General features: G+C 51.2%; 50 protein-coding genes and 1 riboswitch (2 of these 51 cut by a window edge). Of the genes, 25 read left to right on the forward strand and 25 right to left on the reverse strand.

Annotated elements, in window-relative coordinates; all coding sequences use genetic code 11:
- The 14 genes from trpA to GK091_RS00275 form a co-directional block, all read right to left on the reverse strand.
- Positions 1-348: the beginning of a tryptophan synthase subunit alpha gene (gene trpA, locus GK091_RS00210; protein ID WP_164034638.1), read on the reverse strand. Its footprint begins 459 nt before the window's first position; only the first 348 of its 807 coding nucleotides appear in the window; it begins with the start codon at positions 346-348; its stop codon lies off the left edge, out of view.
- A 72-nt stretch (positions 349-420) separates the two neighbouring features.
- A complete protein-coding gene (gene trpB / locus GK091_RS00215; protein WP_164034639.1) occupies positions 421-1,620 on the reverse strand; it encodes a tryptophan synthase subunit beta in 1,200 nt (399 codons plus the stop codon).
- Positions 1,621-1,785: 165 nt separating this feature from the next.
- A complete protein-coding gene (locus GK091_RS00220; RefSeq protein ID WP_164034640.1) occupies positions 1,786-2,430 on the reverse strand; it encodes a phosphoribosylanthranilate isomerase in 645 nt (214 codons plus the stop codon).
- Complete coding sequence (gene trpC / locus GK091_RS00225; RefSeq protein WP_164034641.1) at positions 2,427-3,251, reverse strand: indole-3-glycerol phosphate synthase TrpC; 825 nt, start codon at positions 3,249-3,251, stop codon at positions 2,427-2,429. Before trpC ends, GK091_RS00220 begins: the two co-directional genes overlap by 4 nt.
- Before the next feature lie 77 nt (positions 3,252-3,328).
- The gene (gene trpD / locus GK091_RS00230; RefSeq protein WP_164034642.1) at positions 3,329-4,315 is read right to left on the reverse strand and encodes an anthranilate phosphoribosyltransferase; all 987 of its coding nucleotides are present in this window, start codon (positions 4,313-4,315) and stop codon (positions 3,329-3,331) included.
- Positions 4,316-4,440: 125 nt separating this feature from the next.
- Positions 4,441-5,007, reverse strand: a complete 567-nt coding sequence (locus GK091_RS00235) for an anthranilate synthase component II (RefSeq protein ID WP_164034643.1) — start codon at positions 5,005-5,007, stop codon at positions 4,441-4,443.
- Positions 5,008-5,082: 75 nt separating this feature from the next.
- A complete protein-coding gene (locus tag GK091_RS00240; protein ID WP_164034644.1) occupies positions 5,083-6,540 on the reverse strand; it encodes an anthranilate synthase component I family protein in 1,458 nt (485 codons plus the stop codon).
- 316 nt (positions 6,541-6,856) lie between these two features.
- The gene (locus GK091_RS00245) at positions 6,857-7,636 is read right to left on the reverse strand and encodes an alpha/beta fold hydrolase (protein ID WP_164034645.1); all 780 of its coding nucleotides are present in this window, start codon (positions 7,634-7,636) and stop codon (positions 6,857-6,859) included.
- A 19-nt stretch (positions 7,637-7,655) separates the two neighbouring features.
- Positions 7,656-8,996: a family 1 glycosylhydrolase gene (locus GK091_RS00250; RefSeq protein WP_164034646.1), complete on the reverse strand. Its 1,341-nt coding sequence runs from the start codon at positions 8,994-8,996 to the stop codon at positions 7,656-7,658.
- A gap of 57 nt (positions 8,997-9,053) precedes the next feature.
- Positions 9,054-10,595: a GMC family oxidoreductase gene (locus GK091_RS00255; protein WP_164034647.1), complete on the reverse strand. Its 1,542-nt coding sequence runs from the start codon at positions 10,593-10,595 to the stop codon at positions 9,054-9,056.
- Between the two features lie 83 nt (positions 10,596-10,678).
- Positions 10,679-11,284, reverse strand: coding sequence for a gluconate 2-dehydrogenase subunit 3 family protein (locus GK091_RS00260; protein WP_164034648.1), 606 nt, complete (start codon positions 11,282-11,284; stop codon positions 10,679-10,681).
- Positions 11,285-11,342: 58 nt separating this feature from the next.
- The gene (locus tag GK091_RS00265) at positions 11,343-12,209 is read right to left on the reverse strand and encodes an SDR family oxidoreductase (RefSeq protein ID WP_164034649.1); all 867 of its coding nucleotides are present in this window, start codon (positions 12,207-12,209) and stop codon (positions 11,343-11,345) included.
- Positions 12,210-12,385: 176 nt separating this feature from the next.
- A complete protein-coding gene (locus GK091_RS00270; RefSeq protein WP_164034650.1) occupies positions 12,386-12,841 on the reverse strand; it encodes a DUF2141 domain-containing protein in 456 nt (151 codons plus the stop codon).
- A gap of 272 nt (positions 12,842-13,113) precedes the next feature.
- Positions 13,114-15,000: a RecQ family ATP-dependent DNA helicase gene (locus GK091_RS00275; RefSeq protein WP_246202104.1), complete on the reverse strand. Its 1,887-nt coding sequence runs from the start codon at positions 14,998-15,000 to the stop codon at positions 13,114-13,116.
- A gap of 277 nt (positions 15,001-15,277) precedes the next feature.
- Between GK091_RS00275 and msrB the strand changes: the two genes are divergently transcribed.
- The 3 genes from msrB (at position 15,278) to GK091_RS00290 (ending at position 19,811) form a co-directional block, all read left to right on the forward strand.
- Positions 15,278-15,685, forward strand: coding sequence for a peptide-methionine (R)-S-oxide reductase MsrB (msrB, locus tag GK091_RS00280; RefSeq protein WP_164034652.1), 408 nt, complete (start codon positions 15,278-15,280; stop codon positions 15,683-15,685).
- A 103-nt stretch (positions 15,686-15,788) separates the two neighbouring features.
- Positions 15,789-18,464 (forward strand): T9SS type A sorting domain-containing protein, encoded by a 2,676-nt coding sequence (locus tag GK091_RS00285; protein WP_164034653.1) that lies wholly within the window; start codon positions 15,789-15,791, stop codon positions 18,462-18,464.
- 60 nt (positions 18,465-18,524) lie between these two features.
- Entirely contained in the window at positions 18,525-19,811 is a 1,287-nt protein-coding gene (locus GK091_RS00290; protein ID WP_164034654.1) for a D-alanyl-D-alanine carboxypeptidase, read from the forward strand.
- A gap of 83 nt (positions 19,812-19,894) precedes the next feature.
- Here the strand turns inward: GK091_RS00290 and GK091_RS00295 are convergent, their stop codons facing one another.
- Positions 19,895-21,199: an APC family permease gene (locus tag GK091_RS00295; RefSeq protein WP_164034655.1), complete on the reverse strand. Its 1,305-nt coding sequence runs from the start codon at positions 21,197-21,199 to the stop codon at positions 19,895-19,897.
- Positions 21,200-21,315: 116 nt separating this feature from the next.
- On the opposite strand from GK091_RS00295, the gene crcB reads away from it, so the two are divergent.
- The 5 genes from crcB (at position 21,316) to GK091_RS00320 (ending at position 28,992) form a co-directional block, all read left to right on the forward strand.
- Positions 21,316-21,705 (forward strand): fluoride efflux transporter CrcB, encoded by a 390-nt coding sequence (crcB, locus tag GK091_RS00300; protein ID WP_164034656.1) that lies wholly within the window; start codon positions 21,316-21,318, stop codon positions 21,703-21,705.
- A gap of 77 nt (positions 21,706-21,782) precedes the next feature.
- Complete coding sequence (locus GK091_RS00305) at positions 21,783-23,195, forward strand: M14 family zinc carboxypeptidase (RefSeq protein ID WP_164034657.1); 1,413 nt, start codon at positions 21,783-21,785, stop codon at positions 23,193-23,195.
- Between the two features lie 212 nt (positions 23,196-23,407).
- Entirely contained in the window at positions 23,408-26,296 is a 2,889-nt protein-coding gene (locus GK091_RS00310; RefSeq protein ID WP_164034658.1) for a TonB-dependent receptor, read from the forward strand.
- Positions 26,297-26,346: 50 nt separating this feature from the next.
- Positions 26,347-28,038, forward strand: a complete 1,692-nt coding sequence (locus tag GK091_RS00315; protein ID WP_164034659.1) for an IPT/TIG domain-containing protein — start codon at positions 26,347-26,349, stop codon at positions 28,036-28,038.
- Between the two features lie 459 nt (positions 28,039-28,497).
- Positions 28,498-28,992 (forward strand): RrF2 family transcriptional regulator, encoded by a 495-nt coding sequence (locus GK091_RS00320; protein WP_164034660.1) that lies wholly within the window; start codon positions 28,498-28,500, stop codon positions 28,990-28,992.
- Between the two features lie 65 nt (positions 28,993-29,057).
- On the opposite strand, the gene GK091_RS00325 is transcribed toward GK091_RS00320, so the two are convergent.
- The gene (locus GK091_RS00325; protein WP_164034661.1) at positions 29,058-30,587 is read right to left on the reverse strand and encodes a DUF4301 family protein; all 1,530 of its coding nucleotides are present in this window, start codon (positions 30,585-30,587) and stop codon (positions 29,058-29,060) included.
- A gap of 215 nt (positions 30,588-30,802) precedes the next feature.
- Between GK091_RS00325 and GK091_RS00330 the strand changes: the two genes are divergently transcribed.
- On the forward strand, positions 30,803-31,510 hold the full coding sequence (locus GK091_RS00330; protein WP_164034662.1) for an HAD family hydrolase: 708 nt from the start codon (positions 30,803-30,805) through the stop codon (positions 31,508-31,510).
- Here GK091_RS00330 and GK091_RS00335 read toward each other — a convergent pair.
- From GK091_RS00335 to GK091_RS00350, 4 genes are all read right to left on the reverse strand, one after another.
- On the reverse strand, positions 31,494-32,279 hold the full coding sequence (locus GK091_RS00335) for an amidohydrolase (RefSeq protein ID WP_164034663.1): 786 nt from the start codon (positions 32,277-32,279) through the stop codon (positions 31,494-31,496). The two genes, GK091_RS00330 and GK091_RS00335, sit on opposite strands and share 17 nt — an antisense overlap.
- A gap of 45 nt (positions 32,280-32,324) precedes the next feature.
- The gene (def, locus tag GK091_RS00340; protein ID WP_164034664.1) at positions 32,325-32,897 is read right to left on the reverse strand and encodes a peptide deformylase; all 573 of its coding nucleotides are present in this window, start codon (positions 32,895-32,897) and stop codon (positions 32,325-32,327) included.
- A gap of 69 nt (positions 32,898-32,966) precedes the next feature.
- Positions 32,967-33,386 (reverse strand): Holliday junction resolvase RuvX, encoded by a 420-nt coding sequence (gene ruvX / locus GK091_RS00345; RefSeq protein WP_164034665.1) that lies wholly within the window; start codon positions 33,384-33,386, stop codon positions 32,967-32,969.
- Positions 33,387-33,628: 242 nt separating this feature from the next.
- Positions 33,629-34,798 (reverse strand): XdhC family protein, encoded by a 1,170-nt coding sequence (locus GK091_RS00350; RefSeq protein WP_164034666.1) that lies wholly within the window; start codon positions 34,796-34,798, stop codon positions 33,629-33,631.
- A gap of 491 nt (positions 34,799-35,289) precedes the next feature.
- Between GK091_RS00350 and GK091_RS00355 the strand changes: the two genes are divergently transcribed.
- From GK091_RS00355 to GK091_RS00415, 13 genes are all read left to right on the forward strand, one after another.
- Positions 35,290-36,441, forward strand: coding sequence for a Gfo/Idh/MocA family protein (locus GK091_RS00355; RefSeq protein ID WP_164034667.1), 1,152 nt, complete (start codon positions 35,290-35,292; stop codon positions 36,439-36,441).
- Between the two features lie 124 nt (positions 36,442-36,565).
- Positions 36,566-38,587, forward strand: coding sequence for a glucosamine-6-phosphate deaminase (gene nagB, locus GK091_RS00360; RefSeq protein ID WP_164034668.1), 2,022 nt, complete (start codon positions 36,566-36,568; stop codon positions 38,585-38,587).
- 281 nt (positions 38,588-38,868) lie between these two features.
- On the forward strand, positions 38,869-39,642 hold the full coding sequence (locus tag GK091_RS00365; RefSeq protein WP_164034669.1) for a hypothetical protein: 774 nt from the start codon (positions 38,869-38,871) through the stop codon (positions 39,640-39,642).
- A gap of 62 nt (positions 39,643-39,704) precedes the next feature.
- The gene (locus GK091_RS00370; RefSeq protein ID WP_164034670.1) at positions 39,705-40,871 is read left to right on the forward strand and encodes an acyltransferase family protein; all 1,167 of its coding nucleotides are present in this window, start codon (positions 39,705-39,707) and stop codon (positions 40,869-40,871) included.
- Positions 40,868-41,263 carry a hypothetical protein gene (locus tag GK091_RS00375; protein WP_164034671.1) on the forward strand — a complete coding sequence of 132 codons (396 nt, stop codon included), beginning with the start codon at positions 40,868-40,870 and terminating at the stop codon, positions 41,261-41,263. Before GK091_RS00370 ends, GK091_RS00375 begins: the two co-directional genes overlap by 4 nt.
- A 128-nt stretch (positions 41,264-41,391) precedes the next feature.
- Positions 41,392-44,256 (forward strand): M16 family metallopeptidase, encoded by a 2,865-nt coding sequence (locus GK091_RS00380; RefSeq protein WP_164034672.1) that lies wholly within the window; start codon positions 41,392-41,394, stop codon positions 44,254-44,256.
- Positions 44,257-44,569: 313 nt separating this feature from the next.
- The gene (locus GK091_RS00385; RefSeq protein WP_164034673.1) at positions 44,570-45,571 is read left to right on the forward strand and encodes a ScyD/ScyE family protein; all 1,002 of its coding nucleotides are present in this window, start codon (positions 44,570-44,572) and stop codon (positions 45,569-45,571) included.
- Between the two features lie 165 nt (positions 45,572-45,736).
- On the forward strand, positions 45,737-46,609 hold the full coding sequence (locus GK091_RS00390; RefSeq protein ID WP_164034674.1) for a c-type cytochrome: 873 nt from the start codon (positions 45,737-45,739) through the stop codon (positions 46,607-46,609).
- A gap of 125 nt (positions 46,610-46,734) precedes the next feature.
- A riboswitch (TPP riboswitch) is annotated at positions 46,735-46,836 on the forward strand.
- 48 nt (positions 46,837-46,884) lie between these two features.
- A complete protein-coding gene (thiM, locus tag GK091_RS00395; RefSeq protein WP_164034675.1) occupies positions 46,885-47,691 on the forward strand; it encodes a hydroxyethylthiazole kinase in 807 nt (268 codons plus the stop codon).
- Positions 47,688-48,314 (forward strand): thiamine phosphate synthase, encoded by a 627-nt coding sequence (gene thiE, locus GK091_RS00400; protein WP_164034676.1) that lies wholly within the window; start codon positions 47,688-47,690, stop codon positions 48,312-48,314. Before thiM ends, thiE begins: the two co-directional genes overlap by 4 nt.
- Positions 48,311-49,117, forward strand: coding sequence for a bifunctional hydroxymethylpyrimidine kinase/phosphomethylpyrimidine kinase (gene thiD / locus GK091_RS00405; protein ID WP_164034677.1), 807 nt, complete (start codon positions 48,311-48,313; stop codon positions 49,115-49,117). The genes thiE and thiD overlap by 4 nt, the downstream gene beginning before the upstream one ends.
- Positions 49,118-49,123: 6 nt before the next feature.
- Positions 49,124-49,774 carry a thiaminase II gene (gene tenA, locus GK091_RS00410; protein ID WP_164034678.1) on the forward strand — a complete coding sequence of 217 codons (651 nt, stop codon included), beginning with the start codon at positions 49,124-49,126 and terminating at the stop codon, positions 49,772-49,774.
- 122 nt (positions 49,775-49,896) lie between these two features.
- A complete protein-coding gene (locus GK091_RS00415; protein ID WP_164034679.1) occupies positions 49,897-50,433 on the forward strand; it encodes a pyridoxamine 5'-phosphate oxidase family protein in 537 nt (178 codons plus the stop codon).
- 96 nt (positions 50,434-50,529) lie between these two features.
- Here the strand turns inward: GK091_RS00415 and GK091_RS00420 are convergent, their stop codons facing one another.
- From GK091_RS00420 to GK091_RS00430, 3 genes are all read right to left on the reverse strand, one after another.
- The gene (locus tag GK091_RS00420; RefSeq protein WP_164034680.1) at positions 50,530-52,401 is read right to left on the reverse strand and encodes a GEVED domain-containing protein; all 1,872 of its coding nucleotides are present in this window, start codon (positions 52,399-52,401) and stop codon (positions 50,530-50,532) included.
- Between the two features lie 207 nt (positions 52,402-52,608).
- The gene (locus tag GK091_RS00425; protein WP_246202105.1) at positions 52,609-53,727 is read right to left on the reverse strand and encodes a serine hydrolase domain-containing protein; all 1,119 of its coding nucleotides are present in this window, start codon (positions 53,725-53,727) and stop codon (positions 52,609-52,611) included.
- Between the two features lie 105 nt (positions 53,728-53,832).
- Positions 53,833-54,657, reverse strand: coding sequence for a siderophore-interacting protein (locus GK091_RS00430; protein ID WP_164034681.1), 825 nt, complete (start codon positions 54,655-54,657; stop codon positions 53,833-53,835).
- 409 nt (positions 54,658-55,066) lie between these two features.
- On the opposite strand from GK091_RS00430, the gene GK091_RS00435 reads away from it, so the two are divergent.
- Complete coding sequence (locus GK091_RS00435) at positions 55,067-55,453, forward strand: hypothetical protein (protein WP_164034682.1); 387 nt, start codon at positions 55,067-55,069, stop codon at positions 55,451-55,453.
- A gap of 62 nt (positions 55,454-55,515) precedes the next feature.
- Here GK091_RS00435 and GK091_RS00440 read toward each other — a convergent pair whose 3' ends face one another.
- Together GK091_RS00440 and GK091_RS00445 are read right to left on the reverse strand one after the other, a co-directional pair.
- Entirely contained in the window at positions 55,516-55,686 is a 171-nt protein-coding gene (locus tag GK091_RS00440) for a hypothetical protein (protein WP_164034683.1), read from the reverse strand.
- Between the two features lie 122 nt (positions 55,687-55,808).
- On the reverse strand, positions 55,809-56,333 hold the full coding sequence (locus GK091_RS00445) for a hypothetical protein (RefSeq protein WP_164034684.1): 525 nt from the start codon (positions 56,331-56,333) through the stop codon (positions 55,809-55,811).
- A gap of 243 nt (positions 56,334-56,576) precedes the next feature.
- Between GK091_RS00445 and GK091_RS00450 the strand changes: the two genes are divergently transcribed.
- Positions 56,577-56,993 carry a ribosomal maturation YjgA family protein gene (locus tag GK091_RS00450; RefSeq protein WP_164034685.1) on the forward strand — a complete coding sequence of 139 codons (417 nt, stop codon included), beginning with the start codon at positions 56,577-56,579 and terminating at the stop codon, positions 56,991-56,993.
- Between the two features lie 236 nt (positions 56,994-57,229).
- Positions 57,230-57,671, forward strand: partial view of a HipA family kinase gene (locus GK091_RS00455; RefSeq protein WP_164034686.1) — the 5' portion only. 356 nt of this gene lie beyond the right edge of the window; only the first 442 of its 798 coding nucleotides appear in the window; it begins with the start codon at positions 57,230-57,232; its stop codon lies off the right edge, out of view.

Genomic DNA, 57,671 nt, shown 5'->3' on the forward strand with positions numbered 1-57,671 from the left:
AAACTGCAACACTGGGTTTATGTAGCCCATGAGCAAAATCGGAACGGTTACTGCATCGCCAGACGTATCTTTCCGGCAGTCGGACAACTGTGCGAACAGCGTTTTGAGAGACATGCCGTTAGTTAATGCACGCTCGTTGCTTTTCTGAATGGTTTCGCCATCGGCAACGGGGTCAGAGTAGGGCATACCAATCTCGACGAGATCGACCCCGGCAGCCTGTAAGCCCCGCAGAATAGGTACGGTATCGGTTATTGTAGGAAATCCGGCGGTAAAATAAACATTCAGCAATCGGTCGCTTTTGGTCGCGAACAGGTCTGTAATGCGGTTTTGGGTCAATTCCTGTGTCATTGTCATGCGGGTAGGAACCCGTAATTATGGCCAAGTGCTGGTTATCGCGGGCTTTTGCCCACGTTACAAAGGCTACAAATGCTTCGAATACGTACTTAAATCTTTGTCACCCCGTCCCGACAGACACACAACGACAACATCGTCGGGCTGAAGGTTCATTTTGGGCAGCGCGGCCAGTGCGTGAGCGGTTTCCAGCGCCGGAATGATGCCTTCGAGTTTGCTCAGTTCAAACCCGGCTGCCAGCGCTTCGTCGTCCGTGATCGCGTAGAAATCACCCCGGCCCGATTCGAACAGGTGGGCATGGAGTGGGCCGATACCCGGATAATCCAGCCCCGCCGAAATAGAATAAGGCTCAACGACTTGACCATCTTCCGTCTGCATCAGAATGGTACGGCTGCCGTGCAGGACACCCGGTTTGCCGAGGGCCGTCGTTGCCGCTGAATGACCCGATGTAACGCCTTGACCAGCCGCTTCTGCCGCAACTAGTCGCACCGATGGTTCGTTCAGATAATGATAAAACGCACCGGCGGCATTGCTCCCACCGCCTACGCAGGCAACCATATAGTCCGGGTTTTCGCTGCCGGTCTTGGCAAACAACTGTTTCTTGACCTCCTGCGAGATAACCGATTGAAAGCGCGCGACCATATCGGGATACGGGTGTGGACCAACGACGGAACCAATGATGTAATGCGTATCGATCGGGTTATTGATCCAGTGGCGCATGGCTTCGTTCGTGGCATCTTTCAGGGTCTGGCTCCCGGACGTGGCCGGAACGACAGTCGCACCAAGCATCCGCATCCGGTCAACGTTTGGTTTCTGACGCTCCATGTCGATGCTGCCCATGTAGACAATGCACTCCAGGCCCATCAGGGCGCATACGGTCGCCGTCGCCACGCCATGCTGACCCGCACCGGTTTCGGCAACGATTCGTTTTTTACCGAGCCGTTGCGCTACCAGAATCTGACCGATGGTGTTATTAATCTTATGCGCACCCGTGTGACACAGATCTTCGCGTTTGAGGTAAATCGTTGCGCCGATCTTCTCAGAAAGACGCTTCGCCAGAAACAGCGGAGTTGGGCGTCCGACGTAATCGTCAAGTAACTGCCAGAACTCGGCCTGAAATGCAGGATCGGCAATAATCTTGAGGTAATTCTGGCGTAATTCGTCAACATTCGGGTAAAGCATCTCGGGAATGAATGCTCCGCCAAAATGGCCGTAAAAGCCCTTATCTGAAACCTCGAATGAGGTTGCTGGTTCAAAAGTAGTTTGCATGGTAATCAATGCTTTCTGGGTACAATGCTGAATTCGGGAACCCCTATTCAGCCGGCGCTATCGTTTCTCAGTCGGGTAAGCGATCGCAACTGCTACCACAACGGCAAATCGCCAGCGATCGTTTTCGTTTTGTTGCGGGCGGATGATATAAACTGGAAAAGCGCCTTATACCGTTTCTTCTTCCTCAATGGGGCGAAGCCGGTCGATAAGCTCTTTTACTTTGGCCACGTCTTTCACGCCGGGTTCAACCTCGACGTGGCTGTTGACATCGACGCCGTAAAGCTTCATACCCTTCAATGCCGCTAGTTGATCGAGGTTGTCGAGGCCGATACCCCCGCTGATAAAAAACGGTTTCTCGTTATCGTAGCGACTCAGGATGCTCCAGTCGAAGGTGATGCCATTGCCGCCCGGCTGATCGCCCTTGGCGTCGAACAGAAAAAAGTCGCAGTGTGCTTTGTAATTGTTCAGCATCGAAAAATTGAACGAGGCATCGACCCGAAACGCTTTGATAAGACTCAATCCCCGATTGCGCAGGCTCCGGCAATAGTCCGGGTTCTCCGTACCGTGAAGCTGAACGTATTGCAAATCGTACTTCTTCACACTGCGCAGAATAAAGTCCGGGCTGGCATTCACGAACACACCGACCTTACGAATCGACTTCGGTAACGCTTTAACCACGTTCTCGTCCAGATCGTCACCGACGAAGCGGGGCGACTGATCGTAGAAAATAAATCCGATAAAGTCAGGATTAAGGGCTGCAATCTCCTTGAGGTTCTCAGCGTCTCTCAGACCACACACTTTAATTTTCATGATGTAAACGAGTTTGCAAAGGTCGGCATGCGTGAAGTAAAGTCAGTTACGATCGATCGTAAGGCAGTGGCTGGATCAGCGGTTTTCATAAAGGCTTCGCCAATCAGAAAACCATCGAAACCCGCCTGGAATAACGCATACATCGTCTCCGCATTGTGCAGACCGCTTTCGGTGACCTTGCCGAACGTATCCGGGATCCGTTCGACCAGGCGCAGCGATGTATCGATCGATGTCGTAAACGTTTTAAGATTACGGTTATTGACACCTACCAGATCGATCGTATGAGTCAATGTCTGGTCGAGTTCATCTTCATCGTGTACTTCGAGTAGCACCTGCATCCCCAGATTTTGGGCCTGCTGGCTAAGCTCCGCTACGTCGGCAGGCGTCAGGCAGGCCGCAATCAACAGAACCAGATCGGCTCCCCAGGCTTTGGCTTCCAGAAGTTGGTACGGATCGATGACAAAATCTTTACGCAGAATCGGCGTCGATGGGTTCGCCAGTCGAGCGGCTTGCAGATCTGCGGGTGTACCCCCGAAAAAAGGCTCGTCGGTCAATACCGATAACACGGCGGCACCGGCCTGAACGTAGCCTTGTGTCGTTGCCGAGACATCGGCCTGATCATTGATGATGCCTTTTGATGGCGATTTACGCTTAAACTCAGCGATGATACCCGTTGAATATAAATCCTGGATGGCTCCACGCGCTGATAGAGGCTGCCGTTTGAAGTCTGGCATCTGTTCCAGCACGGAGGCTGGTGTGGCCAGTTTACGTTGCTCCACCTCGATTCGCTTTTGGGCAATAATTTCGTCGAGAATCGTCATAGTAAGTAAGAGGATGTAAGCGTCAGACAGCTGACTAATTGATAAGAATTGTCTTCCGACTTCGTTCTCGCGTTCAGTTAGCTGATCAATTTCTTAAAGCTTGCCAGTGCCCGTTTGCTTTCCAGCGATTCACGAGCCATAGCGACTGCGTCCTGCCGATTGGCTGCCTTGTTGGCGGCCAGCAACGCCATCGCAGAATTTGCCAGAACGGCTTGTTTCTGAGCTGATGTTGCCTCGTCATTCAGCACATTCATAAATATTCGTGCTGACTCGTCGAGTGTTTGTCCGCCAGCCAGCGATTCCGGCGATAACGTATTCATTCCCAGATCTTCCGGTTCGAGAACCTGTTCCGTTTGATTGCTTATGACCTTGAATGGGCCAGTCAGCGAAATCTCATCGTACCCGTCCAGCGCGTGAAGGATCATAAACCGCTTATCGGTTTGCTGATAAAGGTACGCATATAATCGCGCCAATTCAAGGTTGAACACGCCAACAAGCTGTTTTTGAGGCCTTGCCGGATTGATCATCGGACCCAGCACGTTAAAAAACGTTTTCACACCCAGATCCCGCCGGATGGGGGCCACGTTCTTCATGGCCGGATGAAATAAAGGCGCGTGCAGAAAACAGATGCCAGCCGTTTCCATCTTGCGCTGCAACTCACCCGCGTCATTGGTAAACTGGTAACCGAGCCGCTCAATGATCGTGGATGAACCGACCAGCGACGAAACGCCGTGATTACCGTGTTTGGCCACACATTGCCCCGCTCCGGCCACGACAAATGAGGACAACGTAGAAATATTAAACGTGTCTTTTCCATCGCCCCCCGTGCCGCACAGGTCCATTGGATCATAAGCCGACAGATCAACCGGTAGGCACAGCTCAAGCATCGCGTCGCGGAAGCCTTCGAGTTCTTCCAGCCGCAGACTGCGCATCATGTAAACGGTCAGGAACGACGCAATCTGCGCCGGGTTATATTCACCCCGGCCAATTCCCAGAAGCACTTGCCGGGACTGGTCTTTCGTAAGGGATTTGTATTCAAACAGATGATTTAGAATCGCTTTCATAAAATTCGGTTTTATGTAGAGACGCATTTCCATGCGTCTCCTGAGCGTCAGCAATGATTACGCCTAACCTATGTCAGCAGACAATTTGCTGACGCATACCAGACCCAAGGGATTGCGTCTCTACATTAGATTGTTAACCAGTTCTCGATCATCTTCACCCCATTTTCGGTTAATACTGATTCGGGGTGAAATTGCAACCCCCGTACGTCGAAGCGTGTGTGGGCCAGGCCCATAACGCGCCCCTGTTCGTCTACGGCGGTGATGCGCAGTTCGTCGGGTATCGAGTCGGGCACAACGGTCCAGGAGTGGTAGCGGCCAACGGTTAGTTCGTCCGGGATGTTCGTAAACAGTTGTTCGGACTTGTCAATGACGGTGGCGCGGTGTGCAACGCCATGCAGCACATCGCCGAGATTTTCTAACGAGGCCCCAAATGCTTCGCCGATGCCCTGGTGCCCTAAACATATGCCGAGAATACTTTTGGTTGGTCCATATTCGGCAACAAGGTCCTGCATGATACCCGCTTCGGACGGAATGCCCGGTCCGGGTGAGAGCAGAATTTTGTCGTATTGACCGACGGCTTCGAGCGAAATCTTGTTGTTCCGAATCACTGCTGGCCGTTGCCCCAGCTCCCTCAGAATATACACAAGGTTGTAGGTGAACGAATCGTAATTATCTAAGACTAAGAGTTTCATAGTAACGCGGACATCTTATCCGCTGATGTTGTTAGTTATGAGTTTGTTACTGCTACTGCGGACAGGATGTCCGCGCTACAATGTTTTTGCCTGTTCAATGGCCATCCGAAGAGCGGCCAGTTTGTTGTGTACTTCCTGCAACTCGCTGTCGACGACGGACTTGGCAACAACGCCGGCCCCGGCCTGGTAATACAGCGTGTTGTCTTTGCTCATGAACGTGCGAATCATGATGCAGTGATTGAACTCACCGTCGAAGCCCATGTAGCCTATACTGCCCGAATAAAAGCTACGGCTCAGATTTTCGTAGCGATCGATCAACTGCATCGCCATGTGCTTGGGGGCACCGGAGAGTGTGCCGGCGGGGAACGTTTCGGCCACAATCTGCAACGGGTCCGCTGTTTCGGTCAGGTTGCCGACAACTTTTGAAACGAGGTGAATGACGTGCGAATAATACTGAACTTCCTTGAACGTCTCCACATTGACGACATCGCAATTACGGCTGAGATCATTGCGGGCGAGGTCGACCAGCATAACGTGTTCAGCGGATTCTTTGGGGTCGTCATACAGTTTCTGAGCCAGCTCCGCGTCGTGCAGATCGTCGCCGGTGCGCCGGAACGTTCCCGCAATCGGATATATCGTGGCTTTGCGATCTTTAACAACAATCTGCGCTTCAGGCGACGAACCAAATAGTTTGTAGTTGCCGTAGTCGAAATAGAACAGATAAGGCGACGGATTGAGCGATCGTAATGTCCGGTATACATTGAATTCGTCACCAGCGAAAGGCGTCGAAAACCGGCGTGACAGCACGATCTGAAACACATCACCCCGCTGGCAATGATCTTTGCCCTTCTGGATAACCCCCCGGAATTCGTCGTCCGTGAAATTCGATTGTTCAGGCCCCGCTGTACTGAACGAATACGTCGGATAGTTACGCCCCGTGATCAGATCACTGATGTAGTCGAGCGTGCTTTCGGGTTCGGTATCGCCATTCCGCAAATAGCTGTGCTCGAACAGATACAGCTCATCTTTGAAGTGGTTGATCGCCAGAACGTACCGGTATACGCTGAAAACGGCGGCTGGAATCTGATTTTCGGTCGGAACGGGGGCGTGTAGATTAATGTCTTCAAAGGTTTGCACCGCCGGGTAACCGAAGTAGCCGAATAAGCCGTTCGTGATAAATGAAAATGGCGCTTTTTCGTGTTGAAAGCTATCCTTGAATTGCTGAAGCGCAGCCAGCATGTCTTTGTTCTCCGGCAACTCGCGCGTCTGCTCTTCCTCACCCGGCATCTTGACGGTTAGTTTACCTAATGGTCCGCCGTTATGATCGTAGGTAAATTGGGCAACGGGATCGAAGGCGATGTAAGAGAAGCTGTTATCGTTCCCGTGATAGTCGGAGCTTTCGAGCAGAATGCTGTTGAGGAAGCGATCCCGAATGCGTAGGTAAATACTCACCGGCGTAATAATGTCGGCCAGCATTCGCTTATGGCGACTAACAACGCGGTAGGTTGTGGCGGTAGGAAGGGTTGTGTTCATGGATTGGACTGGTCAGTTTGGTGTTTTGTGGTATCGGACGTAAGTTTTCGCGGGAAAAGGGCATAAAAAAAGCCCACCGGGATGACGGTGAGCCTTATAGTATTTGCTGATAAACAACAATAGCGGCAACCCTCATCCCCAATGAGAAGAGTGCCACCACCAGATCATGTTATTTACCGAGTTATTCATCATTTCTAGTTTCCTGTATCGGGGTGGCGGGATTCGAATCGCCACGACCTCTACGTCCCGAACGTAACACGCTACCAGGCTGCGATACAGCCCGAAGGGAGTGCACAAAGATAAAGTGTTTGTTTTGTTATGGCCAAATCAATCGTACTTTTTTCTGCATTAAATTGATCAGCTCATCCGGTACTTCCCAAGGCAGTAAATGGCCAGCTCCCTTAACCTGGTCAATAGTGGCATCATTCAGGTGAGGCAGAACCAGTCTGGTTTGAACATCGGGGGGTAGCGCACGATCTTCTGTCCCGACAAGTATTGAAATTGGAACGTTGATGGCATGCATCCGGTCTGAAATATCTTCTTTACTCCCTTCCAGTAACCACGCATCCCAGGCGGGTCTGGAGGTTCGCAGGTCGTCGGCAATGATCTGCTCCTGAACGGCTTCGGCTACAGTTACCTCTGTGATGTTTTTGAGCGTCTGTTCCGCAGCCGAGCGCAGCCCGTAGCCTTCCAGTAGCTTTGTTCGTTCCTCGTCGGGGATGGGTTCGGGAACGGGCGGAGAAGGCGACACCAGCAACAGTGACTTGAGGCCAACGGGTTGACGGGCAGCCAGTGCCAACGCGATCTTCCCGCTCATCGAATGGCCAACGAGGACAAAGTCGGTTAACTCCATCGCCTGTACCAAACTGGCCACATCGTCGGCCATATCATCAACGGAATACCCCGTTGGCGATGACTCCGAGTCACCGCAACCCCGCAAATCGATAGCAATACATCGATATGTCGTTGCCAGTTGCGTCATGACCGATTGCCACTCCAGCGCAGAGCCGCCGAAGTAATGCATAAATACAATTGTTCGTGGCCCGCTTCCCTGATCCAGCACGTTGAGCTGAATGCCATTGACTGAAATACGCATAATACGTTGTCGTTGGCGCTTAAACCTGCGTTTTAAGCTTGGCTGGCTGATCCGTTATTTCAAGCATCTCGCCATAAGGAACGATGGTGATCTGCCCGAATTCTTTCAGCAAGTTCTTGTACGCTTCGGCTACGGGCCGGGGCTTCCGGTTGAGGTCATACAGGCCACACGCGTTGACCGTATTGTTGAGTTCACCCAGTTGAGAATCCCAATCGATCTGATCGATCAGGCTATACCACGTAAAACCCAGTACGGGTACGCCATCCCGACGCATGCGCATAATGCCGACCCACTGCTTATTGAGCCAGATCGGCGCCTGATCGGCTTCGAACACATTCGTTTCGGTATGCATCACGGGCATCCGATATCGCTCGTAATACTCCTTGGTAATTTCATACCAGCCCAACACATCCATTGAGGTTTGGATTGAGCCATCGGAAAGTTTAATACGCTCATTCCGACCGTAATAGTCGTTGCCCATAATTTGATAGCCCGGCGGTTTCCCTTTCATAAACCAGTTGTACTCGTCGCGGGTCAACCCGTTGTCCATCATATACATGGCCACGGTAGCCGTAGGCGGGTTTGCATATAGTAAATCCAGCGACAAAAACCGAAGCTCATTTTCCAGATTGGTTTCGAAAGAGGGCGTTGCGCTAAGTTCGTGCGTGTATTCCGCGCTTTCACTCTGAACAATGATGCAGTCATTCCGGTGTTTGGCGATCTGCTGATTCGCCATGATACTGGCCGCTGCACAGTGCTTAAGGGCCGTAACGAAGCCTTTGTCGGTCTTTAGCTGCTCGTTCCAGACGCCATCTTTAGCACTGATGCGAGCAGTGACGTAAATCTCATTGACGGGCGTATAGTAGCGTACCCACGGGTAGCGCTTGGCAACGGCTTCGGCGTACTCGGCGAAATGAATGGGTAATTCGGGATTTTGGAAATCGCCAACCCAGTCCGGTACACCAAAGTGCATCAGGTCCAGAATTGGTGTGATGCCAAGCCGTTTGATCTCCGCCATGACCAGATCGGCGAAGGTCCAGTCAAATTTTCCCGGCCCCAGGTGAATACTGTAGTAGGGAAGACCATACCGCAATACATTCAGTCCCATCTCCTTCACTAACCCCAGATCTTCCTTCCAGCGGTCGTAGTGGCCACATTCACGGAGTTGATCGCGTCGAACCTTGCCGTTCTGGATCGTTGGATAGGAACATTCGATACCCGTGGCAAACATGAAGTTGCTGGGGCTTTTTGTCGGTAAGCCACCGCCGTCATGACCTCCGGCTCCGCCGAATTGATCACCTTCGTAGTCGCCGTCGCCAAACTTTTTTTTGATAATGCTTAGAAAATTCTTTTGAGCCATAACGTTGTGATGCGGATAGAAACCCGCGATTGATACTAGCTGAATGCGGATTTCAGTCTACTTGTACGCGTCTAAAAAACGGTCTGCTGTTCGAAGCGCAAGAGCCATAATGGTTAAAGCCGGATTGACGCTGAGTGCACTCGGAAATGTTGAGTTGTCGCTGATATACAGGTTTGGAATGTCAAAAGACTGCCCGTCGGCGTTTACCACGGCGGTGTTCGAGTCATTCCCCATCCGACAGGTACCGATGACGTGCGCATTTCGAGGAAAGGCCCACACATTTTTAGCACCGGCAGCAGACCATATTTCACGCATAACCTTGTTGGCGTGCGCATTCATCCGCTCTTCACTTTCGCCATTCGAAAAATAGACGCGCGGTTTGGGTAAGCCACGGATGTCTTTTTCGTCCGACAATTCCATGTAGTTATGGGCATACGGCAAACAATCGCCCAGAATATTGATACCCGCCACGTGATTATAAGCCGATGCCGCCTGTTTCAGATCCTGCCCCCATAAGCCCCGCCCCCGCGCCATCTGGCTAACGTAAGTTACTGGCATAACACCGATAGACTGGAGCAGATAGCCACCAACGAAATCAGCATCGGCAGCGCGGTGCATGTCTTCCGAAATAATCGCACCGGGAATACCCTTGTAAGGCCGAATGTCTTCATCGAATTCGCCCCAGATTTGCAGACCGGGATGAGCCATAACGTTTCTGCCGACCTGACCGCTGCTATTAGCAAGATCGTTCAGGAGAAGCAACCGGGCTGTTTCAATCGTTCCGGCGCACAGAAAGACGAACCGGCACCGCTGCCGTTCTTCCTGCCCGTTGTGCATGTAAACGACTTCGCTGATTTTTCCCGACGCATCTTTGATCAGCTGAGTCACAAAACACTCCGGACGAATTTCGGCTCCGTAATGAACGGCCAGCGGAATGTAGGTGACGTCCATACTCGCCTTTGCACCGATGTTACAACCCGCCTGGCAGAAGCCCCGGTTGGCACAGCCGGGCCGGTGACCGACGCCTTCCTGATAATAACCAGCGGACAAAGCCGCATTGGCCGCTGGGGACGTTTTGATACCAATTTTCTTACTGCCACGCTCCATTAATTGGCCTGCACCGTTGATCGGAAGCGGTCCCAATGCATAGGCACGCTTTCGGGCTGGCCCCCACGGGTAATTGGCTGGACCAGAAACGCCTAGAAACTGTTCGACTTCGTCATAATAATGAGCTATTTGGTCGAAGTCAATGGGCCAGTCTTCCCCCACACCGAAATCAGTACGGATGCGTAAATCATCGGGTTGAGCGCGGGGCGTATAAGCCGTGTAATGAAGCGTTGAGCCACCAACACCCGTTCCGGAGTTGTTGCTGCCGAACGGCAGTGGGTCATTGCCCGCGCTTAACCGTTCGTCATTCCAGAAGAGCTTGCTTTGTGCTTTTTCGTCGGTGGGAAAATCCTGCATCGGATTCCAGTTCTTACCCGCTTCGAGGGCAACCACGCTCAGCCCTGCTTTGGCCAGACGGGCCAGCAAGGGAGCGCCACCTGCACCCGTCCCGATCACGACCGCATCGACAAGTTCTGAAGTTTTATAAGGCATTTGTTGACTGATAGAAAAAAGAATACTTGATACTATGATCCTGACCCTACCGCTAACACGTCCGTGCTGGCGGTAAGGTGAACTTACTCGTTGATTTGTACGGCTCTTGGTTCGCGGTCTTCCAACTGGTCCAGGCCAACGCGTTTCCAGGTTGGCGTATCGGCCATACCGACGTAACCGATCTCTTCCTGCGCTATTGGATGGCTGTAATAGTTTTCGACAGCTTCGGCCAGCAGTTCTTCAAAAAAACGGTCAGCTGGCAACGTTTGCCACGTTTCACCGGGCGCTTCCATGAGCTGAATAGCTTTCAAAACCTGATCCTGCTCACCGCCAGTCAAGCTAAGAAAGGGCTGTTGGAATAGGGCTTGGGCACTCTCGTCAATACCCTTCAAGCCAAGTTTATACGCGTCGCCGTCGGTAGGCATGGTGTCATATCGCCAGCCATTTGTTTCGCTCCCCGAAAGTCGTTCATCGATACCATCGGCCACGGGAATGGGCTGATCAGTTTCACCCTGCGGAACCAGTCGGTCGCAGACTGCCTGGAGTAACGTAAATTCGTCGGTCGAGAAAAACGTTGGCTGGCGGGGGGGCGTGTTCAACCGTTTCACCAACGCCTGTCGGGTGGCTTCGGTGACCAGATCGGTCGTGAGCAAATCACGAACGGTCCCTACTGGATACTTAATTGTCATAACTGATTCAACGTAGTGTATATAGCTCGTAAGCTGAGTCTCAAACTGGTGATTTGGCTTAGCCCAGTTTACCACCGGTTACTTCAACGATGCTGCCGGTCATGAAGCTGCCTTCGCTGGAAGCCAGCAGGACATACGCCGGAGCCAGTTCTTCGGGCTGGCCGGGGCGGGCCAGTGCGACCTCATGGCCAAAGTTCTTAACTTCGTCTTCGGGCATGGTTGCCGGAATATTGGGCGTCCAGACAGGTCCGGGGGCAACGCAGTTAACACGAATGTTGCGCTTTCCTAGCTGAATGGCCAACGATTTCGTGAATGCGTGGATAGCTCCTTTCGAGGCTGTGTAATCGACCAGAATCGGGTTGCCAACGATACCGACAATACTACCGGTGTTGACAATGGCGTCGCCTTCGTGCAAATGCGGGAGAGCAGCCTTTACCATGAAGAAATAGCCGAAAATATTGGTTTCGAACGTCCGGCGAAATTGCTCTTCGGAGATATCTTCAATGTTCTCCTGTGCCATCTGGTAGGCCGCATTGTTGATCAGGATATTCAGCTTGCCATAGTGATCGACCGTTTGCTGTACGGCAGCCAAGCAGGCTGCGGAATTACGTACATCGGCCTTGATGACCAGACACTGCCGCCCTTTGCTTTCAACGATCCGCTGGGTGTATTTGGCATCGTCGGTGTTCTCGTTGTAAACGATCGCGACATTGGCCCCTTCCATCGCAAACGCAATGGCAACGGCCCGCCCAATGCCCGAATCGGCACCGGTAATGATGGCTATTTTATCGGTAAGTTTTCCCGCCGGTTTGTAGTTCGACAGATCGCTGTCGGGAGCCGGGTCCATGTCAGACTGCCGGGCTGGGTAGGGGAGTTGCTGGCCCGGAATTTCTTCGGATGCAGGTCGGAATTCAGATGGATTCATTGTGCTGTTGAGTAGGTTTACGAACACGTTATTCGGAAATTGGATAACTGAATGTTTCGCCCTTTTGTTGACAGCATACAGAAAGAGTCGCCTGACAAATCGGGCGACTCTTGATAGATGTAAATCAGCGGAACGAAGCAGTTTGATCAGAACTAGGTAAGCGGAAGCCGTCAGTTCTACATTTCGATCATCTTAAGCTGAATTAATTTACTGGCCGATAACTCAAACGAACATTGATCGAAACTGGGTGGTCCCATCAGCATGGTCACATTTGAAAAGCCGAATGGCTCACTGGGCATCTGACCCAAAAAGTCCATTTTCTGATTGTCATTCAAGTCCTGATAGGCGCGTATGGCGTAACGACCGGCCGGCAGTTTGTCGAAGGTTATCGTAATGTCACCCGTCGCCGAAACGTCGACCGCCTGGGTTTTGGCGGATTGACCGGTGAAGGTAGATTCGTTGGTGGCCAGCCCGATATATAATTTCCCCGTTCGTTTGGTAACGTCGGAGATGACAACCGTTACGGTATAGGCTGCCGTATCAGCTTTGGGCTTAGCCGGCGTGATGCGTAGCGCAAATGAGTGGGTGAATAGACCAATAAGCAGGGCGAGGGTTACGAATGTCGTTTTCATTGTGGGATGATAATTGATGGTATGCGTTTCCGTCGTTGATCGACAGGACAAACATAGCGGGTCTGGAAACGCGCTGCAACTGATAGGGACGTACTGCGCAATTCTGGGATGAACAGCAACGCCAGGGATGAACGGAAGGAGTTTGGGACGATCTGCTGATGCTATTTTCGCCGTTATGCGGTGCGCTACGGGCTATTCTTCACTGTTATAATCTGCTGGCTGACTGGTATTCGATACGCCGTATCTTGGAAGTACGGCGTATCGAATACCAGTCAGCCAGCAGCCTCCCCGTTGTTGAGCGTGAGGTTTCCGTTTTTCGTGTACCGGATTTCTTCCTCGGCCAGCATCTGTTTCAGTGTCTGGGCGAGTGCGTTAGCATCGGTTTGCGAAAAATAGTGCGCCAGCTGTTTAGGCGATACACCGGGGCCGTTCGCCAGCGCGACATATTCGCGTACCTGTTCCCGCACGACCGTTGAACTAATTTCGTTGCTTTTTTTCTTTTTGATGCAATTGTCGCAAATGCCACACGCTTCGCCGGGCTTCTCACCAAAATAAGCCTGGATGAGCCGTGTTCGGCATTGGGTCGGGTGTTCGGTGTAGATAATGGCCGACTGGACCTTTCGCAGCGTCAGTTCTTTCCGGCGATTCAGCTCCTGCACGTTGATCGGTAAGGTCGGCGCATCGAAGCGGGGCGTCAGAAAGGTCAGTTGTGGTTTGTCTTTCTGCTTTTCGTAAATGACGACGTTCCGTTCGTGAAGCTGCTCCAGAAGCGCCACGATTTCACTTTGGTTCAACAGAAAAGCCCGCGCTAGTGCCGATTCCGAGATCGTTATGAAGTCGGTAAAAACTTCACCGCCATACATACGCAGGATTAGTTTCAGGAACGGATCGAACCGTGAATGCAACACCTGAAATTCATAGAGTTGCCGGTTGTCCAACACCATCAGTAAGCGCGATGGGTGAAAATAATTCTCGCTCAACTGAATAAATCCTTCCAGCTGGAGTTGTTTCAGCGCATAATGTGTCTCCTGGGCGGGCAGGTTAAACGTGTTCGTAAACGCACTCAGGTCGAAATCGTAACTCGTGAACAGGCCACCTCCAACGGGTACGGCCGTATAATTCGATAGAGCCTGGTATACCCGGCGTAGCATATCGCCGGGCTGATAGAGTTGTTCGGTCCGGTAGCGAAGGTTTTCCACATCGCCGTTTGTATACAGCATCACGGCGTAGGCTTTCTGACCATCCCGCCCCGCGCGTCCGGCTTCCTGATAGTATGACTCGATCGAATCAGGAACATCCAGATGCACGACTACCCGCACATCGGGCTTGTCGATCCCCATACCAAAGGCATTGGTCGCCACCATAACCCGGATACGATTCTGAATCCAGCCGTCCTGCTTATCGGCCCGTTGTTGCGTATTGAGGCCAGCATGGTAAAAATCTGCCGATATGCCCTGTTTGTACAACAACTGGGCAATTTGCTGTGTCTGTTTGCGGCTGCGCACATAAACAATGGCACTGCCCGGCACGTTTTGCAGCACTTTGAACAAGCGAGATATTTTGTTCTCTTCCAGCACCGCCGAATAAGACAGATTAGGCCGGGCGAAGGTCTGCCGGAAAACCTGAACGGGATTGCCGTTACTGCCGCGCAACGCCAGTTTCTCCTGAATGTCGACCTGAACATCGGGTGTTGCGGAGGCCGTGAGCGCAATGATAGGGGTTTCTGGAATCAGATCCCGAAACTCAGCTAGTTGCAGGTAAGGGGGGCGGAAGTCATACCCCCAGGCCGAAATACAGTGGGCTTCGTCAACCGCGAGCAGGCAAACCGTCATCTGTTTGGCCCGCTCGATCACCAGTTCGGTACGAAGCCGCTCCGGTGACACATACAGGAATTTGGTGTTGCCGTAAATGCAGTTATCGAGGGCGGTGTCGATCTCGCGATAGTGCATCCCCGAATAAATGGCCGCAGCCGGAATACCCCGTCTGCGCAGCTGTTCGACCTGATCTTTCATCAGTGCGATCAGGGGCGTAACGACGATACAAACGCCTTTCATGGCTAAGGCTGGCACCTGAAAGCAGATCGATTTGCCACCACCCGTGGGCATTAACACGAGCGTATCCTGCCGATCCAGCACGGCATTGACTACATCCTCCTGCATAGGCCGGAAGGTAGAATAGCCCCAAAATTGCTGTAAAATCTGTCGGACCGTCAATGCGTTGGTGTTTAGTAGGTGGCTGGTTACGGTTTAGAGAATACTACCGTTTCGGACGATTGGTTCAGATGCCGAATGGTAAATCGATCAGCCAACGCTGCCGTAAACTCTACGGGTAGATATACGCTCAATTTGACGGCGAATTTACGGCGTAGAATAGACAAATCGGAATTATGACGGTTTACGTTTGTGGGTGTACTATCAACTGAAAACAAAAAGGAACATGATTCAAAAGGTTATTAAGTCCGACGAAGAGTGGCGTCGCATTTTGACGCCGGAGCAATATCGCGTTGCTCGGGGTAAGGGGACGGAGCGGGCTTTTTCGGGCGAATATTGCGAAGCACATGACCCCGGTATATATGCTTGTGTCTGCTGCGGCACCGAGCTGTTCGAATCGACAACCAAATTTGAGTCGGGTACGGGCTGGCCGAGCTTTACGGAACCTATTAAGGAAGACCGGATTCGCGTAGAAAAGGATTTCAGCTACGGCATGTCGCGCGTTGAGGTGCTCTGTAATATCTGCGACGCTCACCTTGGGCATGTGTTCGACGATGGTCCTGCACCGACCGGGTTGCGCTACTGCCTGAATTCCGTGTCATTAGTGCTGAAACGGACGGCTGATGCTGAATAAGTAAAGCGAACGATAGATAAGATGATCTTTGTTTCCAGCGTTCTGATGGCTACTTTGGTAGCCGGAGAACCCCTGAGCATTGGTTTGTAATTCTATCGTTCGCATGTGTTTACGGAAATCATCGGTACGCGGCTTCGCGGCTGGTATGCTATTGGTCGGGTCGTTGTTAGTTCAGTCGGCGGTTGCACAAAAAAAGACTGAATCAGCCGCTTATGGCCAGTTTGTTCAGCAGTTGCGAACGGCCCTGCCCATTCCCAAAACGATCTGCTATAAAACCGATCAGGATTTCTTCACGCAAGTGGCCGCACCGGAAGCCTTCCGACGAGCCCGTCAGAATCCAAATCTACGCACCGCTGCTACCGCCACCTTTCTTGTTTCCTATACGAATTTCACGCCAGAAGCCCAGAAGGCGTTTCAGTATGCCGTGGACATTTGGGCCAGCCTGATTTCGTCACCGGTTCCGATTCGGATCAAAGCGAACTGGGTTGCACAAAATGCGGGTATTCTGGGGTCGGCGGGTCCGGCCGATATTCGACTGGGCGCCGAACTGGATTCGGGGGGGGCTCAGAAAGCCTACGGAATTTACCCGATCGCGCTGGCCGAAAAAATAGCCCGTCGCGAATTGAACAGCCCTGGTGAGTCGGACATCAACGCCGATTTCAACCGGAACAACAACTGGTATTATGGGACGGATCAGAAAACACCCGCTGGCCAGACGGATCTTGTGACGGTCGTTCTGCACGAAATTGCGCATGGGCTGGGGTTTATCGGGTACTTCAATACGACTGGTCCTGAGGGCAATTACCTGACGGACCCCTATCTGTCTATCTATGACCACTTCATTGAAAATGGGCAGGGGTTAAAACTGGCCGTTGAAACAACCGCTTTTCCGCCCAAAACGAACAAGCTATACCAGCAGCTTACCGGCAATAATCTGTTTCTGAATGGGCCAACCATGCAGCGGAAAGTGGGCAAACGCGCCAAACTGTATGTCCCACAGGGGTTTGACCGAGGTTCTAGCCTGTACCATCTCGATGAAACTACGTACCCGAAGAGCGACACCAATTCGCTGATGACGCCCCGGATTGGCAATGCCGAAGCGATCCATTCACCGGGACCGCTGGTTCTGAGTCTTCTGGCTGATATTGAGTGGAAAACGACGTCGCTGCTTCATAAACAGCTGGCTAGTAGCGAAGACGAAACGGATGTGGTATTTCGGGTGAAACTGGTTAGTGATACCCTCGTGGCACCCGGTTCGGTCAGGCTATTCTACCGCAAAAGTGCACTCACGGCAACCGATACGACCTTTACCGCCGTCACGCCAACGCTCATAGCCGGTAGCACGTCTGTATATGCGTATACCATGCCTGCGAGTGTTGCCAAAGGGGATGTCTGGTATTATTTCCGGGCGCAGGATGCCTCCGGGCGAACGTTCACGAATCCTGGCCGAGCCACTGATAATACGCAACTACTTCATAACGTGCGGTTTGGCGCTGATCGATTGCCACCAACGGTTGCGTTCAGTCCATCGAAAAACTTTATATATAATCCGGCAGTAGTCGATAGCTTGCCCATTTACGCTCGGATTGCTGACGACCGGAGCGTCGCTTTCGTTAACGCGAACATCGATTCGGCATATGTCGATTATCAGGTCAACGGAATTGCTCAGCCTAAATTGGCGTTACGCCCGACGGCCTTTACCATCGGCAGTATTCAGTACGACAGCGTGTACAGCAATCGAATTATAATTCCGGCCAATTCACTGAAAGTTGGCGACAAGATCAGTTATCGGATCGTTGTTCGGGATGCGTCGAAGGCTAAAAACCGGACGGTCAATCCACAGACCGGGTTTTACGAATTGACGGTAGTGGGCCTGAAACCGGTCACTGAGCAGTATAGAAATACGTTTCAGGATGTGGCTACCACCAGTGATTTTGCAGGCTATCGCTTCAGTCAGACCACGCCGTCGGGCTTTTCTGATCCCGCCATTCATTCGGAACACCCCTACCAGAACGGATCGGATTTCAAGGCGCAGAGTAATGCTGAATATGTGCTGCTGGCCCCCATAAAAATCAAGGCCAATCCCGACAGTGCGGTCATGCGATTTGATGAGATCGTGCTGGTCGAGCCCAGTGATGCCGGTAGTCCGTTCGGAAGCTCGGGTTTTTATGACTACGTAACCGTGGAAGGGTCGGGTGATAACGGGCAGAGCTGGAAACCGCTCGTAACGGGTTATAATTCCAATAATCAATACGATTGGTACGCAGCCTACACGAGTAAGCTGGTAGCTGGCTCAAACGCCCAGGAGCAGAATTCAGCCGCCACAGGAACGCCATCTTTGTATAAGCGCCACGAGATTTCCCTGGTGAGCAACGGCAACTTCAAAGCAAACGACCAGATACTGATTCGTTTTCGGTTGTTTTCCGACCAGTTCGCTCACGGCTGGGGATGGGCTATTGATAATTTACAGATACAGGTACCACCCCCTCCGCCCGTGTTGGGCAACGAACCACTCAGTGCCGGTACGTTCTCCGTCTACCCGAATCCGGCCAGTACGGGCTCGCTTCGTGTAGAGGCTGACCTGGTTAAACCGATTGCCGAAGCCGGTCTCTCGATCACCGGAACAACGGGTCAGACGCTGCGTCAGTTGACAGTAAAAGTAGCCGGGCGGAAACTAGATGAGCAACTGGACATCAGTCAGTTACCAGCGGGCCTGTATTTTCTGAAACTCAAAGCGGGTGATTCGGTACTGACCCAGAAAGTCATTATTACACGTTAGTTCGTAGGTTTACAACATTTGGGTTGTGGCTGGTACGATTCGATCGCCCGACGATGTAAAATGATGAATGTCTTCAAGAAAACGACTTTCCTGCTTTTGCTGGCTGGTTTCCTGACGAACTGCTCACCGGCGCGTCGAATCAGCCGTGATCTGCACACGAAGTCGACATATACCGATCACTTTACGGGCGTCGCGTTGTTCGATCCTGCCAAGCAGCGGATGCTGATTCAGCACAATGCCGATAAGCCATTTACGCCCGCGTCGAATACGAAACTGTTCAGTTTTTATGCGGGTCTGCTTTCGCTGCGTGATTCATTGCCCGCGTTTCGCTATGCCGTTCGGCCCAATGCCGCGCAGGGCGATTCGCTGATCGTTTGGGGCACGGGCAACCCGCTGCTGCTACACCCCGATCTGCCCGATACCACCCTACTAGCCTTTTTGCGCAACCGAACGGAGCGATTGTTTTTCTCACCCGCGATGTACGATGGTCCCCGATTCGGACCGGGCTGGGCCTGGGACGATTACAATGATGACTATTCACCTGAATTGGCCGCGATGCCCATCTACGGCAACGTCGTTCGATCGGTGAACGGCCACGTGAGTCCTCGCCGGTTTGCGGATAGTGTCCGGGTGACCGATGACGCAAAGCCAGGCCTGCGAAGGGCTGAATTTAGAAACCAATTTACGCGTCCTGCCAACGATCGACCAGCGCGTCAGGATGTGCCGTTCCGGTGGTCGCCCGAGTTAGTCGCTCAGCTGCTGACCGATACGCTTCATCGCCCGGTAAGCGTCGTCAATCTGCCGGTGCCACCTGATGCCCGACTGGTGCACGGAACATCGACGGATTCGCTCTACAAACGAATGCTTCGGGTGAGCGATAACCAGTTTGCGGAACAGGTGCTCTTCATGGCTTCGGCTGAACGAATGGCTGGTAAGCTCATGCCAACCGTCGAGTTGCAGCGCGTTGCGGACAGTTTACAGTTGCCAGCCGCTTCGGCAAAGTGGGTCGATGGCTCTGGCTTATCCCGCTACAATCTCTTTACGCCCAACGTGTTAATCGAATTGTTGAAAAAGATCGCGGCTAAAATTCCGCAGGAGCGATTATTCGTACTGTTGCCAGCCTCCGGGCAGTCGGTTACGTTACGATCCATAGCGTCCGCCGATAAGCCCTACATTTTTGCCAAATCGGGTTCGATGAGCGGTGTCTACAATCTGAGTGGCTACGTATTGACAAAGCGTGGGAAGGTGCTCTACTTCAGTATTATGAACAATAACTTCACGCAACCCGTAAGCGAAATGCGTCGCCGAACAGCGGAATTAGTCAAGGAGATTCACAACCGGTTTTGAGACTAGTTAAGTTTCTGGTTGACGGATCATACGCCGTATCTTTGAGATACGGCGTATGATCCGTCAACCAGAAACTTAACCGACTAGCGGATAATCAGCAGATAAACCGGATAGCTCACGGCGATGAAACCAATGGCGTATAAACTACTTGAAAAGTCACCGATGACAGCGCCAGCCAGGAACGCTAGTGACGCGATCAGAAGTGTCCAGGTTGTGAAGGGATAACCCCAGGCGCGTACGGGTCGGTCGAGATCCGGTTCGGTTTTGCGTAGTCGAATCAGAGCGGCAAAGCTCGACGCGTAACACAGCACAAAGAAGAATGTCGCGATATCAGACAGTTTGCTGTACGTATTAGTCAGTATCAAGATGATGGACGCCAACGCTGTCAACATGGTGGCGTTGAGCGGGGTCCCTCCTTTGTTGACCTGCGTAACGAACGGGAAAAATAGACCATCGCGGCCCATCGCAAAAATGACGCGCGGGTTGAACATGATCTGCGCATTGATGATCCCCATAATCGAAATCATCAGCAGAAACGTGACGACCTGCGCACTACCTGGCCCAAACAAGACCTGAACCGCATCGGCGGCTGGTAGCTTCGATCCGGCCAGCGTAGCTATCGGCAAAATGTAGAGGAGGGCCAGATTGACAAGTATGTAGATCCCGATGATCAGCAAAACGCCACTGATCATGGAGCGGGGCAGGTTGCGGCTGGGGTTAACGTCTTCTTCCGTAAAATAAGCCGCGGTATGCCAGCCATCATACGTGTAGAAAACAGATTGTAAAGCCGCCAGAATGCCCAGCCAGATACCCCCTTCGGCCAGCGGGCGTAGTGAATCGGTGGGTACCGATACCGGTTTATCGGGCGTGATCATGAAGCAAACGACCACAAAGGCCAATAACCCAACCGCTTTCAACACGCTCATGACCTCCTGCGCCCGACTCGCCAGCCGTACACCGATGGAGTGAAAGGCGACGAAAGCAACCAGAATACCGATGGCCACCGCCTTTTGATGAGCGACCATCGACGGAGCCAGCAAGCCAATATACTCGCTCATAACGGCGGCTCCGAAGGCCATTGCCGACACGCTACCAAGCCAGCTGCTGATACCAATGATAAAACCGGCGTAATTGCCAAACGCCCGGCGGGCATACACGTACCAGGCGCCAGCTTTGGGCAGCATCGTTCCCAGTTCAATAACGGACAGTGAGCCGACGAGTGCGTATAAGCCGACCGCTAACCAGACCGTGATAATTAATGTAGCATCGCCGATGTCTTGTGCGATAGGACCAGGTTTTCGCAGAATGCCGGTGCCAACGGTACCACCGATCGTTACGGCCACGCCGAAGCCGACGCCTAACAGTTTTTTGAGCTGATTTTGAGCCATAAGTTGGCAGGGAAGCGGGGTGGGTTATCCTACAATGATAGCGAAAAACTCGCTTAAATGAGTCCATTGCCAAGTATGTCCTGATCGCCTGTGCGTTTTTTTGTAAGTTTGCTCCTATGAGAATCTTGCTGACTCACCCGTATGTGCTGGTCTTCATGGGAGGTGGAACGGGTAGTCTGGTACGCTATCTGACCGGACGATTTATTCCGGCTACTTTATCGGGGGCACCATTCCCGACCGCTATCCTGATTGTGAATATTGTGGCTAGTGCGCTGCTGGGTCTGGTAGTAGGCTGGGGACTCGGGCGAACGATGGGGGAGGAAGCCCGCTTGCTGATCGGTGTTGGCTTTTGCGGAGGACTCAGCACCTTTTCGAGTTTTAGTTACGATACGGTGGTACTGCTACAAAACGGCAGGGTCGGTATCGCCTTTCTCAATATCGGCCTAAATCTGATTCTATGCCTCCTTGTGTCGATGGGAGGTTTGCTGATTGGCCAGAAATTATAAACCAAACGGGGAGACGCAGGTAATGGCCTGCTCCATTACGTACGGTACATACCGTTGTTCACGCTACCAAGAATTCAATGGCTGCACAAGATCAGACTATGGCGCGTCTCTTGCATGATGCGCACGAAACGTACAAGGAAAAAGCCCTTACCCATCGGCGATTCAAGCATAAAGACATCGTCCCTTTATTGACTGCACTCGACGGCCAGCCACCATTCAGCGTTGGCCCAGTTGGTGAGTCGCTGGAGAAGCGGGCAATTTATCAGGTTAAGGCCGGAACGGGAGAAAATACGGTACTGCTCTGGTCGCAGATGCACGGCGATGAAGCGACTGCCACGATGGCGCTGTTCGATCTGTTCAATTTTTTGAAAGCGACGAACGATGGGTTCGATGCATTCAGGCAGTCGATTCTGACGAACACGACGCTGTATTTTGTGCCGATGCTCAATCCGGACGGAGCCGAACGGTTTCAGCGTCGAACGGCAACCGACATCGATATGAACCGCGATGCGCTACGGCTCCAAACGCCGGAAGGCGCTCTCTTGAAATCATTGCAGCAGACGCTACAGCCACTTGTTGGTTTTAACCTGCACGATCAGAATCCTCGCTATACCGTTGGCACGACGGGGAAACAGGCTGTCATGTCGTTTCTGGCAACGGCTTACGACGAAGAACGGAACATCAACGATGTGCGGGAGCGGTCCATGCAGCTCATTGTGGGCATGAATCGGGCCTTGCAGCAATTTATTCCCGGTCAGGTGGGGCGTTTCGACGATGAATTCGAACCACGGGCCTTCGGCGATAACATTCAGAAATGGGGGACAACGCTGGTGTTGATCGAGTCGGGTGGCTACAGCGATGATATCGAGAAAATGGCAATCCGCCGGCTAAACTTCGTGGCTATCCTGACGTCACTGAAGGCCATTGCCGACGGATCATACAAACAGGAAAACAGGGACGACTATCAGACCATACCCGAGAATGGCCGTCTGCTGTTCGACGTACTGATTCGCAACGCAACCAGTATTCGTGAAGGACGCCCTGTACTTATCGATGTTGGTATCAATCAGCACGAAAAAAATACAGGCGATGGTAGTTTTCGCTACAAAAGCGTGATCGACGATATAGGCGACCTGTCCACTTTTTACGGCATTCAGGAAATCGACGCAACGGGTCTGACGCTCCAGCCCGCCCGTGTTTACGCTGATACGCTGGATTCAGTCGAGGAAATCGGTAGACTTGATTTACCCGCGCTCCGGCAGCAGGGGATTGTAGTGTTCAAGGTCAGTCAGGCACCCAATGATAAGTTGCCGGACCAACCCGTTCATATCCTGTTTGAGGGGGAGCTACCCGCCCAGCCACTCGCCATTGAACAGATACCTACCTTCCTGTTGATGAACGAAAGCGAGATTGTGTATACGTTTGTCAATGGTTTCCGGGAGTTTGAACCGGCGAAGAAGGGCAAACGGTGTAATGGGGTTGCCGAATAAATAAGAGTCAAACGGCGATTCGGCCAAATAGTATAGAGGTCACCGTAACCACAGCGCAATTTAAGCTTGTTTTAATGTGGTCATGGTTAATTTATTGATTTATAGAAAGTTAACATTTTGGAAATATAACCCAAGCGTAACATTGAGGTAACGTTGGCGTAATATTGGGCTGGTAGCTTTGCGGTGCTTATAAGCGATACCAAACCATCAATATGAACCGCAACGTACTACTTATTTTATTCTCTTTATTCTCCACCGCTATTCTGGCCCAGACAGGTACTGTCAGGGGCACCATCAAAGACAGCAAGACGAAAGAAGCCCTCATTGGCTGCACCGTTCGAATCGATGGCACCCAACTTGGTGGTACGACCGACATCGAAGGGGGCTTTACCATTACCAATGTACCCGCCGGGACGCAAAAAGTCCTTATCTCCTACATTTCGTATCAGACAAAAGAAATTCCAAACGTTCGGGTTGAATCGGGCAACACGACCGCCATTGAAACCGAACTGGACGAAGAAGGTAAATCGCTTCAGGAAGTTGTCGTTCGGGCCAGCCGGGCTACGAACACAGAAGTAGCGGTTATCACCGAAATCAAGCAAATCAAAGCACTGGCCGTCGGGATTTCAGCGGCTCAGATTCAAAAATCGCAGGATCGCGATGCCGCAGCCGCCATTCGTCGCGTGCCTGGTGTCAGCATTCTTGATAACCGGTTCGTTTTAATCAGAGGATTAGGCTCGCGCTATAACTCGGTACTGATCAACGATGTCATTGCCCCATCGACCGAAGTGGAAACCCGCTCGTTCTCATTCGATATTATTCCGAGCAATATTCTCGACCGGATGATTGTTTACAAATCCGGATCGGCTGAACTACCCGGCGATTTTGCGGGTGGTATCGTGAAAATCTACACCAAACGTCGTCCGAGCAGCAATTTCTTCGACGTTGGTTTAACCTTCGGCTACCGTCCCGGCACAACGGGCAAGCAGGTGCAATCCCACGATCGGGGTGGCTTGAGCGCACTAGGCTTATGGTCGCCCAATCAAACCGTACCAACCAGTTTCCCAACCCGTTCCGGTGATTTCAACGCGCTTGGTGCGCCACAGCGGGCTGCCTACGCTCGCTTGCTGCCTAACTCATGGGGATTGACGAACGTTTCGGTCATGCCTGACGTACGCTTCGCACTCAACACGGGTCGGCGGTTCGATGTTGGCAATGTCCAGATCAGTAACCTGACCAGTATTAACTATAGCCTGACGAACCAGGCAACGGACATTGATTTCAGCGTCTACGAAAACGGAGCGGTTGCCAATGCAATCAACCAATCGTATAAAGATGCCAGCTACGCCCGTCAGTCGCGATTGGGATTGCTGCATAACTGGTCACTGCGCTTCTCGCCAACGTTTACGCTGGAATGGAAAACGCTTTTCAACCAGATGGGTAACCAGGAAACCGTTGTGCGGCAGGGTCAGAACTTCGATTCAAACGCCGACATTCGCAGCTACTCGCAACGGTTCGAAAACCGTAGTATTTTAACAACCCAGGTTTCGGGTGATCATCAATTAAATGAACTGACGAAGCTGAACTGGATTGCCGGTTACGGTTATTCAGGTCGCTGGGAGCCTGACTGGAAACGGGCTCGTTACCAGGCTCCTCTGAACAGTGGCGAGAATGGAACGTATACGTTGGTGACACCCTTATCGCCTAACCCAATTGACGTAGGACGTTTTTACTCAAAACTGAATGAGCAAACGGTCTCGTTGATCGGTAATTACGACCACACATTCGGGAACCCAACGGATCGGGAACCCAACCACCTAAAAATGGGTGTCTATGGCGAACGTCGCGTTCGTGATTACTCGGCCCGCTTTTATGGCTATAATAGTATTCCGGGAGCGGTTAGCGATGGCTCTATCGTGCAGCAGCAACCAATCGGATCGATCTTCGCTCCTGAAAACGTAAATGGTCAACCCGGCAGATTGTCATTGCAGGATGGTACATCCGATTTTGATTCATATCGGGGCAGCAATACCTACGGTGCCGCTTATGTGAGTGGGGACATTAATATTAGTGCCCGCACAAATGTAACGCTGGGCTTGCGGGGCGAATACAACGTTCAGGGGCTAATGAGCCAACGGATGGGCGCTGATCGGCAGTTGGTAGATCGGGCCATTTTCAGTCCGCTACCCTCGATCAACATCACTCACAAGCTTAACGATCGCCACAACGTTCGACTGGCTTACTCGGCAACCGTGAACCGTCCTGAACTGCGGGAACTGGCTCCGTTCCAGTACTTCGATTTCAACCTGCTGGCGGTTGTTACGGGGAATACCGAGCTGACTACGGCTACCATTCAGAACGTCGATCTTAAGTGGGAGTTCTACCCAAGTCCGAACGAGCTGATTTCGGTTACTGGTTTCTACAAACATTTCCGTAACCCAATTGAAAGCTTCCTGCTGCCAACCGGTAACGGGTTTAGCTACTCGTTTATCAACGCTCCGACAGCCCGTAACTACGGTATCGAGGTAGAGATGCGCAAAGGTTTCCAGCAATCGGGCAGCAAATTCCTTCAGAACATGCAGGTAGTGGCCAATGCGTCACTGATCAATAGCCGTGTTACGCTCGGTGACTTCATCCGGGCTCCGGATGCAACGTCAACGGTTGTCGATGTGCCGCTGAAAGACTTGGCCGACCGTCAACGGCCCCTGGCTAACCAGTCGCCCTACCTGATCAATGCCGGTGTCTATTATCAGGAACCAAATTCGGGCCTACAGTGGAACGTGTTGTACAATGTATACGGACCGCGCATCTTCGCCGTCGGTACGCGCAACAACCCGACCATCTACGAACTACCGCGTCACGCCATTGACCTGAACGTAAGCAAGACCTTCAACCAGAAGATCGAACTACGACTAGGTATCCAGGATATTCTGAACCAGGCAACCCGCTATGCTCAGGACTTCAACGGCGATGGCAAGATTGGTAAAGACCTTACCTCACAGACTGTCAGTGCCGATCAGGTATTCCGGAGTTTCCGTCGTGGCCAATACGTTACCCTGACTGGTGTGTACACCTTCGGACGGCGTACCATTGTTCCTTAATGCTTTTGCTTTTACCAATTGACCGTTTACAAACCAAATCAATGTTACTTATGAATCAGTTCATTCGGTGGGGAAGTCTGTTTATACTCATAGCAGGACTTGTCGGCTTCATTTCGTCCTGTAAGAACGACGATTCACCCGCTCCGGTGCTCAGCATCACGGCTGTCAGCCCAACAACGGCACCCGTCGGCACAACTGTTGTCCTGACCGGTACTAACTTCAACTCGACTCCAGCCAGCAATACAGTAACCTTCGGTGCGGTTTCTGCTTCAGTCGTTGCCGCTTCATCGACCCAGCTATCGGTTATTGTTCCCGCTAGCGCCGGTTCGCCCATTTCGGTAACGGCCAACGGTCAGTCGGCACAAGGGCCCACTTTCGCGTTAAGTGCAAAACCTGTTATCACAAAGGCTGGTAGTATCACGGCCAGCGAAACATGGACAGCGGGTAACGTCTACCTGCTCAAAGGGTTTGTCAACATAAAATCAGGTGCGGTCGTAACCATTCAACCCGGAACGATCATCAAAGGAGGTACCGTGGACGAAGATCCGACCGGTTCGAAAAAAGGGGGTACGCTGATCGTTGAGCAAGGTGCCCGTCTGGAAGCATCCGGTACCGGGCAACAGCCTATTGTCTTTACCTCGAACCGTGCGGCTGGTGCCCGGAATTATGGCGACTGGGGTGGCATTGTCTTGATCGGCAAAGCACCACACAACCGGCCCGCCAGCCAGGCAACTGAAGGTGGTATCGGCATTCAGCTTGGCGCATTCACCGAGTCTACGGACAATTCGGGAACGTTGCGCTACGTGCGTATTGAATTTGGCGGTATCGCGCTGACGAACGAAGCCAACAGCGAAATCAACGGATTGACGATGTACGGTGTTGGATCGGGTACAACGATCGATCACGTGCAGGTTTCCTACAGCGGTGACGACTCCTACGAGTGGTTTGGTGGCACTGTTAATGCCAAATACCTGGTTGCTTACCGTGGTTTCGACGATGATTTCGATACGGACTGGGGCTATACCGGTAAAGTACAGTTCGGTGTATCATTGCGCGATCCACAAGTAGCTGACCAGTCGGGTTCTAACTGCTTCGAGTCGGACAACTTCAACTCCGGTGAAAATGCAGGCGGTACACCACTGACGGCTAATAACGGTCTGCCGTTGACACAGCCAACTTTCGCCAATTTCAGCGGCTTTCTAACGAGCGGTACGCCAAGTACTGCATCAACGTCGAGCACAGGTGGTAGCGGCTCGTATCAGTCGGCCATGCACCTGCGTCGGAACACGGCCATCAGTATCATCAACTCGGTATTTGTTGGTTATCCCGAAGGGCTGCGTCTGGACGGTACAACAACGGGTACGCTGACCAATGCGAACAATGGTAACCTGGAAGTACAGGGGGTAACGGTAGCCAACTCGTTGACAGCTGTTCGGGGCGCGGGTAATATCACGAACGATCAGGCAACGACCTATTTCTCGCTGGCTGCTCGTAAGAACACCATCATTGCATCGACGGATCTGGCTTCGCTATTGCTGAATGCGAGTAGCTTCACCCTTACGTCGCCAAACTTCATGCCGGGTTCGGGCTCTGCACTGTTAGCGTCAGCTAACGCTATAACAGGTGGTAAGCTCTCCGATGCGTACTTCGTGTCGGCTCCCTACCGGGGTGCGTTCAATACCGAAAACTGGCTGTCTGGCTGGACCAATTTCGATCCAAAAAACACAAACTACGATCAGTAGACTACTCTTATATTTTCATATTGGTGTCGCACGAAAGGGCTGGAGCTTTGCTCCGGCTTTTTTCTTTTACCGGCTAGGCTAATCTCCAGCTTGGCCTGTCAATCTAGCCATCAAAGCCAAGTCGGAGCTTGGTTTTAGTCAGACTAGCTGTTCGTTATTCCGGTAGCGTGCTGGCAAAAACGAAGAAGATATTTTTACACAATCGGCAAATTCTGTTACCTGAATACTAGAAGTGCGTCTAACACCCGATTAACTCTATTGAACTTTAAGAGAGTAGCCGCATGTTCAAAAAATTATGCTGCCATCAACAGCCCTGTAGTTTTTTATTACGGCTGTCAGTTTGTTTGGGCGCTCATGAATCGATTGATGTTGAGCGTCAGTATACTGGTAAGTGATCCGCCACTTGCCAGCCTCGCGATTATACCACTACTATTGTCTAACCTACTATCACTGTAACGGATGATTTCTAAAAAAGCCAAGTACGCTATTAAAGCGCTTAAGGTATTGACCGAAGAGTATGGAAAAGGACCCGTGCTGATTTCATACATCTCAGCGAAGGAGAATATTCCCAAAAAGTTTTTGGAAGCGATCCTTCTGGACCTTCGTAACCACGGCATTCTTCAAAGTCAGAAAGGCAAGGGAGGAGGTTATCTGTTGCGTGTCGATCCGGGGCGGGTCAATCTGGCCCAGGTCCTGCGGGTTATCGACGGACCTATCGCGCCAACGCCCTGCGTATCGTTCAATTTTTACGTAAAATGCGATGACTGCATCGATGAGGTAACCTGCGCACTGAAGCCGATTATGGAGCGCGTTCGGGATGCTAATCTGGGCGTTTATGAAAACACATCGTTGCTTACGTTTCAAAATCTTGACTCACTCGAAACGAAAGAAATTGCCATTGGAGCCGGCAGTGCTGAACTGGCCGAAACGTCAGCTAACCGAATGACAGCCTAGCCAATTTTTATATAAAAAAAGGGGTTTATTCTGACTCAGAATAAACCCCTTTTTTGTCGATTATTCTATTGGGGCTGGTGTTCTTTCCGAAGCAAATCGTTGACCGTTTTGACCGGATTGAATGTGATCAGCGGAACCTCCACGAAAATTGTGTTCCAATCGGCCATAGCGCCATTCCATAGACCAGGCAGCTCCTGGGCTTTGAGCTCCTTACCGTCCTTCGATTTGGCCGTGATAAATCCGGTTAGCGGATCGCGGTAATTGACCAGATCGTACTTACGACCGTGATGATCTTTCAGGCCACAAACCAGATCTACCGGGTTGAAGTGCGTCGCTTCGTCGAAAATGGCTTTCTGTTGCGGATTGTCCAGGTCAATCTGTGCCGATTCAACGACCTGAAGCGATACCGATCCATCCTGATTTCGGGCCCAGAAAGGACCGCCACCGGGTTCGCCCACGTTTTTAACCATTCCGCAGGCGCGCACCGGACGATCTAGTTTCTTGCGGAAGTACGCTAGTTTTTCTTCTTTGCTAAGGTTCTCAAAGCCTTCGGGGGGGAGCGTGAACAGTGTCCGCCGGAACAACTCATCGGCTTCAGCCAGATAGCCGTCGCTTACCTCATGCTCACCTTCCAGCAAGCCCTGTAACCGGGCAATCTGCTGCTGTGCATCGAGCAGTACAGCCGCTAGAACTTTTTTATAAGTAACGGTTTGCTCTTTGATATCATCCGGAACAACGTTGTCGATGTTCTTGATGAAGACGATATCCGCGTCAATGTCGTTGAGGTTCTCGATCAACGCACCGTGCCCCGCCGGGCGGAACAGCAGAGAGCCGTCGGGATTACGGAAGGGGGAATTGTCCGGATTAACCGAAATCGTATCCGTCGATTTTTTTTGCTCAGAAAAGCTGATCGCAAAGGTTACGCCAAGCCAGGCTTCATAATCAGCACGCTGCTCGTCGATGAGCGTTTCAAAGCGTTCACGGTGCTCGGGCGATACGGTGAAATGAAGTTTCACCAACCCGTCGGAATTGGCATAGGCCGCTCCCTCGACCAGATGTTCTTCAACGGGCGTACGTGGCCCGTCGGAATAGCGGTGAAACTTGAGTAGCCCTTTGGGCAGACTACCATATTCCAGCCCCTGGTCAGTCAGTAAGAACCGCAGAACCGTTTGACGAAGGGCTGGCTGCCAGTCGTTTTCGGCTACGGCTTTGTCTAGATCCTCGCCTTTGTCGGCCATCACCGCTTTCAAATCATCGTAGAAGGCGAAGTCGGTTAACCGGGCAAAGAACTCGTCCGTCGCTTTGTCTGACTTACCATCCAGCGCGGCAAACAACGACTTGAACATGCGGGTAGCGGCACCGGAAGCGGGGACAAATTTAACCAGATCGCGCTCATGAGCCGCTGTATCGAACCGATGAATATAGGCTGCCAGTTGATCGTCATCGATGCGGACAATACCGTCGCCGATGGTAGCGGCTTTGATAACATTCAGATACGGGAAACCATTGACGAAGTACGCTATCTGCTTATCAATCTGCTCAGAGGAAACGCCCTGTGCCAGAATCTGGTCCTGATCTTGCTCAGTAAATTGCATAAAGGGAATGGGAATAACAACGTTAGGAACGAAAGGCAAATTGGCTATTTCGCGATTATCACGCAAATCAAATTTTTGCTCAAGTGCGGTAATTTAGGGACTGGGAGACCAGCTAGTTGAGTTTAACCGGCGAATGGGAAAATTGTTAACCCATATAAGGCTATTTCTGATTGGTCCGGTTCTTCTACCTTTGCCCCATATTCTATACGATTATCATGAAGTTGATCGCCTTCGACGCCGACGACACGCTGTGGGTCAATGAGCCTAATTACGTCAATGTGAAAGACAAACTGTGCGAACTGCTCTCGCACCATATCGACAAGAAAACCCTGTCGCACCGGTTTTATGATGCTCAGATACGTAATCTCCGGCTTTTTGGTTACGGAGCCAAAAGCTTTATTCTGTCCATGATCGAAACGGCGATCGAGCTGACGGATGGACGAATTACGGGGCACGAAATTCAGCAGATCATTGATGTCGGCAGGCAATTGCTGGATTTCCCCATCGACGTACTCGATGGGATTCCGGATGTTCTGGACACGCTTTCCCAACAGTTCGACCTGATGGTGCTGACAAAAGGGGATCTCTTCGATCAGGAGAGTAAGATCGCCCGGTCGGGGTTGGCCCACTATTTCAAGCACGTCGAGATCGTCAGTGAAAAGAACGAGCAGGCTTACCGGGGAATTTTGAAACGATACAACGTTCAGCCCAGCGAGTTTGTCATGATCGGTAACTCCCTGAAATCAGATATTTTGCCAGTTGTGCACATTGGTGGGCGGGCTATTCACATTCCCTACTCGGTTACCTGGGAGCACGAGCGGGTCAGCGAGGAGCATCTGGTCGGAAAGTCGTTCACAACGCTGGAAAGCGCCCGTGAGCTGATCGATCTATTGACGAAGATGACGACTACTGACGTATTGTGAAGGCGTCGGCATCCAGATTGGCCGGAAATTTTTCGCGGAAAGTCCGCAAATCGTCCAGTGATAGCGTTTGCTGATGAATCGCTTCACGATCGGTCTGCCTGAACAGAACATCACCTTTGAAGTCAATCAGGGCGGAGTCACCGGCGTAAACATGACCATTTCCGTCTTCGCCGACGCGGTTAACGCCAGCCACGTAACTCAGGTTTTCGATGGCACGCGCCTGAAGGAGTGTATTCCAGGCCGTGCGTCGGGGAGCAGGCCAGTTGGCTACGTAGAGCAGCAGATCGTACGCAAAATCGGTGGACGTTTCGGTTCGGTTACGACTCCAGACCGGGAAGCGCAGATCGTAGCAGATGAGCGGGCAGATCCGCCAGCCTTTCCATTCTTTGATCAGTCGCTGTTCGCCGGCGGTGTAGATACCATCTTCGCCCGCCATCCGAAACAAATGCCGTTTGTCGTAGCTGTCGAACTGTCCATCGGGCTGCATCCAGATGAGACGGTTGAAATAGCTATTTTTTTCCTTCACCACGTAACTACCCGTAACGACGGCTCTGGTCTGGGCTGCCATCTGTTTCAACCATCGGAACGTTGTCAGGTTCATTGGCTCGGCCATCGCCTGCGCGTCCATGGTGAAGCCAGTGGTGAACATTTCGGGAAGAACGATCAGGTCGGTCGGTTCGGCCAGGGAAAAAATCTGCTCCTCCAGCATCGCCCGATTCGCCACGGGATCGTGCCAGTATAAGGTAGGCTGAAGGAGCGTGATATTCATGAGTGATGGCCGGACTGGTAGTTGCTCAACTGACTGGCAGCGGTATTACTTCGGAAACTTCATCCGGTATTCTGCGTCGGTCTTTCCTTTCGTGATGTCGGAGAGTTTTTTCTTGATCAGCTGCCGGCGGAGCGTGGGCAGGTAATCGGTAAAGAGTTTACCTTCCAGATGGTCATACTCATGCTGGATAATGCGGGCCGCCATGCCATCGTATTCTTCCTCGTGCTCGTTCCAGTCAGTATCCAGGTAACGGATAACGATAATTTCGGGTCTGAACACTTCACCCCGAATACCGGGAATGCTCAGGCAGCCTTCTTCAAAGCCCCAGTCATCGCCAGCTTCTTCAATGATTTCAGGATTGATAAAGACCTTTTTGAACCCAATCAGGCTCTGATCGATGTCTTCTTCTTCCTCATCTTCGTTCAGTGGTTCGCCATCGACCACGAACATACGAACGCTTTGACCAACCTGCGGTGCCGCCAATCCGATACCTGAGGCCGCATACATGGTGTCGTACATGTTTTCACTCAAGGTCTTGACATCAAGACTACCGGGTTCAATGTTTTTGGCCCGTTTTCGCAGTACCGGGTCACCGTAGGCAATTATTGGGAGAATCATATCTTTAATAATGATCGATAACGAACGCATAATAGCTGAGTGCGGACTGACTCATACCGGATATGGTCATCATCGATCTTTTTTGCTTTCCATATACGACTGAAGAATGATCGTAGCACTGACTTTGTCAATATTACCCTTCACCCGACGGTCTTTTTTACTGCTTCCACTGGCAATCATCGCTTGCAGCGCCATAACTGACGTGAAGCGTTCATCATGCCAATAAACCGGAATCTCGGGCAAAGCGTTCTGCAAATGCGTCACGAACTTCCGAACGCGGGGGGTGTTGTCCGTGTCCGTTCCATCGAGCCGCTTGGGCAATCCAACGATAAACGCTTCGACCAGTTCACGGGCGACGTATGCTTTCAGGTACTTGATCAGTTCATGAGACGGCACGGTTTCCAGCGCCGAAGCAATGAGCTGCAACGGGTCCGTTACTGCAATACCCGTCCGTTTTGCTCCGTAATCGATAGCTAAGAGTCGCGCCATATCAAGCGCAAAGGTACAACATTGAGGGAAGTTTGAGGATACTATTTTGTCACAGTGTCAGAAGTTCGCGTAGTTGAAACACACGAATACAGACCAGTTATGAAACAGGCTAATGCTCATTCGCTCTGGTTTGCAACTGTAAATTGACCAGCATTTTGGCCTAATCAAGATCCCGCCTGGGCCTGGTGTCTACGGTAACGGGCCAATCGGGAGCTTAGTCTAGCTAAACCGTTGGTAGAGCGCTAGTTCGAGTTGATAGTAGAGACCGTCAAGTCGGACTGAGGTGCGAAATTCCGCTGCCGGTTCGCCAGCCGCTCGTGAATGGGTCCGGATTTTTCTTTCAGGAAGCCCCCTGATCCGTTCGTGAAAAACGCCTTTATCTCAGCCATGATGGATAGGGCAATTTCGTCGGGTGTTTCGGCCCCCAGATCCAGACCAATGGGCGCATGAACCCGGTCCAGCCCCGCTTCGGAAAAAGTCAATCCATCCTTTTCAAACTCGGCCTGCATCTTATCAAACCGTTTGCGCGGACCTAACATGCCAATGTAGGGAACATCAGTCGTTAATAGTGCCTGTAGGACAGCCCGGTCGTAATTGAAATTATGCGACATCAGTACAGCCGCTGTTCGGTTCGTAATCGTAAGCTTATCGAGAACGGCCTGCCGATCGGCAAAAAGTACGCAGGTGGCGACCGGAAACCGCTTGGGAGCCAGATGGGCCACACAATCGTCGGTGACGGTAACGTGCCAGCCAAGATCGCGGGCCAGCTTCGCCACGGGAACCACATCGTAGCCAGCGCCAAAAATAACCAGTTCGATACCGGGGTCGATCCGCTCAATGAACACCTCCGCACTTCCTGCTTCTACGGAGTAAGCCTGCGTCAACGGTTTGCCCGTGTCGAAGACCGTCAACATATCATCCTGTAACCAGTCTGGAATCAGATTGGCCGTCTGATCGGTAAGAACGAATCGATTTCCCGCGCTGAGGCCGGTAGAGTCATCGCTTTTCAAGACGGTCGCCAGCACCCGAACGTCGCGTTTTTGAATGAATTCATCCAATAACGCCACTGGATTCTGAGCATCGGTTGGATCGATCGGTTCAATCAGAATGTCAATGATACCGTTGCACCCCAGCCCAACACCGAAGCTGTTCGCACCGTCATCCATCGTGTCATAAGTGACAACGATGGGCGCGCCATCGAGCATCACCTGACGCGCTTTCCGGAGTGCATCACCTTCCAGGCAGCCGCCACTGATGGCCCCTTCCCAGCGTCCATCGTCGGTAATCAGCATCCGCGCACCTGGCCGACGGTATGACGATCCTTCGACCCACACAACGGTAGCCAATGCGGCTTTGCGTTGCGAAAAGTCGATTTGCCCAAAAACCTCAACAATGCGGACTATTTCTTTCATGAACGATGATGCTTTTTTGACCGGGATAGGACCCCCGTTCGTCGTGCTATCCCGGCTGGAATAGAGGTAATACAAGAACTATAACGGTATCGATACGAATCTGTTTTATGTATTGAGGATAGCTTACCCGCCTGAGAAGGATTATCCAGATCAAACATGAGCATTGGGTGGGATGGCCAGAATCGCGCTCAATCATTCGCCTGTCTTCTGTTGACATAAGTTCATTACCAGCAGGTAGCTCAAGTTACGCAATTTTGTCCGAATAGTCTCTACACAACGCATTCCAGATCATGTAGCGGATGGTAAATCACCCCCCATTCATATAGTCCAGATCAATAGCCCCCGTGTGACTATTTGTCCCCCGTGCGTCAGTCCATAAACTTCCGGTATGGCGATTGAGCACGAACGGCTGGTTTACGGTCTAAAAAGCTCGATTCCTTAACATAAAGACGCATCCGACGGTTGTGTACATGGATACAACACACAAGACTATGGAAACAACCTCGGCAAAAGAACGCGAAATCGGAATTGGAGTTATTGGTATGGGTGGCTTTGGTCTGTTTGCCGTTCAGCAATTTTTACAGACACCTCATACAAAACTGGTGGCCATTGCCGGATCGAAACGGGAAGAGGCCGTTCGAACAGCCAAGCGATTCGGAGCCGAGCAGTTGGGTAGTCTTGAAGAATTAGTGAGTCATCCGGGGGTCGATGTGGTCTACATTGCCACACCACCGTTTCTGCATTACGAGCAGGCCATGCTGGCTCTGAACGCAGGTAAACACGTAATCTGCGAAAAACCGCTGGCCATGAATCCCGAACAGGGTCAGGAAATGCTTGACACCGCCCGGCAAAAGGGTCTGCTGATGGTCACGAACCTGATGCAGCGGTACAACCCGATGTTTGCTCGTATTAAACACCTGATCGATAAAAAGTTACTCGGCGATTTTCTGCACGGCTATTTCGAAAACTACGCCGGTGATGAAGGATTATCGCCTGAGCATTGGTTCTGGGATCGGGAAAAGAGCGGTGGTATTTTTATCGAACACGGTGTCCACTTCTTCGATATGTTTGCGGGCTGGCTCGGTCAGGGAACCGTTAAAGCGGCTCAGATCGTGAAACGTCCGGACAGCCAAGATATTGAAGATCAGGTTCAGGCTACGGTTGAATACGGTGACGATGAAACGGGTCGAAAACTGGTTAACTTCTACCATGGCTTTACCCAGACGGGCCGCATGGATCGGCAGGAAATGCGTCTTCTTTTTGAGCGGGGTGACATTACCCTTCAGGAATGGGTACCAACCCGAATGGTCCTGCGCTGTGTTGCCGATGAAGAAACGACTCGCGCCTTACTGGATTTGTTCCCCGGTGCCCAATTGAACGTAACCGCCAATATTGGTGGCAAGGATCAGCCGTTGCGCGGACGTCATAAGGAGTTCAACGCTTACCAGCAGATAGAGATCAAATTCGGGTTTGAAATAGAGAAGCAGCATCTCTACAGCGAGTTGCTCCGGCTTATGTTCCGGGATCAGGTCAACGCCATTCATTACCCTGAAATGCACCGAATTATTCGGGAAGAAAACGGATTGGACTCGTTGCAAACCGCCGTAGATGCAGATCAGATGGCTCGACAGTCATTCGAATAAAAGGGTTGGTGGGACACATTAATAAAAAAATTTAAAAATATGGGCTGACAAGCCTTTCGGGCAGTACGAACTCCCTGATTTTTTGCGACATTTGCGCTGTCTTACCAATTCCTCCGCATAGCGCATGACCTCGGAGTCTCAACTACTCGACAACCCGGACGGGCAACTACCAGGCGACTTATTGACCGGCACGTCCATGCTGGGCACATCCATGCTGGGCGTGGATTCACCTACGGGTGGTCCAATCCAGTCGGCCATTACGTACGAAAAAATTCCTACTCACATCTATGCCGATGCCAAAGATGCATCGCGGGCTGTGGCTCAGGAAATTGCAGACTTGATTCGGCAGAAACAAAGCGAAAACAAACCCTGCGTATTAGGGCTGGCAACCGGGTCATCACCCAAAACGGTTTATGCCGAACTCATTCGGATGCACCGCGAAGAAGGCCTGAGCTTTCATAATGTCGTTTCGTTCAATCTGGACGAATATTATCCTATGGAGCCTGATTCGCTGCAAAGCTACTGGCGGTTCATGCGGGAGCAATTGTTCGATCACGTTGACATTCCGAAAGGAAACTATAACGTACCGGACGGAACCCTTCGACCCGACGAGGTTGCCGGATTTTCGAAGAAATACGAAGCGGCCATTGAAGCCGCTGGCGGACTGGACTTTCAGCTGCTCGGTATCGGTGGTAACGGCCACATCGGCTTCAATGAACCGGGGTCGCTCGTCAATTCGCACACGCGGTTGATGATGCTCGACAACTCGACCCGAGCCGCAGCCGCAGCCGATTTTGGTGGTCTTCCAAAAACACCCCGTAAAGCCATTACCATGGGCGTTTCCAGCATCCTGGGTGCTCGGCGTGTGGTGTTGCTGGCCTGGGGCGAACGCAAAGCACCTGTTATTCGTAGTGCCGTTGAGGGACTGGTTACTGAACTAAACCCAGCCTCGTATCTGCAAACGCATCCGAACGCCCTGTTTGTGATCGATACCGCAGCGGCTTCTGAGCTGACCCGTATGAAAACACCCTGGTTGGTGGATTCGGTTGTATGGGACAACAATATGAAGAAGAAGGCGGTCACGTATCTGTCACTAGCCCTTAGCAAACCAATTCTGAAGCTGACGGACCGCGACTACAACGACAACGGTATGAGTGACCTGCTGGCCCAGTATGGTCAGTCGTACGACATCAATATCGACGTTTTCAACCAGCTTCAGCATACCATTACGGGCTGGCCGGGTGGTAAACCCAACGCCGACGATACCAACCGTCCGGAACGGGCGCAACCCGCCAAAAAACGGTGCTTGATCTTTAGTCCGCACCCCGATGATGATATTATCTCGATGGGCGGTACGTTCCAGCGTCTTGTCGATCAGGGTCACGAAGTACACATCGGTTATCAGACATCGGGCAACATTGCCGTTGCGGATGATGAAGCCCTGCGTTTTGCTGACTACGTTGTCGATTTCAATACCAAGTTTGGCATTGATAGTCCCGAAGCAACCCGGATTTTCCAGGATGCCGCTGCATCGCTGCGGGAAAAGAACGATAGCGAAATGGATACCATTGAAGTACGCTACGTGAAAGGACTGATTCGCATGGGCGAAGCAAAGTCTACCTGTCGGTTCGTAGGTATTCCGGTTACGCAGGCTCACTTCATGAACATGCCTTTCTACGAGACGGGCAAAGTGGCCAAAAAACCGCTCAGCGAGGCCGATATACAGATCACAATGGCCGTAATCGAAGCGATCAAGCCGCATCAGATCTACGCAGCTGGGGATCTTGCCGATCCGCACGGTACGCACAAAGTGTGCCTGGACGCTGTGCTCGAAGCCGTTCGTCGCCTGAAAGATAAAGACTTCATGAAAGATTGCTGGGTTTGGCTTTATCGCGGAGCCTGGGCGGAGTGGGATATTCACGAAATCGAAATGGCCGTACCAATGTCGCCCGATCAGGTGACGAAAAAACGGTTCGGTATCTTCAAGCACCAGTCGCAGAAAGATGGCGTCGTGTATCAGGGAACCGATTCGCGGGAGTTCTGGCAACGTGCCGAAGAGCGCAACCGGGGCACGGCGGAACTGTACAACCGATTAGGTTTGGCCGAATACGAAGCTATGGAAGCTTTCGTCCGCTGGCGCTTCTAACGTACTACGGACTGCTAAGTATAAAATTGAGTACTGCCTGCCCCAATCTGGAATAGAGAGGGCAGGCTTTTTTGTGTCCTTTACCAGTAAAAGTGCTTCGTCAGCGAAAATAGCCTACGCCTTTCTTCCTGAAAAAAAAGACGACAATGCCGAAGATTGATGAAAAGGAGAGTTGCGTAAAATCCATTAAAATTTCGCTGAAGTTTCATTGTAATATAGATTTTAGATATCATTGTATGATTATATAATAGTTGTATTATATCGGGCCGTTTATCAACACGATGACGAGACAAAATAAATATCGAACCCGCCGGTTATTTGACCTGCATGAATTCATTCAGGATCACTTCACCAAGTCGGACTGGATCAAGGTGGGCTACCTCACCGATAGTGTCGAATTGATCGAAGATCATCCGCGACTGCTCCGAAGTCTGGACTTTAAAGATGATGATTATGAGGGAAATAGCTTACAGGTATTGTCAAAACTGATCAGCGAAAGCAGCGGCAATCTGCACGAGCTTGAGCATTTTGTGGAAGCCAAAAAAGCAACCATGACGCGACCCGTTCGGGAAGTGCCGGATTTTGTTTCGACCGTTCACACCGCTACGCCAGATCGGGTTATCACATTTGCTCCGGATGTATTCCGAATTCCGGACAAGCAGGTTGAATCGAATGTGCTCTCCGTTATGATGCCGTTTGAAAGTAGATTCAACGGAACCTATACCGCCATCCGGAACGTATGCGCTAAATTGGGTATTGCCTGTAAGCGGGCCGATGATATCTGGGACAATAGTATTCTGATTCAGGATGTGTTCGATCTGATTTATACGTCGAAGGCGGTTATCACCGATTTTACGGACCGCAATCCGAACGTGTTTTACGAGACGGGCGTAGCGCATACGCTCGGCAAAATTGTCATTCCCATCACGCAGTCCGTCGGTGATATTCCATTCGATCTGCGGCATCACCGCGCCCTAACGTACTTGTCGAACACAGAAGGTTTATTGAAACTGGAAGCCGATCTGGAAAAGAAACTGGCAAAAGTGTTTGGTTGACCTTTTAGCCTTACTTGTCGTATATTCGGGGAAACCTTCGCTCCAACGATCCCCGGCTTTTTATGCAATCGTTCGTTTCGACAAGTACGGCCAACGTTCAGAATTCCCCGCTTGCTTCCAGTCGGTTGCTGTCCCTCGACTTCTTTCGGGGTTTGACCGTTGCGGCTATGATTCTGGTCAACAACCCCGGTGACTGGGGCCACATTTATGCCCCACTGGAACATGCTCCGTGGAACGGCTGGACACCCACTGATCTGATTTTTCCCTTCTTTCTGTTCATCGTCGGTGTATCGATTACGTTCGCCCTGGCCGGAGCCAAAGGACAAGCTACGCTGGCAAACGGCATTGTCGGAAAAATTGTGAAGCGTAGCCTGACGCTGTTCCTGCTTGGGCTTTTTCTTAATTTCTTTCCGAAGTTCGATGTGTCAACCGTACGGATTCCGGGCGTGTTGCAGCGAATCGCACTGGTGTATCTGGCCTGTTCGCTTATCTTTCTGAAAACGACCCCACGTCAGCAACTTTATCTGCTCGTTTGTTTACTGATTGGCTACTGGCTGGTAATGACGCAGGTGCCCGTTCCTGGCGTTGGTTACGCAAATCTCAATCCTGAAACGAATCTGTCCGCCTGGTTCGACCGGACGTTTATCACTCCCGCCCACGTTTACAAACCCGCTAAGGTCTGGGACCCGGAAGGGTTGTTGAGTACGCTCCCCGCTATCGGAACCGGACTGTTGGGCGTTTTGACCGGAACCTGGTTACGCGCGAATCGATCCGCAGCCGAGAAAGTCGCCGGACTTTTTACCGCTGGCTGTCTGGTGGCTTTGGCCGGCCTAATCTGGAACAGTTTCTTTCCGATCAATAAAGCATTATGGACCAGCTCCTTCGTTCTGTTGGCCGGTGGCCTGGCTATGGTTGTTCTGGCCCTCTGCTACTGGCTGATTGATGTAAGAAATGCCCGCTGGGGTGTGTTGCCATTTGTAGCCTTCGGGGTAAATGCCATCACCGTATTTTTTCTGTCCGGACTGATTCCGCGCATCATGAACCTGATCCACGTAAAGCAGGCAGACGGGACGGAATTGGGGTTGAAAGAGTATTTGTATCGTTCCTTCATCGTCCCGCTTTTTGCCGATCCGATCAACGCGTCACTGGCCGGAGCGTTGACCTTCGTACTGATCTGGTTTGGCATTCTGTGGTGGATGTACCGAAAAAATGTTATTATTAAGGTGTGAGTCAGCACACAAAGGACCTTAAAGAACAGATCGAACGCATCCTGCGCTGGGAGCCATCCTCACATTGGCGGCCCCGCGATTTTGCGCAGTTGAGCGAGCTTATCCAGATACATACACGACAGCCTGTAGACGCACGGGCCCTACAAATATTCTGGGAGACATCCGAACTGAGTTCCCCTGACATGCTGGATACGCTGGCCAATTTCGCTGATTATGCCGATTGGAACGATTTCTACACCCGGAACCAATATGGTACGGTGGCCATTGACGACGAAACGGCGCTGACGCACCCGCCAATGTGGGAAATCCCGATACGATGGGTCATTATGATCTACTGGTTTTCTGTTGTTGCCTCCATCGTCGTCGCATTTTTGTTAGTGTGGAAACGATAAACGTTTCGGGGCATTAACGCGTTAATTAATTAAGAATAACGACGATTGAACGACTTATACCGTCTCAGTCTTTTCGTCTCCCTTCTTTTGTCCGAAGTAAGAACCACAACCCAATCCTGAACGACCGAATGGTACGTTTTCCGCTCACACTGACCTTGTTGTTCAGTGCTACGCTCGTGCTGGCGCAATCAGCACCTAAACCAAAAAAAACGGCCGCCAAACCAGCATCGGCGGTACGAACAACGCCGTCGACGGCTGCTTCGCTCAATAGCCCTATCCCGCTGGACCCTGCCGTAAAGGTCGGTAAGCTGCCCAACGGCCTGACGTATTACATCCGTAAAAATGCCGAACCGAAAAACCGGGCCGAACTGCGGCTGGTCATCCGGGCCGGATCGGTGCTGGAGAACGACAATCAGCAGGGGCTGGCCCACTTCATGGAGCACATGGAGTTTAATGGCACCAAAAATTTCCCAAAAAATGAGCTGGTCAACTTTTTGCAATCATCCGGAGTGCGCTTCGGAGCCGATCTAAATGCCTATACGGGTTTCGACGAAACGGTCTATCAGCTGCCCGTTCCAACCGATTCGGCCAACGTGTTTCGGCAGGCGTTCCAGATTCTGGAAGACTGGGCCCATAATGCCACGATCGATCCGAAGGAAGTCGATAAAGAACGGGGTGTTATTCTGGAAGAACGGCGGCTCGGACGCGGAGCTGGCCAGCGGATGCGCGACGAATATTTTCCAATTCTGTTGAATAATTCGCAGTATTCGAAGCGGCTGCCTATTGGTACGGAACAGGTATTGACAACGTTCAAACCCGAAACGTTGCGCCAGTTTTACCAGGACTGGTATCGGCCTGATCTAATGGCCGTTATTGCTGTTGGCGACTTTGACATGAAAGAGGTGGAAGGCATCATTCGGGAAAAGTTCGGGCGCATTCCAGCAGTTAAAGACCCAAAGCCACGGACTGAGTACGACATCCCGGCGCATAAAGACACAAAAGTGGTCATTGTGACCGACCCAGAGCAACCCAACACGGTGGTGCAGGTGATTTACAAGCGACCAGAGATCAAAGAAAAAAACTTGAACGATCTGCGCGAAAGCATTAAACGTGGCTTATTCAACACAATGCTTGGTAACCGGATTCAAGAGTTGACGCAACAGGCCGACCCACCGTTTCTGGGCGGCTATAGCAACTATAGTGACTTTTTGGGTAACCTGGACGCGTTCACCTCGATTGCGGTTGCTAAAGAAGGCAACGTCGAACGGGCGATTCGGGCGGTGCTCGACGAGAATGCCCGTGTCAAACAATTTGGTTTTACCCCCACTGAACTGGCGCGCGCAAAGCAGGAATTTCTGACGAACGTCGAACAGGCGTACAGTGAGCGCGACAAGACCCGGTCAGTCAACTACGTTAATGAATACGTTCAGAATTTTACGGATAAAGAGCCGTACACGAGCATCGAGTTCTATTATGACTTCCTGAAAAAAGAGCAGGGCGGTATCAAGCTCGATGAAGTGAACGCGCTGGTCGATCAGTTTATCCATAACGATAACCGGGCCGTTATTGTGATGGCTCCCGAAAAGGATAAAGCAAAACTGCCATCGGTCGAGCAGATTATTGGGTACGTAGACAATGCCGGAAAGGGGCTGACTGCCTACGATGACAAAACGCTCGATAGTCCATTGCTGGCTACGCAGCCAACGGGTTCGCCGGTTGTGAGCGAGAAGCAAATCAAGGATATTGGCGTGACGGAGTGGACGCTGAAGAATGGCGCCCGCGTGGTCCTGAAGCCGACTAATTTCAAGAATGATCAGGTTCTTTTCTCCGGCAGTAGCTTCGGCGGCACATCGCTCTACGAGCTGAACGATTTTATGACGGCCCGGTTCTCATCTACGCTGGCGGCTATGGGCGGTACGGGTGCCTACAATCAGGTCCAGTTGGGTAAATTTTTGTCCGGTAAGCAAGTGAGCGTATTTCCGTTCGTGGGTGAGCTAAGCGAGGGCGTGAACGGTAGCGCGGCTCCAAAAGATCTGGAAACGGCGCTTCAGCTCCTGTACAGCTACTTTACGCAACCCCGTAAAGACGCGGATGTGGTGAAAGGCTTCCTGTCCAACCAGCGGAGCGCATTACAGAACCAGATCAATACGCCAACCCCGCAGCGGGTCTTTCAGGATACGGTGCAGGTGACGCTGGGGGCCAACAATCCCCGTCGGCAGCCGCTCAAACCCGATGATCTGGATAAAATCGATCTGGATAAAGCCCTAAAAATCTACCAGGAACGGTTCGCCAACGCGGGAGATTTTACGTTCTACTTCGTTGGGAATTTTAAGGAAGATCAGCTAAAGCCGCTCGTGGAGAAATACATTGGTGGGTTACCGTCGACCGGCAAAACGGAGAAGTTTAAAGACTTGGGCATCCGGATTCCGGCGGGGCAACTTAGCAAAACGGTGTACAAGGGCGTCGATCCGAAAGCCTCTGTGCAACTGGTCTATAGCGGAGAACTAAGCTGGTCGCCCGAAATGACAACGCAGTTAGACGCACTGGCTGAAGTACTCGAAATCAAGCTGATCGAAAAACTGCGGGAAGAAGAAAGTGGTGTTTACGGTGTTGGGGCCAGTGCCGCCTACAGCAAGTATCCGGTCTCACGCTACACCTTCCGGATCAGTTTCGGCTGTGCACCCGATAACGTAGAGAAGCTGATTGCCAAAACGCAGGAGTTGATCAATGATTTGAAACAGAAAGGGGCCTCGCCCGTCGATATTGCCAAATTCAAGGCCGAAACCCGGCGCGAAACAGAAGTGCAGCTAAAAGATAATCAGTTCTGGCTTGGCTATTTGCAGAACCAATACTACAACGGTGACGCGCCCGATGAGGTGCTGCACGAAAAAGAACAGCTGGATAAGGTAACCGTCCAAAGCACGAAAGCAGCTGCCAATAACTACTTCGGCCCTAATTTCATTCGTCTGGTGTTGATGCCGGAAAAAAAATAGAACTAGTAAGTATCAGGTAATAATCGTCCGTAGACAGTGGCTTTACTGAAGGCACCGTCTACGGACGATTCCTTTTTTATGGATTTTCCAAATGCGGCTTGCTGGTAGACACGCCGTTTGCTCAGCCACTCAGTCAATAGCCCTCTTTGCTCAGAAGATCAAGCCGTTAACTAAAGAGATTTGCAAGAATGATACTCAATTCTGTACGTTTGGCAGGTTGATGAGTCATGGGCTAATCGAGAAAAATCAGATACGGCACCCGGACTTTTCTGAAACAGTACACGCTTCCTATTCCTACGTAAAAATGACTGTTATGCGCTACAAACTGATTGCATTGAGTTCCATACTGGTTGGATCGCTCATCACGGGTTGCCAGGACCACCGGCTTGCCGCACCTAATTCGCTCCGGGTAACGACAATGGCTACTGGTCTACTGGGGCCAATCGGCGTCGATACAGACCCCGCCGGGCGAATCTGGGTGACGGAGGCTGGTACGGGCAAAAACGACGGGCAAGTGTCGCTCGTGACCCCCGATGGGGTTGTGCACCCCGTTATTACGGGTTTCGATTCGGAAATTATCATGGGTGGTGAGCTGAACGGGTTGAACCACCTGCTCTTCGCCGACGGATGGTTGTATATACTTGGCTCGCACAGCAAACTGTATAAAGTCAACGTTACCAATTATAAGGTCGGCGATCCGGTCCTTCTGGCGAAAGACCTTGTGCCGGAAGATAAGCGGCAGTTTATCCTGGATTATAAATTTGCCCAGGATACCGAAGATACGCACCTGTACAACATGACTGTTGGCTTCGATGGCGACCTGTTCTTTACCGATGCGGGGGCCAATGCGATCATTCGCCGGACGAAAGCGGGTGTCTGGAGCGTCTTTTCTATCATACCTGGCGTTGCTAACCCCGCAGGGACCCTACCGCCTTTCAGCGAAAGTGTGCCGACGGGTATTGTGTTCGATGGGCAACGGCTTCTGGTCAGCACCTTGATCGGCTATCCATTTTTGTCGGGGCAGTCGGTTGTTTATGAGGTCGATCAGGCGGGGAATGCGTCAGCTCTCAAGAAAGGATTTACCAGCATCGTCGATATCAATCTGGAGACTAATCTGGGCCTATTGCTCTTGCAACATGGCGTGTTTGGGATGGGATTCACCCAGAAAACCGGCCAGCTAATTCAGGTGACGGCCAATGGTAATTCGGTGCTGGTTGATCAACTCAATCTGCCCACCGATCTCAAACAGACTGATGCAAACACGTATTATGTGACCAGCCTGGGTGATCGGTCGCTGCTGAAAATCACCAGATAGACCGTCGGTACACGCTGGATCAACCCGCGCTGGTGCCGGTTTTTACTGCGTTTTACTAGCTTCTTTATTGAGTTCAGTGCCCGTGTGCTTCCCGGATGAACCGGCTAGCTGGCTGCCTAGTGCCTGTCAGGTTGGAATGCTCATAAACCTCATTCGTTAACCACCATGTTAAAGAAAGTACTTAAATGGACCGGTATCGTATTCGGTTCATTGTTACTTCTGCTCGTCGTCTTTTATTGCGTCGTCTATGTCAAAACCGAAGCGGGGATCAATAAAGTGTATGATATTAAACCCCAGACGCTGACTATTCCTGATGATTCCGCTTCGTATGCCTATGGCCGACACGTTGCCGAAATCAGGGGTTGTCTCGGTTGTCATGGGGGTGACTTAGCTACTGGTGAGGTATTTGCCGATGAAAACTCGCCCATCGGTTATTTGCAGGCCAGTAATATTACCAGTGGCAAAGGGGGTATTCACTACACCGATCAGGACTGGATCCGGTCGTTACGGCATGGAATCGGAAAAGACGGGAAGCCGCTCTGGTTTATGCCCTCGCACGAGATTTGCGGTCTGTCAAACTACGACATGGCTGCCTTGATCAGCTACGTCAAAAAACAACCGCCCGTCGATAAAGTGACGCCACAGAAATCCCTTAAACCGTTAGGCCGGGTGCTTACGTTTGCTGGCGAATTTCCACTTCTATCCGCCGAAAAAATTGATCACAATGCGATCTACGTTGACGACATAAAGGTAGCCGTCACTGCCGACTACGGAAAATACCTGGCCATCACCTGTACGGGTTGCCATACCGAGAATTTCAAGGGCGCTCCTTCGCATTCACCCGAACAGCCACCTATTCCCGACATTTCGTCGACGGGCAAGCTTGGCCAATGGTCGCAGGATGATTTTGTTAACCTGTTTCACACCGGAAAAACACCCGATGGTCGAGTCCTGAGTCAATACATGCCCGTCAAATCATTTACCTATTCCGACGATGAACTGAAAGCCATTTACTTATACTTGCATAGCGTAAAATGAGCAGGTGTAAGCACGAGCGTGTTCCGAAAGACAAGCCTGATCTTAGCCTACACCTTTTTTTTACTCGGGTGCGCCTAATATTGATCACACACGGTTGCTATAAACCAGAATCTCCTACCTTTGCCAAACAACTTTAGGGGTGTCAGTACCAAACTGGTCTGACTGAGAGGATACCCTCATTACCTGATGCAGTTCGTACTGCCGTAGGGAAAAGTTAACGAGATGCTATCTGCTCTCCGCTAAAGTTGCTGTTTAGTCTATTCATTAACAGCAGTATGGCACAATCATCCCAAGCAATCTGGACCGACGTCGAGCATATTCGTGTTCAGGCTCCGCTTATTCACAACATTACCAATTTCGTGGTTATGAACAACACGGCCAATGCCTTACTGGCGTTGGGGGCTTCACCCGCGATGGTTCATGCGCCGGAAGAGGTCGAAGAGTTCGTAGCAATCTCCAGCGCGCTGGTCGTCAACATCGGTACGCTCGACAGTACGTTTGTGGCAGGCATGAAACTCGCCATGCAACGGGCCAAAGCACTCGGCAAACCCGTCGTTTTTGATCCGGTTGGCGTTGGCGCAACCACTTTCCGGAACCAGGTTAGTCAGGAGCTGTTAACGCTGGCTGCGCCCGACGTTATTCGGGGTAATGCATCAGAAATTATGGCGCTGGCTGGCCTGAATGCCCAAACCAAAGGCGTTGATAGTCTCTTCGGATCGGATGCCGCCATCGATGCGGCCAAACGCCTGAGTTCGGTCTGGAGTTGCGTGGTCGTCGTTAGTGGTGCCGTTGATTACATCATTCAGGGTGAACGCGTAGCGGCCATCGCCAACGGTCATCCGCTCATGGCGAAGGTGACTGGAATGGGCTGCACGGCAACTGCGCTGACAGGGGCTTTTGCCGCCGTAAATACCGATTATTTTCAGGCGGCTACGCACGCTATGGCGGTAATGGGTATCGCGGGTGAACTGGCTGCTGAACAAAAATCGGCGCCTGGCAGTCTGCAAGTTAACTTTCTCGATGCGCTGCATGAACTGACCGCAGCTACCATCACGGATCGACTTCAACTGACGCAATCGTGAGCACGCTGTATCTGGTGACCGACGGTGCCATTGCGCAACAGGCTGGTCACACGCTGCCTTACGTGGTCGAAGAGGCTTGCCGGGCGGGTGTTCGGTGGGTACAACTGCGGGAAAAAACCCTGTCGACACGGGCTTTCATCGAGCTTGGTGTTGCCTTAAAGCGCATTACGCAGGACTATGGCGCTAACCTAATTATCAACGATCGAGTCGATGTTGCACTTGCCATCGATGCCGACGGCGTTCACATCGGTCAGGACGATATGCCGTATCAACTGGTGCGCACCTTGATCGGCCCTGATAAACTCATTGGGCTGTCGATCAATAGCGAAACGGAATTACAGGCGGCTGCGAACATGGACGTTGATTACCTGGGCATTGCGACCATATTTCCGACCGGTACCAAGCAGGATACGTCCAGTCTGCTAGGACTGGAAGGGCTACGGGCTCTATGCCAGCAGACGAACCGGCCAACTTACGCCATTGGAGGTATCAACGCCGGCAATATCCAGCAAATCAGGCGCGCGGGAGCCACCGGTGCTGCGGTCGTATCCGCCATTTGTGGCCATGCGTCACCGTACGAAGCTGCCCGCCATCTTAGCTATCTGATCGATCAAATGACATGAAAACATACGCACGTGTTCTGACGATTGCCGGTTCGGATAGTGGGGGAGGTGCTGGCATTCAGGCGGATCTCAAAACGGTTTCGGCGCTTGGTTGCTATGGTATGTCGGTGATCACCGCCCTGACAGCGCAGAATACAACCGCCGTAACGGGTATCATGCCGGTGCCACCCGCGTTTATCGCTGAGCAGATGAACGCGGTGCTAAGTGACATCGGTACTGATGCGGTCAAGATCGGGATGTTGCATTCACCGGAGGTTATTGTTCAGGTAGCCAGAACATTGGTTGAGTTCGGCATAACGACGATTGTACTTGATCCCGTTATGGTAGCCAAAAGTGGTGACAAACTCTTGCAGGACGAGGCAATCGACGCGCTCAAACGGTATTTGTTGCCCCTAGCCTCGGTGCTGACGCCTAATCTACCCGAAGCAAGTGTGCTGCTGGGTCGTCCGGTCGAGACAGCAGCCGATATGCAGGAGGCTGCCGCTGATCTCGCAAAACTATGTCCGGGCGCGATTCTGGTGAAAGGCGGTCATCTGGCAACGGTCGATAGTACCGATTTACTATACATCTCTGAACGCGAACAGCATTCATTTTCCACGGTCCGGATTGCAACGGCCAATTCACACGGAACGGGTTGTACGCTCTCGTCTGCCATTGCCGCCGGATTAGCCAAAGGCTTATCAATCGTTGGGGCTGTGGTCGAAGCAAAAACGTACTTGACCGAGGCACTACGGGCCGGATCGGGCTATAAAGTAGGACAAGGGCATGGTCCGGTGCACCATTTTTTCAACGTTTGGCCTTAGATCGACATGAAATTTACCGAACAGCTCTGGCAAGACATCCAACCCATCTATGACTCCATCCTGAAGCATGGCTTCGTTGCGGAACTATCAGCGGGCAATCTTCCCAACGCGACATTCCAATGCTACATTCAGCAGGATGCGCTTTATCTGGCCGATTTTGCCCGTGCGCTGAACCAGCTGGCTGCCCGCTCGGCTACGCCGGATGATATGCTGCAATTCACTCAGTTTGCGCAAAACGCTATTCTGGTTGAACGGGTATTACACGAAACCTATTTTGCGCTGTATGCCATTCAGCCCGAAACGGTTAAAATGCCCGCCTGTTTCGCCTACACGAATTACCTGCTGGCGACCACCGCGCTCCAGTCCGTAGCAGTAGGGGCGGCTGCCGTTTTGCCGTGCTTCTGGATTTACCGGCAGGTGGGTAAACACATCTACCAGCAAGCTAGTCAGGAAAATCCGTACCGCGCCTGGATCGATACCTACGCGGGTGATGCGTTCGATCAGTCAGTTACGCAAATGCTGGCGATAACGGATCAGTTTGCCGAGCTGGCCAGCCCATCGGAGCGGGAAAAAATGCGGGACGCGTTCCGACTGTCGAGTCGGCTGGAATGGTATTTCTGGAACGACGCCTATGAACAGAACCGGTGGCTGGTTTAGCAAACGGGGTAACTTACTGAACGGGCCGTTAACTAAAGAAAAGTAGGATCAGCGCGACTTTGCAAGCGGCTTGGTTCAACGGTTTGTTAGCAATGGACAACTTCGTTTAATGACAAAACGGTATGGATAGCATCAATCAGCAACAGCCAGAAGAAAATCGCAAAGATTTGATAGGGTCCGAAGCGGGTAAGAAAATAAAGGAACTGACCGAGAAAAGTAACACGTGTTTTTTCTGCACGAAGATTGCAAGTGGCCAACCGTTGACAACGAGACCCATGTCGGCGCAGAAAGTCGATGAGCACGGTAATTTCTGGTTTCTAAGCGCCGACGATAGCCATAAAAATGCGGAAATTCAGACCGACAATCGGGTTCACCTCCTTTTTCAGGGTTCACCCCATTCCGATTTTTTGAGTATCTACGGCGAGGCAACGATATCCAAAGATAAAGAGCTCATCAAGGAGCTTTGGGAGCCAATCTTGAAAACGTGGTTTACCGAAGGCATCGACGACCCGCGTATCACGGCGATAAAAGTGGAAGCGACGGAGGGTTATTATTGGGACAACAAACATGGCAATGCGGTCGCCTTCGTGAAAATGGCCGCTGGTGCTGTTCTGGGCAAAACGCTGGATGACTCCATTGAAGGTACGCTGACGGTATAAGCTAATTTTCCGCTGTTACGAGTCTTTCAGCCGTGACAGCGGAAAACGGTATTTACGACGACTGATGCGCTGATGAGTTACTACGGAAACGATCTGCTACTGCCCTATCTGAAGTTTGCTATCGGTCTGAAAGGTCACATTTCCCTGTAGTTTCAGCTTTTTTGCCTTACCTGTGTAGCCCGTAGGAAGCGTAACGGTGTGTGGCGGGTTGATCGTCACGTCATCGGTAAGGGTAGGAACCTGATTCGTTGCCCAGGTCGATCCACTCGACCAGTTACCCGATGCTGTACTGGCAACTGCTGCCGCTGGAATAACAAGCGTATAATCTTCGGTTTCGCCGTATCCATAGGATGCGCAGGGTGATGTTGGTACACCCCCCGATGAGTCATCACGCTGTCGAATCCGTAAGCGGGTTTGACCCGCCAGCATATCGACAGGAAGAACAAACGTTCCCTGCTGGACAGCCTGCTGTGTCGTGGTTGCCGATTGAAAGACGATTTCGCTGGCATCGAATGTCTTATCCTGGTTGGCATCGATCCAGACCGTAAACCCCTCCGGATACTGGCCTGGATTGGTCACAACAAGGGTGTAGGCCGTACCTGCCGTCACGGTTGCTGAGATAGCCGTAAAGTCAGAAAAGCCATTCGCACCACACGTTGACGAGTTATTGATGAGCGTACTGGTACTGGACTTCAGAGTGAAATTACTGATCTGATCACCCAATGAACAGTTTGTTGCGCCGGGCTGGCAATAACAGACCAAATTAGCTGATGTGACCGCTACTGTGGCACTCGGCGCAGCCTTGCTGTTAGCCGCCACCACGCGATAATAAGCCTGTAGACCTGCTAATGGAGCGGGGTCTGTTGTTGAGGTTGAGGTAGTATTAGCTGCTACGGCAGCAATGGCGACAAAACCGGTGGTCGGGCTGGTCGATCGCTCAACAATAAAACCATTCTCGTTTGTGCTATTGTCCGTCCAGGTTATAAGCGAATTGGACGTACAGCTCGTTGCCGGAGTCACCGATACATTCGTTGGTGCAGCAATGGCAACAGACGAGCAGTTATACACGTAAGCGCCCGACGACTGCATCAGCGACAGGCGGTAAGTATACCCGTCGCCCATGCGGTTATACTGCCCGCTGGTAAACTGAGTTCGACAGGTTGTATAATACGACATCAGGTTGTTAATCAACGGCGAATAAGTTTGCCCGTTTGCATCAACGGCAGTACCGGTGTAGGTACAGTTCGAGGCATTGTAAAAGTAACAGCATGGGTCAGCGGGTGTGTCGCAGAGCAGGTCACCGGCACTGGTACAATTGGCACCTGAGCCCCGCGTAACCAACTCGTTGGCAATAGCTGTTTCATGGGTATGGTATAAGTTGAAATAGTGTCCCACTTCATGGGGTAAGGTCGAGCCGTTCGAGACAGCCCCGTTGTACAGGATAATGCGGTTCTGGGATGCTACACCACTGGGAAAGGCGGCAATACCATTGAGAGCACTGCTTCCGGCCGTCAGCGTGTTGGCAAAGTAGATGTTCAGGGCATCATTAACATTATTCAACACCAGCTGAGCGTTTTCAGTATCTACATCGCAATCGAACAACGCGTCACTGTCGATGTAATGGACTCCATTGCAGAGAAAAAATTGAAGATTGACGGGTTGATAGTTGGTATTCATAGCCGTGATGGCGGCATTCAGCGTAGCCTCATTAAGCCCTCCGGTTCCATTGCTTCGCCGGATAATGTGCGCTTTGATTGGAATGTTCACCACCGATGGCGGGATCGAGTTGGTCATCGCCTGTTTCAGCTGTACGATAGCTCGTTCAGCCGTTTCGATAGCTTCTTTGCTGGGCGTTGGAGTACCGCATTCTTCGGAAGTGATTTGGGTCACCTTCTGTGCCAGTGATGTAGTAACTACGACGCTCAATAAACCACTCAGTAGATACCATAGGCGGTAGGTGTGTGTCAAGGCCGTGGACAGTTTATAGGTTTTCGTCTTTCAAAGATATTTAATTAGTGCTAAATACCTAGAAACCAGTCCACTTTCTGCGCTTCTTACCCTGAAGATCATTCACCGATTCAGTCTGTTCGCGCGTATTATCGTTAACGTCATTCACTGATGGAAGGTCATTAAATACCGCAAAAACGCTCGTGCCGAAGTTGCTGGCGTACGCCCTTAGTCCGTTTCAGTTACCAGCAACTCAACGGTTTTAAGTATAGGGGGAAGTTTTTCGTGTTCATTATTGCATAACAGAATAATCGTTTTATCGGCGTCAATATACCGAATCAACTGGGTTCGGTAGCCGGGATTTTCGCCACTATGCCGGACTACTTTCCCCGCTTTATCGCTCTGTTCTAATACCCAGCCGAAACCATAGTGCGACAATGAGCCGTCGTTCAAGATAGCCGGTGTAAAGGCCTCATTCAACGTTTGTCGGCTAACAAGGCGATCGGTGTACAGAGCCCGATCCCACTTCAGCAGATCATCGACGGTGGAGCTAACACGACCGGGGCCCTTCCGGTTGCCTAGCCAAATTGCATAATTGAACTGCGGGAAGGAATCAGCCCGAACGTAGCGTTTCTTTTCCGGGACAAACAGGTGTCCCCAGGCCATACCGGGAAGGTTGATTTTCTCGTCACGCGTGCGAATTGCCGTGTGGGTCATGTGCACCGGATCGAAAATACGTGTCCGGCAAAAGTCAACGAAATCCTGACCGGATGCTTTCTCCGCAATGCTGGCCAGGAGCATATAGCCCGTGTCGCTGTACTCGTATTTCGCTCCGGGATCAAACAGTTTAGGCGGGTGGTATTGAATCAGGTACGCAATATTATCGACATTGCCGGCGACTTTGCTCTTATCCCAATGCTCATCCATTATGGCCTGATAATCAGGCAAACCCGAGGTATGGTTAAGCAGGTGACGTATGGTAATTCCTGGATAAGGTAGCCCCGGAATATAGGTTTCGATCAGATCGTCATAGGCCAGTTTTCCGTCCTGCTTCAGCATCATGATCGTCATGGCTGTAAACTGCTTCGATACAGAAGCCAGCTCGAAAATAGACGACGTTGTGTTGGGTTCCTTCGTGTCGAAATTCGTATACCCAAACGCCCGCTTATAGAGCGGCTTCCCTTTCTCGGCAATGAGCAAAACACCACTGAAATCGGGAACACCGGCAAAGAGAGAATTCAGTTTATCGGTCAGCGAAATGACCGGCCGGGTTTGGGGACGACTACAGGCAACAAAAAGAAGCGTCAAGCACGACAGGAGTGTAATCAGACAATGGACTACTTTCATTAGCACGTATGAAGAAGAGATCAACTAAATGTAGCCATTCTTTGAGCGAACAACGCCCACGACCAGCTAATTTTTTGCGATCTGCCGCAATTTTCGTGCTTTATCCTATTGCTCTGCTTCACGATGACGCATTTCATGGTAAGCATCTTCGCTCAAACCGAGCTTCCAGTAGGCCGCTACATGTAACTCATGACTGGCCATCTGGTGCTGAATCCGTAGATAGTCGCGGATCTGTTTGGCCGAGGTTACTTCCGTTGCGACCCAGATAAAGCGGGTTTCGGTTTGGCCATCGGGCAGTGCGGTCCCGTACACGGCATCCTGCAGCAGTGGGCTCTTTCCGGCGTCAACGCCGTTGCGATGCAGCCAGTGAAGTTGAATATTGGCCTCAAATTCCAGGTGTTGTTCGTCACGTTCGTCGGGAATTTCAATGAATGCTACCCCTTTTGCCGAAGCGGGTAACTGTTCCAGAATAGCACTGATCGCCGGTAAGGCGGTCTGGTCACCAGCCAACAGATACCAGTCAGCTTCGCGGTACGCAATACCGGGACGCAGGGCCACACCGATGAATTGCCCAGGCTGCACATGGGTTGCCCAGGCCGACGCGGGCCCCTCATCGCCGTGCAGCACAAAATCGATGGTCAATTCGCCGGTCTCGGGTTCAAAAGAGCGTACGGTATACGTTCGTACTGTTGGAACGCCCTTATCAGGTGGTGGCAGCGGCTGGCCGTTGGCATCAAAGGTTGGCAGTATCGGTGTCAACTGGCCGGGTTGAGGCAGCAGCAGTTTCAGGTGGATGCCCGGCATCAAACCAGTTAAGCCGATTAATCCTTCCCCGGCGACAATGACCCGACGCATATGGGGCGTTATATCCGTAAAGCCGACTACCTGTACAAGTTCGAGGATAAGTGGCCGACGCTGTCTCGTATTCATGCGCTGGATAAGTTGGAGCAAATGGTTTGCTGTAAGTTATTTAGAATAAATCTAAGCGAATGTAAGCGGTTTTGTGGCAAGAACAATTCAACCAGGTTATAAAAAGGTTGTGTAAGGAAATTGCCTGCGCTAGTCTGGCGCTGGATTGGGTCGAACAAGTATAAAGTATAAATTTACCTTGTCGGCTACTTGTCCGGCTAGTCGACCTTCGACTAGTAGATAGGGCTATGCACTCGCAAAGAAGTCTGCTGAAAAAAGTATACAGAGGAATGTTAAGTAGAAAATAGGTTCTCCTCCACACCGTAAAACCGTTTCTATATATTATATTTGGAAAAAAGGTAAATTTGTTATAGTATAGTTAGCTGTTAAGTTTATAAAGTGATACAAGATTTGACTAATAGTATATAGAATGGAAGAAGTGTCGTCAGCCAGTGACCCATCACCAGATAAATATAACCTTGAAGAAATACTGGAAAACTGGTTCAATGCAATTATCGCAGTACGGACAAATCACAGTCGTATTCACGCTTATATTGTTGGGGCTGCCCAATCAGAGCCGAATAACGAAGGTACTCTCTATATTGGGCAATGTCCTGTGAGTGAACTGGAATCGCTACTGGTTGCCATGCAGGGAGAGATAGAGAAATTAAGAAAGGATATGGAGCCGTCGGATGAGGGTAATCAGAATAAACCAAAGAGAAGCTACGCAAAGCTTATTAACCACACGTCGATCCTGAATCGCCTGAATGACCAGGCCAAGGTCAGGCTCAACTTAGCATCACGTCCAGCTTCGTAGCCAGCCGGTAATGCTACCCTCATTGCTTATATAGTATTGATTGGCTGAGAAAGGACTGATGCCTACTTAGCTGTATTGAATGACTTCTCGAGAATTTTTACGGCAGCCTGTATGGCCTTATCCGATTCGTATAACTGCCCAACCTGTCGAACATACTGAACGAGTTGCTGTCGAAACTGGTCAGGCGAATTGTCGTTCGGGCGTAGATGACCCTTTGTCGATGCAGTATCCATACAGAAAGGCAATTGGGTATACTCTGAATTACTAAAATATTTTATAAATAAACTGTAATTAGTTGAGAATTAAAATAAAGTCCTACAAATTTTATTTTAATTACTATGGGAGTCAACTGGTATCAAGAATTAATCAGAACGTTAAGACGCTTGATGACTGCATCGCGTTTGCTTCCTAATTCGTTTAACTGATACTTATAGAGGTCTATCTGACAAGAGTAGTAGTCTAAAAGCATCGATTTGTTCGCTTCGTCTGTGATTCGGTTCTTAGCGCGCTGAAGCAGTAATTCAAAACGACTGACCACCGATGTGTGACTGAGTATGCTCGTTTCGTATAAGTTGATGCGTTTGATGGCCCACTTAATCTGCTCCTGGTGGTCATTGGCCGCGTGGGAGCTCGATTCTTCCAGTAAAACTTGCCAGTCTAGCTCCAGTTGCTGGATGTGATCCGTAAAGCAACTACCGTCAAAAACCTCAGCCGGAAGGTCAATAACACCATCGTGGTCAAATAGATAGGCACTTAAGATGAGTTCGCCCCGAGCAACCACTCTGTTCATAAAGTCGAGCCCTTTCTCGAACGTATCGATTCGAAAGGAAAAGCTCTTGACCTCCTGTTGTTGGTTAATGGCTGTAAATAGAAAAATCATAGCTATCTATAGTAGTTAAGGTGAAAAGGAGTATGCTGATGCCAGGAAAAAGTCAGTGATAGGCGAGACACAGCTGTATCGTATATTTATACGCAAAATAAGAAAAATGGTAACATTTGAAAAAAATAAATTGAAGTCAAATCAATTAGTTATACCTATGAACCATTCGGGCAAAGGCCGATCAACATATGAACCTGATCGACTATGGATAAACAGCTGTGATTTTCGATACTTTATGTTGACATGCTGCTAGTTGCCCACCGCAATCGATTCGTTTACGGCGCCTTAACGATCATCATTCTATTGATGGGCGTCGTATCAAGGCGCTTTTTTGGGGACATCCCCTTCGTGAAGAACTATGTCGGCGATGGTTTATGGGCACTCATGGTATTTTTTGGATTTGCCTTACTGATTGCCCGGTGGCCGATTCGGGTTGTTGCATTGGCCGCGCTACTGTTTTCATTCTCGATCGAGGTGAGTCAACTGTATCATGCTCCCTGGATTGACAGCGTACGAGCCACCCGGCTTGGCGGATTGGTGCTCGGCTTTCGTTTCGTGTGGAGTGATTTGCTCTGTTACAGCCTGGGTGTTGCTGTTGGTATGCTGATTGACAAGCACATTATTCCGGTTCAATTTCGTTTTAGAACCGCAGAATTGTAGAACGAATCGTCCGTTGTGTAGCGACTCAGCTCTTAGCTGACAAATCGTGGCCCCGCGTTGAGCGAAAACCCTGAATTACACCGGGCGTCGTTGACCACTACGGCCATCTTAGACAGAAATCATGATAGAGTAGGTCGGTTCTGAAAAAATAACCCTACATTTCCCGATAGAAATGGAAATGCAGATAGCCATTCATCAAGGAAGCGTCGCTGTATCAGACGTTGATTTTTTTATTTGTGGATTATACGACGCCCGAAATTAGATCCGTTACGGTAACGCGCTACGCCAAACCCCTGCGTGAAGGAGGGTCATTGCCCGCGCTTGTGGAGGCCAATGACGATTTTCTGTATGTGCTGAAATTCCGGGGCGCTGGTCAGGGAACAAAAGCCCTTATTGCCGAACTGGTTGCCGGCGAAATTGCCCGCGCGCTTGGGCTGCGGGTGCCTGAAATCGTATTCGCTAACCTCGATTCGGCCTTTGGACGCACCGAAGCCGATGAGGAAATTCAAGATCTGCTTCGGGCCAGTGAGGGACTTAACCTCGCGCTTCATTACCTGTCGGGTTCCATTACATTCGATCCCATCATCAATGAGGTTGATTCCCAATTGGCGTCGCAGATTGTGTGGCTGGATGCGTTCATTATGAATGTAGACCGTACGGCCCGCAACACGAACATGC

It is taken from the genome of Spirosoma agri (assembly GCF_010747415.1).
Lineage (GTDB): Bacteria > Bacteroidota > Bacteroidia > Cytophagales > Spirosomataceae > Spirosoma > Spirosoma agri.

Coding starts and splice junctions, on each gene's coding strand:
- trpB (WP_164034639.1), bottom strand. CDS start 1,620: ATGCAAACTACTTTTGAACCAGCAACCTCATTCGAGGTTTCAGATAAG.
- GK091_RS00220 (WP_164034640.1), bottom strand. CDS start 2,430: ATGAAAATTAAAGTGTGTGGTCTGAGAGACGCTGAGAACCTCAAGGAG.
- trpC (WP_164034641.1), bottom strand. CDS start 3,251: ATGACGATTCTCGACGAAATTATTGCCCAAAAGCGAATCGAGGTGGAG.
- trpD (WP_164034642.1), bottom strand. CDS start 4,315: ATGAAAGCGATTCTAAATCATCTGTTTGAATACAAATCCCTTACGAAA.
- GK091_RS00235 (WP_164034643.1), bottom strand. CDS start 5,007: ATGAAACTCTTAGTCTTAGATAATTACGATTCGTTCACCTACAACCTT.
- GK091_RS00240 (WP_164034644.1), bottom strand. CDS start 6,540: ATGAACACAACCCTTCCTACCGCCACAACCTACCGCGTTGTTAGTCGC.
- GK091_RS00245 (WP_164034645.1), bottom strand. CDS start 7,636: ATGCGTATTTCAGTCAATGGCATTCAGCTCAACGTGCTGGATCAGGGA.
- GK091_RS00250 (WP_164034646.1), bottom strand. CDS start 8,996: ATGGCTCAAAAGAATTTTCTAAGCATTATCAAAAAAAAGTTTGGCGAC.
- GK091_RS00255 (WP_164034647.1), bottom strand. CDS start 10,595: ATGCCTTATAAAACTTCAGAACTTGTCGATGCGGTCGTGATCGGGACG.
- GK091_RS00260 (WP_164034648.1), bottom strand. CDS start 11,284: ATGACAATTAAGTATCCAGTAGGGACCGTTCGTGATTTGCTCACGACC.
- GK091_RS00265 (WP_164034649.1), bottom strand. CDS start 12,209: ATGAATCCATCTGAATTCCGACCTGCATCCGAAGAAATTCCGGGCCAG.
- GK091_RS00270 (WP_164034650.1), bottom strand. CDS start 12,841: ATGAAAACGACATTCGTAACCCTCGCCCTGCTTATTGGTCTATTCACC.
- GK091_RS00275 (WP_246202104.1), bottom strand. CDS start 15,000: ATGCAGGAGGATGTAGTCAATGCCGTGCTGGATCGGCAGGATACGCTC.
- msrB (WP_164034652.1), top strand. CDS start 15,278: ATGATTCAAAAGGTTATTAAGTCCGACGAAGAGTGGCGTCGCATTTTG.
- GK091_RS00285 (WP_164034653.1), top strand. CDS start 15,789: ATGTGTTTACGGAAATCATCGGTACGCGGCTTCGCGGCTGGTATGCTA.
- GK091_RS00290 (WP_164034654.1), top strand. CDS start 18,525: ATGATGAATGTCTTCAAGAAAACGACTTTCCTGCTTTTGCTGGCTGGT.
- GK091_RS00295 (WP_164034655.1), bottom strand. CDS start 21,199: ATGGCTCAAAATCAGCTCAAAAAACTGTTAGGCGTCGGCTTCGGCGTG.
- crcB (WP_164034656.1), top strand. CDS start 21,316: ATGAGAATCTTGCTGACTCACCCGTATGTGCTGGTCTTCATGGGAGGT.
- GK091_RS00305 (WP_164034657.1), top strand. CDS start 21,783: ATGGCTGCACAAGATCAGACTATGGCGCGTCTCTTGCATGATGCGCAC.
- GK091_RS00310 (WP_164034658.1), top strand. CDS start 23,408: ATGAACCGCAACGTACTACTTATTTTATTCTCTTTATTCTCCACCGCT.
- GK091_RS00315 (WP_164034659.1), top strand. CDS start 26,347: ATGAATCAGTTCATTCGGTGGGGAAGTCTGTTTATACTCATAGCAGGA.
- GK091_RS00320 (WP_164034660.1), top strand. CDS start 28,498: ATGATTTCTAAAAAAGCCAAGTACGCTATTAAAGCGCTTAAGGTATTG.
- GK091_RS00325 (WP_164034661.1), bottom strand. CDS start 30,587: ATGCAATTTACTGAGCAAGATCAGGACCAGATTCTGGCACAGGGCGTT.
- GK091_RS00330 (WP_164034662.1), top strand. CDS start 30,803: ATGAAGTTGATCGCCTTCGACGCCGACGACACGCTGTGGGTCAATGAG.
- GK091_RS00335 (WP_164034663.1), bottom strand. CDS start 32,279: ATGAATATCACGCTCCTTCAGCCTACCTTATACTGGCACGATCCCGTG.
- def (WP_164034664.1), bottom strand. CDS start 32,897: ATGATTCTCCCAATAATTGCCTACGGTGACCCGGTACTGCGAAAACGG.
- ruvX (WP_164034665.1), bottom strand. CDS start 33,386: ATGGCGCGACTCTTAGCTATCGATTACGGAGCAAAACGGACGGGTATT.
- GK091_RS00350 (WP_164034666.1), bottom strand. CDS start 34,798: ATGAAAGAAATAGTCCGCATTGTTGAGGTTTTTGGGCAAATCGACTTT.
- GK091_RS00355 (WP_164034667.1), top strand. CDS start 35,290: ATGGAAACAACCTCGGCAAAAGAACGCGAAATCGGAATTGGAGTTATT.
- nagB (WP_164034668.1), top strand. CDS start 36,566: ATGACCTCGGAGTCTCAACTACTCGACAACCCGGACGGGCAACTACCA.
- GK091_RS00365 (WP_164034669.1), top strand. CDS start 38,869: ATGACGAGACAAAATAAATATCGAACCCGCCGGTTATTTGACCTGCAT.
- GK091_RS00370 (WP_164034670.1), top strand. CDS start 39,705: ATGCAATCGTTCGTTTCGACAAGTACGGCCAACGTTCAGAATTCCCCG.
- GK091_RS00380 (WP_164034672.1), top strand. CDS start 41,392: ATGGTACGTTTTCCGCTCACACTGACCTTGTTGTTCAGTGCTACGCTC.
- GK091_RS00385 (WP_164034673.1), top strand. CDS start 44,570: ATGCGCTACAAACTGATTGCATTGAGTTCCATACTGGTTGGATCGCTC.
- GK091_RS00390 (WP_164034674.1), top strand. CDS start 45,737: ATGTTAAAGAAAGTACTTAAATGGACCGGTATCGTATTCGGTTCATTG.
- thiM (WP_164034675.1), top strand. CDS start 46,885: ATGGCACAATCATCCCAAGCAATCTGGACCGACGTCGAGCATATTCGT.
- thiD (WP_164034677.1), top strand. CDS start 48,311: ATGAAAACATACGCACGTGTTCTGACGATTGCCGGTTCGGATAGTGGG.
- tenA (WP_164034678.1), top strand. CDS start 49,124: ATGAAATTTACCGAACAGCTCTGGCAAGACATCCAACCCATCTATGAC.
- GK091_RS00415 (WP_164034679.1), top strand. CDS start 49,897: ATGGATAGCATCAATCAGCAACAGCCAGAAGAAAATCGCAAAGATTTG.
- GK091_RS00425 (WP_246202105.1), bottom strand. CDS start 53,727: ATGAAAGTAGTCCATTGTCTGATTACACTCCTGTCGTGCTTGACGCTT.
- GK091_RS00430 (WP_164034681.1), bottom strand. CDS start 54,657: ATGAATACGAGACAGCGTCGGCCACTTATCCTCGAACTTGTACAGGTA.
- GK091_RS00435 (WP_164034682.1), top strand. CDS start 55,067: ATGGAAGAAGTGTCGTCAGCCAGTGACCCATCACCAGATAAATATAAC.
- GK091_RS00440 (WP_164034683.1), bottom strand. CDS start 55,686: ATGGATACTGCATCGACAAAGGGTCATCTACGCCCGAACGACAATTCG.
- GK091_RS00445 (WP_164034684.1), bottom strand. CDS start 56,333: ATGATTTTTCTATTTACAGCCATTAACCAACAACAGGAGGTCAAGAGC.
- GK091_RS00450 (WP_164034685.1), top strand. CDS start 56,577: ATGCTGCTAGTTGCCCACCGCAATCGATTCGTTTACGGCGCCTTAACG.